Origin of the sequence: Ancylobacter sp. 3268 (assembly GCF_031456575.1) — a bacterium.
Lineage (GTDB): Bacteria > Pseudomonadota > Alphaproteobacteria > Rhizobiales > Xanthobacteraceae > Ancylobacter.
Genome location: NZ_JAVDUX010000006.1, coordinates 159,625 through 217,295, shown reverse-complemented (window position 1 = coordinate 217,295; position 57,671 = coordinate 159,625). Strand labels below are relative to the sequence as shown.

Annotated in this window: 45 protein-coding genes, 1 tRNA gene and 1 pseudogene (2 of these 47 only partly in view); 29 read left to right on the top strand and 18 right to left on the bottom strand. The window is 65.9% G+C overall.

Going from position 1 to position 57,671, the window contains the following annotated elements; translation table 11 throughout:
- Both J2X65_RS11040 and J2X65_RS11035 read left to right on the top strand, forming a co-directional pair.
- On the top strand, positions 1-259 hold the 3' end of the coding sequence (locus tag J2X65_RS11040) for an efflux RND transporter periplasmic adaptor subunit (protein ID WP_310200960.1). It extends 842 nt beyond the left edge of the window; only the last 259 of its 1,101 coding nucleotides appear in the window; its start codon lies off the left edge, out of view; the stop codon is at positions 257-259.
- A 9-nt stretch (positions 260-268) separates the two neighbouring features.
- Positions 269-3,349 (top strand): efflux RND transporter permease subunit, encoded by a 3,081-nt coding sequence (locus J2X65_RS11035; RefSeq protein WP_310200959.1) that lies wholly within the window; start codon positions 269-271, stop codon positions 3,347-3,349.
- 190 nt (positions 3,350-3,539) lie between these two features.
- On the opposite strand, the gene J2X65_RS11030 is transcribed toward J2X65_RS11035, so the two are convergent.
- Positions 3,540-4,175: a MarC family protein gene (locus J2X65_RS11030; protein WP_310200958.1), complete on the bottom strand. Its 636-nt coding sequence runs from the start codon at positions 4,173-4,175 to the stop codon at positions 3,540-3,542.
- 792 nt (positions 4,176-4,967) lie between these two features.
- Here J2X65_RS11030 and J2X65_RS11025 point away from each other — a divergent pair.
- The 15 genes from J2X65_RS11025 (at position 4,968) to J2X65_RS10955 (ending at position 28,114) form a co-directional block, all read left to right on the top strand.
- The gene (locus tag J2X65_RS11025) at positions 4,968-11,873 is read left to right on the top strand and encodes a hypothetical protein (protein WP_310200957.1); all 6,906 of its coding nucleotides are present in this window, start codon (positions 4,968-4,970) and stop codon (positions 11,871-11,873) included.
- A 116-nt stretch (positions 11,874-11,989) separates the two neighbouring features.
- Positions 11,990-12,547 (top strand): invasion associated locus B family protein, encoded by a 558-nt coding sequence (locus J2X65_RS11020; RefSeq protein WP_310200956.1) that lies wholly within the window; start codon positions 11,990-11,992, stop codon positions 12,545-12,547.
- Between the two features lie 236 nt (positions 12,548-12,783).
- Positions 12,784-13,539, top strand: coding sequence for a GntR family transcriptional regulator (locus J2X65_RS11015; protein ID WP_310200955.1), 756 nt, complete (start codon positions 12,784-12,786; stop codon positions 13,537-13,539).
- 616 nt (positions 13,540-14,155) lie between these two features.
- Complete coding sequence (locus J2X65_RS11010; protein WP_310200954.1) at positions 14,156-15,589, top strand: basic amino acid/polyamine antiporter; 1,434 nt, start codon at positions 14,156-14,158, stop codon at positions 15,587-15,589.
- 25 nt (positions 15,590-15,614) lie between these two features.
- A complete protein-coding gene (locus J2X65_RS11005; RefSeq protein WP_310200953.1) occupies positions 15,615-16,850 on the top strand; it encodes an arginine deiminase in 1,236 nt (411 codons plus the stop codon).
- Between the two features lie 295 nt (positions 16,851-17,145).
- Positions 17,146-18,060, top strand: a complete 915-nt coding sequence (gene ppk2 / locus J2X65_RS11000) for a polyphosphate kinase 2 (protein ID WP_310200952.1) — start codon at positions 17,146-17,148, stop codon at positions 18,058-18,060.
- Between the two features lie 404 nt (positions 18,061-18,464).
- Entirely contained in the window at positions 18,465-18,752 is a 288-nt protein-coding gene (locus J2X65_RS10995; protein WP_310200951.1) for an HdeA/HdeB family chaperone, read from the top strand.
- Between the two features lie 308 nt (positions 18,753-19,060).
- Positions 19,061-20,491 carry a basic amino acid/polyamine antiporter gene (locus J2X65_RS10990; protein WP_310200950.1) on the top strand — a complete coding sequence of 477 codons (1,431 nt, stop codon included), beginning with the start codon at positions 19,061-19,063 and terminating at the stop codon, positions 20,489-20,491.
- A gap of 191 nt (positions 20,492-20,682) precedes the next feature.
- Positions 20,683-21,771, top strand: coding sequence for an ABC transporter ATP-binding protein (locus J2X65_RS10985; protein ID WP_310200949.1), 1,089 nt, complete (start codon positions 20,683-20,685; stop codon positions 21,769-21,771).
- 42 nt (positions 21,772-21,813) lie between these two features.
- Positions 21,814-22,869, top strand: a complete 1,056-nt coding sequence (locus J2X65_RS10980) for an ABC transporter substrate-binding protein (protein WP_310200948.1) — start codon at positions 21,814-21,816, stop codon at positions 22,867-22,869.
- Positions 22,870-22,891: 22 nt separating this feature from the next.
- Positions 22,892-24,130 carry an ABC transporter permease gene (locus tag J2X65_RS10975; RefSeq protein ID WP_310200947.1) on the top strand — a complete coding sequence of 413 codons (1,239 nt, stop codon included), beginning with the start codon at positions 22,892-22,894 and terminating at the stop codon, positions 24,128-24,130.
- A gap of 5 nt (positions 24,131-24,135) precedes the next feature.
- Positions 24,136-24,939 (top strand): ABC transporter permease, encoded by an 804-nt coding sequence (locus J2X65_RS10970; RefSeq protein WP_310200946.1) that lies wholly within the window; start codon positions 24,136-24,138, stop codon positions 24,937-24,939.
- Positions 24,940-25,413: 474 nt separating this feature from the next.
- Entirely contained in the window at positions 25,414-26,670 is a 1,257-nt protein-coding gene (locus J2X65_RS10965; protein ID WP_310200945.1) for a glycosyltransferase family 4 protein, read from the top strand.
- A 53-nt stretch (positions 26,671-26,723) separates the two neighbouring features.
- Positions 26,724-27,809 carry a GDP-mannose 4,6-dehydratase gene (gene gmd / locus J2X65_RS10960; protein WP_310201063.1) on the top strand — a complete coding sequence of 362 codons (1,086 nt, stop codon included), beginning with the start codon at positions 26,724-26,726 and terminating at the stop codon, positions 27,807-27,809.
- 231 nt (positions 27,810-28,040) lie between these two features.
- Positions 28,041-28,114 (top strand) — tRNA-Gly (locus tag J2X65_RS10955).
- A gap of 110 nt (positions 28,115-28,224) precedes the next feature.
- Here J2X65_RS10955 and J2X65_RS10950 read toward each other — a convergent pair.
- From J2X65_RS10950 to J2X65_RS10915, 8 genes are all read right to left on the bottom strand, one after another.
- A complete protein-coding gene (locus tag J2X65_RS10950; protein ID WP_310200944.1) occupies positions 28,225-28,674 on the bottom strand; it encodes a type II 3-dehydroquinate dehydratase in 450 nt (149 codons plus the stop codon).
- Between the two features lie 96 nt (positions 28,675-28,770).
- Positions 28,771-29,397 (bottom strand): glutathione S-transferase, encoded by a 627-nt coding sequence (locus J2X65_RS10945; protein WP_310200943.1) that lies wholly within the window; start codon positions 29,395-29,397, stop codon positions 28,771-28,773.
- Complete coding sequence (locus tag J2X65_RS10940; RefSeq protein WP_310200942.1) at positions 29,394-29,819, bottom strand: heme-binding protein; 426 nt, start codon at positions 29,817-29,819, stop codon at positions 29,394-29,396. The genes J2X65_RS10945 and J2X65_RS10940 overlap by 4 nt, the downstream gene beginning before the upstream one ends.
- A gap of 21 nt (positions 29,820-29,840) precedes the next feature.
- On the bottom strand, positions 29,841-30,518 hold the full coding sequence (locus J2X65_RS10935; protein ID WP_310200941.1) for a DUF1028 domain-containing protein: 678 nt from the start codon (positions 30,516-30,518) through the stop codon (positions 29,841-29,843).
- Positions 30,519-30,532: 14 nt separating this feature from the next.
- Positions 30,533-30,955: a RidA family protein gene (locus J2X65_RS10930; RefSeq protein WP_310200940.1), complete on the bottom strand. Its 423-nt coding sequence runs from the start codon at positions 30,953-30,955 to the stop codon at positions 30,533-30,535.
- A gap of 35 nt (positions 30,956-30,990) precedes the next feature.
- Positions 30,991-32,193 carry an acetylornithine deacetylase gene (gene argE, locus J2X65_RS10925; RefSeq protein WP_310200939.1) on the bottom strand — a complete coding sequence of 401 codons (1,203 nt, stop codon included), beginning with the start codon at positions 32,191-32,193 and terminating at the stop codon, positions 30,991-30,993.
- A gap of 18 nt (positions 32,194-32,211) precedes the next feature.
- Positions 32,212-32,727 carry a flavin reductase family protein gene (locus tag J2X65_RS10920; RefSeq protein ID WP_310200938.1) on the bottom strand — a complete coding sequence of 172 codons (516 nt, stop codon included), beginning with the start codon at positions 32,725-32,727 and terminating at the stop codon, positions 32,212-32,214.
- Positions 32,724-34,178: a 4-hydroxyphenylacetate 3-hydroxylase family protein gene (locus J2X65_RS10915; protein ID WP_310200937.1), complete on the bottom strand. Its 1,455-nt coding sequence runs from the start codon at positions 34,176-34,178 to the stop codon at positions 32,724-32,726. The genes J2X65_RS10920 and J2X65_RS10915 overlap by 4 nt, the downstream gene beginning before the upstream one ends.
- A gap of 119 nt (positions 34,179-34,297) precedes the next feature.
- Here J2X65_RS10915 and J2X65_RS10910 point away from each other — a divergent pair, with 119 nt between their 5' ends.
- The 7 genes from J2X65_RS10910 (at position 34,298) to J2X65_RS10880 (ending at position 41,201) form a co-directional block, all read left to right on the top strand.
- The gene (locus J2X65_RS10910) at positions 34,298-35,242 is read left to right on the top strand and encodes a LysR family transcriptional regulator (protein WP_310200936.1); all 945 of its coding nucleotides are present in this window, start codon (positions 34,298-34,300) and stop codon (positions 35,240-35,242) included.
- A gap of 227 nt (positions 35,243-35,469) precedes the next feature.
- Entirely contained in the window at positions 35,470-36,063 is a 594-nt protein-coding gene (locus J2X65_RS10905) for a HutD family protein (protein WP_310200935.1), read from the top strand.
- A 164-nt stretch (positions 36,064-36,227) separates the two neighbouring features.
- On the top strand, positions 36,228-37,163 hold the full coding sequence (locus J2X65_RS10900) for a glyoxylate/hydroxypyruvate reductase A (protein ID WP_310200934.1): 936 nt from the start codon (positions 36,228-36,230) through the stop codon (positions 37,161-37,163).
- An 85-nt stretch (positions 37,164-37,248) separates the two neighbouring features.
- Positions 37,249-38,289, top strand: a complete 1,041-nt coding sequence (locus J2X65_RS10895) for an ABC transporter substrate-binding protein (RefSeq protein WP_310200932.1) — start codon at positions 37,249-37,251, stop codon at positions 38,287-38,289.
- 73 nt (positions 38,290-38,362) lie between these two features.
- Positions 38,363-39,220 (top strand): ABC transporter permease, encoded by an 858-nt coding sequence (locus tag J2X65_RS10890; protein ID WP_310200931.1) that lies wholly within the window; start codon positions 38,363-38,365, stop codon positions 39,218-39,220.
- 12 nt (positions 39,221-39,232) lie between these two features.
- The gene (locus tag J2X65_RS10885; RefSeq protein WP_310200930.1) at positions 39,233-40,039 is read left to right on the top strand and encodes an ABC transporter permease; all 807 of its coding nucleotides are present in this window, start codon (positions 39,233-39,235) and stop codon (positions 40,037-40,039) included.
- A 37-nt stretch (positions 40,040-40,076) separates the two neighbouring features.
- Positions 40,077-41,201, top strand: a complete 1,125-nt coding sequence (locus tag J2X65_RS10880; protein ID WP_310200929.1) for an ABC transporter ATP-binding protein — start codon at positions 40,077-40,079, stop codon at positions 41,199-41,201.
- Between the two features lie 75 nt (positions 41,202-41,276).
- Here the strand turns inward: J2X65_RS10880 and J2X65_RS10875 are convergent, their stop codons facing one another.
- On the bottom strand, positions 41,277-43,340 hold the full coding sequence (locus J2X65_RS10875) for an EAL domain-containing protein (RefSeq protein ID WP_310200928.1): 2,064 nt from the start codon (positions 43,338-43,340) through the stop codon (positions 41,277-41,279).
- Between the two features lie 257 nt (positions 43,341-43,597).
- On the opposite strand from J2X65_RS10875, the gene J2X65_RS10870 reads away from it, so the two are divergent.
- On the top strand, positions 43,598-43,786 hold the full coding sequence (locus tag J2X65_RS10870; protein WP_310200927.1) for a hypothetical protein: 189 nt from the start codon (positions 43,598-43,600) through the stop codon (positions 43,784-43,786).
- 120 nt (positions 43,787-43,906) lie between these two features.
- A complete protein-coding gene (locus tag J2X65_RS10865; RefSeq protein ID WP_310200926.1) occupies positions 43,907-44,497 on the top strand; it encodes an SCO family protein in 591 nt (196 codons plus the stop codon).
- A 799-nt stretch (positions 44,498-45,296) separates the two neighbouring features.
- Here the strand turns inward: J2X65_RS10865 and J2X65_RS10860 are convergent.
- Both J2X65_RS10860 and J2X65_RS10855 read right to left on the bottom strand, forming a co-directional pair.
- Complete coding sequence (locus J2X65_RS10860) at positions 45,297-46,133, bottom strand: glycosyltransferase family 2 protein (protein ID WP_310200925.1); 837 nt, start codon at positions 46,131-46,133, stop codon at positions 45,297-45,299.
- Between the two features lie 91 nt (positions 46,134-46,224).
- Positions 46,225-46,536, bottom strand: a pseudogene (locus tag J2X65_RS10855) (glycosyltransferase); the annotation flags it as partial.
- Positions 46,537-47,646: 1,110 nt separating this feature from the next.
- Between J2X65_RS10855 and J2X65_RS10850 the strand changes: the two are divergent.
- From J2X65_RS10850 to J2X65_RS10840, 3 genes are all read left to right on the top strand, one after another.
- Entirely contained in the window at positions 47,647-48,405 is a 759-nt protein-coding gene (locus tag J2X65_RS10850) for a transporter substrate-binding domain-containing protein (RefSeq protein ID WP_310200924.1), read from the top strand.
- Between the two features lie 197 nt (positions 48,406-48,602).
- Positions 48,603-50,261, top strand: a complete 1,659-nt coding sequence (locus J2X65_RS10845; protein ID WP_310200923.1) for a lysine--tRNA ligase — start codon at positions 48,603-48,605, stop codon at positions 50,259-50,261.
- Positions 50,262-50,594: 333 nt separating this feature from the next.
- Positions 50,595-51,050 carry a CVNH domain-containing protein gene (locus J2X65_RS10840; RefSeq protein WP_310200922.1) on the top strand — a complete coding sequence of 152 codons (456 nt, stop codon included), beginning with the start codon at positions 50,595-50,597 and terminating at the stop codon, positions 51,048-51,050.
- 114 nt (positions 51,051-51,164) lie between these two features.
- Here the strand turns inward: J2X65_RS10840 and J2X65_RS10835 are convergent, their stop codons facing one another.
- The 6 genes from J2X65_RS10835 to gyrB form a co-directional block, all read right to left on the bottom strand.
- A complete protein-coding gene (locus J2X65_RS10835; protein WP_310200921.1) occupies positions 51,165-51,632 on the bottom strand; it encodes a hypothetical protein in 468 nt (155 codons plus the stop codon).
- A 124-nt stretch (positions 51,633-51,756) separates the two neighbouring features.
- Entirely contained in the window at positions 51,757-53,457 is a 1,701-nt protein-coding gene (locus J2X65_RS10830; RefSeq protein WP_310200919.1) for a thiamine pyrophosphate-binding protein, read from the bottom strand.
- 175 nt (positions 53,458-53,632) lie between these two features.
- The gene (locus J2X65_RS10825) at positions 53,633-55,207 is read right to left on the bottom strand and encodes an amino acid permease (RefSeq protein WP_310200918.1); all 1,575 of its coding nucleotides are present in this window, start codon (positions 55,205-55,207) and stop codon (positions 53,633-53,635) included.
- A gap of 188 nt (positions 55,208-55,395) precedes the next feature.
- Positions 55,396-55,866, bottom strand: coding sequence for a DUF2214 domain-containing protein (locus J2X65_RS10820; RefSeq protein ID WP_310200917.1), 471 nt, complete (start codon positions 55,864-55,866; stop codon positions 55,396-55,398).
- A gap of 14 nt (positions 55,867-55,880) precedes the next feature.
- Entirely contained in the window at positions 55,881-56,294 is a 414-nt protein-coding gene (locus J2X65_RS10815) for a DUF6152 family protein (protein ID WP_310200916.1), read from the bottom strand.
- A 575-nt stretch (positions 56,295-56,869) separates the two neighbouring features.
- Positions 56,870-57,671 carry the 3' end of a DNA topoisomerase (ATP-hydrolyzing) subunit B gene (gyrB, locus tag J2X65_RS10810; RefSeq protein ID WP_310200915.1) on the bottom strand. Its footprint extends 1,625 nt past the window's final position, so 802 of the gene's 2,427 nt are visible here — the last part of the coding sequence; the start codon falls outside the window, past its right edge; it ends in the stop codon at positions 56,870-56,872.

Sequence of the window (57,671 nt, the reverse complement as noted above, 5' to 3'; positions counted from 1 at the left end):
CAAGGGACTCGACAGCCGTCCGACGGTGTTCGTGCCGGAGAGCGCCATCGTGCCGCGCGGGCAGGAGCGCTTCGTCTGGCTGGTGGCCGACGGCAAGGCCAAGGAAACCAAGGTCGAGCTCGGCCAGCGCCGTGCCGGCGAGGTGGAGATCCTCAAGGGCGTGCCGGTCGGGGCCAGCGTCGTGGTCGCCGGCCAGGGCCGGTTGCGCAACGGCGCCACGGTCGAGGTGGTGCCGACCCCGCCGGCCACGCAGAGCTGAGGCGGCGCAATGGGTATATCGGAGCTGTGCATCCGCCGCCCGGTCTTCGCCACGGTGCTGAGCCTCCTGATGGTACTGGTCGGCATCGTCTCCTACAGCCGCCTCACCGTGCGCGAATATCCCAACATCGACGAGCCGGTGGTATCGGTGGTCACCCGCTATCCCGGCGCCTCGGCGAGCATCGTCGAGAGCCAGGTCACGCAGGTGCTGGAAGGCTCCATCGCCGGCATTGAGGGTATCGACGTCCTCGAATCCACCAGCCGCTCGGAATCGAGCCGCATCACCGTGCGCTTCCGCCTCGAAGTGAATCCGGACGTGGCGGCCAGCGACGTGCGGGACCGGGTGAGCCGCGTGCGCCAGCGCCTGCCGGACGAGATCGACGAGCCGGTGATCTCCAAGGTCGAGGCCGACGCCCAGCCGGTGGTGTTCATCGTGTTCAGCTCCAACCGCATGAACGCGCTGGAGCTGTCGGACTATATCGACCGCTACGTCGTCGACCGCTTCAAGAATCTGACCGGCGTCGCCGATGTGCAGATCTATGGCGAGCGGCGCTATGCCATGCGCATCTGGATCGACCGCGAGCGCCTTGCCGCCTATGAGCTGACGGTGCAGGACGTCGAGGATGCCCTGCGCGCCCAGAACGTCGAGATTCCGTCCGGTCGCATCGAGAGCGCGGATCGCGAGTTCAACGTGCTCTCGCGCACCGCGCTCGCCACCGTCGACCAGTTTGACGACATCATCGTCAAGCGCGCCAATGGCGCCCAGGTGCGGCTTGCCGACGTCGCGCGGGTCGAGCTCGGCGCGGCGGACGAGCGTCGTTCCAGCCGTTTCAATGGCGGGCAGGCGATCATCGTCGGCATCATCAAGCAGGCGGTGGCGAACCCGCTCGACGTGTCGTCCGGCGTGCGCGCGGTGCTGCCGGAGATTAACGACACGCTGCCGGAAGGCATGAGCGCCACCATCGGCCAAGACAATTCGGTATTCATCGACCGCTCGATCCGCGCGGTGTTCCACACCATCCTCGAGGCGGTGGTGCTGGTGGTGCTGGTGATCGTGATCTTCCTGCGCTCGTTCCGGGCGTCGCTGATCCCGGTGATCACCATCCCCATCTCGCTGATCACCACCTTTGCGCTGATGTATGCGCTGGGATTCAGCGTCAATACGCTGACCCTGCTCGCCATGGTGCTGGCCATCGGCCTGGTGGTCGATGACGCCATCGTGGTGCTGGAGAACATATTCCGCCACATCGAGCACGGCATGAAGCCCATTCCCGCGGCCATCCGAGGCGCCCGGGAGATCGGCTTCGCGGTCATCGCCATGACGCTGACGCTGGCCGCCGTCTATGCGCCGGTCGCCTTTGCCGCCGGCCGCACCGGACGCCTGTTCACCGAGTTCGCGCTGACGCTGGCCGGGGCGGTGCTGGTCTCCGGCTTCGTGGCGCTGACGCTCACGCCGATGATGTGTTCGCGCCTGCTCAGGCACGAGCCCAATCCTGGCCGGATTTCCGCTTTCGTCGAACGTGGGTTGCGCGGGCTGGAGGGAGGCTATCGGCGCATGCTCGGCGGCGTGCTGAGGATGCGGGCGCTGGTGCTGCTGCTGGCGCTCGTCGTCGCCGGCGCCAGCGCCTATTTCTTCGTGGTCCTGCCCTCCGAGCTGTCGCCGGTCGAAGACCGCGGCACGGTGCGGGTGACGGGCAACGGGCCGGAAGGCTCGACGCTGTCTTATACCTCCCGCTACACCGGGCAGATCGACACCATCCTCGGCAAGATTCCTGAACTGGATTCGGTGCTGATCATCAACGGCATGCCGGAGGTAAACCGCTTCCTGGTCATGGGCCGGCTGAAGGATTGGGACGATCGCGAGCGTCGCCAGCAGGACATCGTCGCCGCCACCTCGCCGCAGCTGCGCCGCATCGCCGGCGTCAACGCCTACGCCAACAACCCGGCTTCGCTCGGCGCCTCCAATAATTCCCGGCCGATCGAGTTCGTGCTGCAGACCTCCGGCACCTATGAGGAGCTGGACGAGTATGTGAACCAGTTCCTGGCCCGCATCGCCGATTATCCCGGCCTCGTCAGTGTCGACAGCGATCTGAAGCTCAACAAGCCGGAGATTTCGGTCACCATCGATCGTGCCAAGGCGGCGGATCTCGGCATCGATGTCGCCGTGCTCGGCCGGACCCTGGAAAGCCTGCTTGGCGGGCGACAGGTGACGCGTTTCGAGGTCAGCGGCGAGCAATACGACGTCTATGTCCAGCTCGACGCCAGCGACCGCGCCTCGCCGACCACGCTCGACACCATCTATCTGCGCTCGGCCAACGGGCAGATGGTGCAACTCGCCAACCTCGTCTCGGTCCGCGAGACGGTGGCGCCGCAGGAGCTCAAGCGCTTCAACCAGCTGCGCTCGGCCACCATCTCCGCCAATCTGGCCCCGGGGTTCTCGCAGGGCGAGGCGCTGGCGTTCCTCGATCAGGCGGCGCGCGAGGTGCTGCCCGATACGGTGCGCACCGACGTTGCCGGCCAGAGCCGCGAATTCCGCGCCGCTGGGCAGAGCCTTGCCGTCGTCTTCGTGCTGGCGCTTGGCTTCATCTATCTGGTGCTGGCGGCGCAGTTCGAGAGCTTCCGCGACCCGGTGATCATCATGCTCACCGTCCCGCTGTCGATGACCGGGGCGCTCGCCGCGCTCTACTATGCCGGCGGTACGTTGAACGTCTATTCGCAGATCGGGCTGGTGACTCTGGTCGGCCTGATCACCAAGCACGGCATCCTGATCGTCGAATTCGCCAACCAGCAGCAGGAGGCCGGCCTTGACCGCCGCGCTGCGGTCATCGAGGCGGCGGTGCTGCGCCTGCGGCCGATCCTGATGACCACCGGCGCCATGGTGCTCGGTGCGGTGCCGCTGGCGCTGGCGACCGGCGCCGGCGCCGAAAGCCGGCAGCAGATCGGCTGGGTGATCGTCGGCGGCATGACGCTCGGCACGCTGCTCACCTTGTTCGTGGTGCCGACGGTCTATTCGCTGATCGGGCGCATCCACAGCCATCCGGCGGTCGAGGTGACCCCGACCCCGGTGCACGCGCCGGCACCCGCCGAATAGCCGGACGCCGGGACGCCTTCAGGCGGCATCGTGTGCGCCGCCGCCGGCTTCTTCCGTGGCAATCCTGACGGCAGTGGCAAACGACGGCGGGATGCCCCCGGAGGCGCAATAGGGCCATTTCCTGTCGCGCATCTCGGTGGCGGCGATACCGCCATCGGGCGGACCGGCCCGCTCGATTGCAGGTGGCGCCTCAGTGCCGCCAGCCGGGAAACACGCTCCCGAGCGCGCCGGTGATCATTTCCATGGCGATGGCGGCGAGGATGATGCCCATCAGACGCTTGGACACCGACAGCGCCGTCGGCGAGAGCTTGCTGCCGATCACCGGCGCCAGCGCCATCGCCGCGGCAAAGAAGACCAGATATCCGATGAGACCGGCATAATAGCCCGTGACGCCGGCGGTTCCATGCGCCTCCTGCGCGAACACGATCAGCGTCGCCATGGTGCCGGGACCGAGCGCGATGGGAAGGCCGAGCGGGTAGACGCCGACATTGGCGACCGTCTCGAAATGCTGCTGCTCGGCTTCGGTGCCCTGATGCGAGGAGTGATCGTCGCCGCTCAGCATGGAGAGCGCGATCATCAGCACGATCAACCCGCCGGCGAGCCGGAAATGCGGCACGTCAATGCCGAATAGGGAAAGCGCCGCCTGTCCGGCGAGGGCGCAGACCAGTGCCCCTGCCGTTACCGTGACGATCATGGCGATGAGGGCGCTGCGGCGCTGCGGCGGCGTGAGATCGGCGGTCAGGGCGAGGAAGACCGGAATGGTGCTGAGCGGGTTCATGATCGCGAACAGGGCCGCGAACAGCTTCGCCGTCAGTGTGACGTCCATGTTCTCGTCTCATCAAATCGATCGATCTGAACTGTTTCAGTCGCCGAGTGCGCCGCGAATGATCCCTTAGCACAAGGCGGCGGCGCCATGTGCGTTCGCGGTGCAGATCTCTGGAAAGGGCTATGGCCACGGACGGCGAGGCTAAAGAAATCCGGTTTCACCTCAGCCTCCGTTGATGCTGACGGCGGCCATGTCCAACCGCCGATGCCGCAGATTGTTGCACCGCGATGCCGCGACCGGCCAGCGCGGCTGAGCGTTGACGCCCGGTTCCCGCAGGGGTGATGAAAAGCGTCTCGGGTCTGAACCCGCTAAGTACCGTTCCAATCATCGTCAAATCGAGGTTGCGCGTGTGCGGCCGGAATTATTGCAATGCATCATGATACGACGCTGCCCGTCGGCTCTTTATTTGCAGGCATTTCGGCCGAGAGTGGAGGCTGAAGCCTTCTACGCGACGGGGGTGTCAAAAACGCCACGCAACATAATCAATCCTGCACCCGCCAAGTAAATGAACATGCGTCTGCTTGTTGCATCAAGAATTCGCTGATACCCCAATTCATGGACTGATTTTGGTCGTGGCCATTCGCGGTCGGATAGGGCCAGATGGTGCAGAATTGGGCGTGATTCGTCGCGTCCGGGGAAGCCGCCTGAAAAAGGCGGCGGCGGGGATTGGGGAACAGCATGACGTTCGAGACGCGTCGCGCAGGCTTCGTGCGCAGGTCGCCGGCTTTCCGCGGTCAATCAGAGGCGCGGCGCGGTGGGCTCCTTGGCTCCACGGCGATAGCGACCACCCTGGTGGCCATGATCTCGGCGGCGGCGCTCGTCGGCGCGAGCCCGGCGCAGGCCGCCTGCAACTTCGCCACCGGTGCCACCAATGCTGGTATCTTCGGCTTGGGAGGCCGCAACTGCCTCGCGCCTCCGGCGAATGTGGGGGCGGGTGTCGCGGTTTCGGGACGCGGCGTCGGCTCGATCGGCGACGTCAACAACCAGGGCAGCATCAGCAACACGTTTGGATCGGGCGCGGTGAACGCGGTCGATATCCTGTCCCCCGGTGTCGGCAATTACTCCGGCAGCGGAAGCGTCAACTCGACGGCGGGAACCGGCATCAACATCGTTGCCGCTTCGTCGAATGTGACGACCACGGGCGGAGTCATCATCGGCGGCGGCGGCGACGCGCTCAACATCACCGCCGGAACGGTGAGCGTCTCCGGCATCAACACGACTTATCAGGGGGCGGATGACGGCATCGACATCACCTCCGCCTCCTCAGGCATCAATCTGATCGGTGGCGTGGTCACCGGGGCGTCCGGCGACGGCATCGCGGTGACCGGAGGTACCACCTCCGTCACGACTACCGGCACCACCGTGATCGGCGGCAATAACGGCATCAATGTCGCAACCCTCGGCGGCCCTGCGACCGTGCTGGTGAATGGCGGCGTCGTGACCGGACTGGGAGGCGACGGTATCAGCGCCACCTCGATCGGCCTGCTCGGCCTGGGTGGCGCGACCTCCGTAACCACGGGCGCCGGTGCGGGCGTCGTCGGAAACGTCAACGGCATCAGCGCTTTGTCCGCCGGCCTCGACCTCGACACGTCCACCACGGTGGCCGCTAACGGCGCATCGGTGGCGGGGACGACGGGGATCGGCGTGCTCGCGGTATCGGCCTCCGGCTCGCTGAGCGGCAATGAGGGGGATGCCACCACGCACGTTACGGGCAGCGCCGCCATCACCGGTGACCAGTTCGGTGTGGTGGCGATCGCCGGCAGCGTCGGCGGCGACATTACCGGCCTCGATCCGAGCGATCCGCTTACCTGGCCCGTCGGTCAGGGCAAGGCCACCGTCGACGTGACCACCAGCGGCGACGTCACCGGCACCAACGGCTCCGGCGTCGTCGCGCTGGCCATCGGTAATGGCGGCAACGATGTCGATGTCGACACGCGCGGCGGTCGTGTGGTCGGCGGTGACGGTTTCGGCGTGCTTGCCGGCTCGCTCGCCACCGGCGGGACGCCGGGGACGGTCGACGTGCAGGCCAACGATGTCGCCGGCACCGCCGGCGGCGTGCTGGGCTTCAATACCAACGGCAATGCCACCGTGACGGTGAATGGCCTGGTGGAAGTGGCGCCGGGCGGTTTGATCGGCGTGGGCGCCATCTCCAATGGCGGCGACGCGAGGGTCAACTTCAACGGCACCATCGATCCGCCGCTCATCGGTGCCGGCTCGCTCGCCCTCGGCAATGGCACCGCCTCGACCACCGCATCCGGCACGATCGATGCCGATCTGATCGGTGTCGTCGCGCTCAATGTGGGTGATGGCCACGCCGTGGCGGATAACGATGCCGATGTGTTCTCCAGCGCCGGCGCCACGCCGCTGCTCGGAGTCGGTGCGGTGAAGATCGGCGATGACAATCCCGCCGGCCCGCCGGACGTGGTGGTGGACAACCGCGGCGATGTCTCCGATTTCGCTGTCGGCGTGCTCGGTCTCGCTGTCGGCGACGGCAATGACGTGCTGGTCGAGAACACCGGCACCATTGATGGCGGCTTCGTCGGCGTGGCCGGAGTCGCGATCGGCGCCGGCGGCGCCGGCAAAGCGGTGGTCGTCGACAATGGCGGCATCATCAAGAACAATGGTGGTCTTGGCGTACTCGGCCTCGCCATCGGCGACAATTACGAGGTCGATGTCGAGAATACCGGGTCGGTGCAGGCGCAGTTGCTCGGCGTCGGCGGCGTTCTGATCGGCGACAATGGCGGCGCCGATGCCGTCACCGTGTCGAATACCGGAGCGATTGCCACATCGGGCCTCGGCGTCATCGCCGCCGCGATTGGCGACAACAACGTCGTCGACGTGAACAATACCGGCCCGATCAGCGCCGGCATCGTCGGGGTCGGCGGTCTGCTTGTCGGCGATAACGGAGCCGTGGATGTCGGCAACCAGGGCGTTGTGGCTACCGCCGGGCTCGGCGTGATCGGCGTCGCCATCGGGGCCGGCAACACGGTTTCCGTCGTCAACAGCGGCCCGGTCGATGCCGGCATTCTCGGTGTAGGCGGCCTGCTCATCGGCGACAATGGCGGGGCCGGCGCGGTCAGCGTCACTAATCTCGGCCCTGTCCTCACCGATGGCCTCGGTGTCGCCGGCGCGGCCATCGGCGACGGCAATGGCGTCACGATCTCCTCCACTGGCCCGGTCGATGCCGGTATCGCGGGCGTTGCCGGTCTGGTCGTCGGCGACAACGGAACGGTCGAGATCGGCACCATCAGCAGCGGGTCGGTGACGTCCGATGCGGTGGGTGTGGTCGGTGCCGCCATCGGGGCCAATGGCAGCGTCGACATCGAAACCTACGGATCCGTCGATGCCGGTTTCCTCGGCGTCGGCGGCCTGATCATCGGCAATGACAGCGATCTCGTCATCCTGACGCGCGCCGACGTGACGTCGTCGGACGGGCTCGGCGTCGTGGGACTCGGCATCGGCACCAACAACCGGCTCGATGTCACCACCCGTGACCGTGTCGAGGGCGATCTCCTCGGCGTGGGAGCGTTGAATATCGGCGACGACAGCACCGTCACCCTCCTCACCGAGGACGAGGTGCATGCGGCGGGCGGTCTCGGCGTGCTCGGCGGAGCGATCGGCGACCGGAACCAGGTGCAGATTCTCACCTCCGATACGGTGGAAGGGGAGTATCTCGGCGTCGGCGGCCTGCTGATCGGCGGCCAGAACACGCTCGGCCTGACGGCGGTGGACGATGTCACCTCCGCCGGCGGCCTGGGCGTCGCCGTGCTGGGCGTAGGTAACGCGAACGACGTCGATGTGCTGACCCAGGGCGCCGTGTCCGGACGCTACCTCGGCGTCGGGGCGCTGAATCTCGGCAACGACAGCACCGTGGTGGTCACCACCGAGCAGGCGGTCGCGTCGGCCGATGGTCTCGGCGTCCTCGGCGGCGCGGTGGGGACGTCCGGCAATTCCGCCACCATTCTCACCGAGGCGGCGGTCTCCGGTCGCTATCTCGGTGTCGGCGGCATCGTGGTGGGCGCGGGCAGCAGCCTCGGCGTGACCACGCAAGGCTCGGTCACGGCGACCGAAGGGCTCGGCGTCGTCGGTATCGGCCTTGGCGACGACACCTCGGTGAACGTTCTCGCCGGGGATGCGGTGGACGGCCGCTATCTCGGCGTCGGTGGCCTCATCGCGGGAGCGGGCGGCTCGCTCTCCGTCGAGACGGCGGGGCCGGTGGTCTCGATCGACGGGCTTGGCGTGGCCGGCATCGGTCTTGGCAGCAACGTCATCGAAGTCGTCACCGGCGGCACGGTGGATGGCCGCTATCTCGGCGTCGGCGGCGTCGCGGTGGGCGACGACAGCTCGCTGTTAATCACGACCCAGGCGGCGGTCGCTTCGAGTGACGGGCTCGGCGTGCTCGGGCTGGGCATCGGTGAGAACGGTGCGCTCGGCGTCACCACCGGGGCGTCGGTGACCGGCAATCTGCTGGGCGTCGGCGCCCTGCAGATCGGCGACAATGCGGATGTCGACCTCGTCACCAATGGCACCGTGGTCGCCACGTCCGGTGTCGGTGTGATCGGCGGCGCCATAGGCAGCGGCGGCTCGCTCGATGTCACCACCTTCGGCGAGGTCGTGGCGCCGGTCGCCGGCGTGGTCGGCTTCAATCTCGGCGGCGACGCCAACGTCACCACCAATGCCAAGGTCTCGGTGCCGGGCGGCGGCTATGTCGGCGTGTTCGCGCTCGCGGCGGGCAGCGGCAACGCCACCACGACCATCAATGCCCAGATCGATCCGCCGGTGGTGGGCGGCGGCGCCTTCACCGTCGGTTCCGGCGCCGCCACGGTCAATGTGAACGCCAATGTGCAGGCGATGGAGGTCGGCATTCTCGGCGGCAATATCGGCACAGGAAACGTCAATATCAACGTCAATGACGCCGGCTCGATCCAATCCGACGGCGTCGGTGTGCTCGCCCTCAAGGGCGGCGATGGCGATACCACCCTCACTGTCAACGGCGCCATTGGCGGGCTTTCGGGAGCCGCGACAGGCAATGACGGCATCCTGGTGCTGAATGGCGGTGGCGCGGGCGTCGTAACCGTGTCGACCAACAGCTTCGGCACCATCACCGCCGGAGACGACGGCATCTCGGTGAACAAGTTCGCCAGTGACGGCAATGGCACCGAGGCGGTCGTCGTCAGCGCCGGCGGCAGCATCGTCGCCGCGGAAGACGGTATCGACATCGACCATGAGGTCGGCAACGGCGACGTCGCCGTGGTGAATTTCGGCACCATCAATGCCGGAGCGACCGGCATCAGCGTCGCCAAGACAGCAGGCGCCGGCGAGATCGGCGTCCTCGTTCTGGGCAACATCACGGCCGCCGCCGGTGTGACTGCCTATGGCGAGGCGCAGGACGGCGATGCCGCCGTCATCACCGGTTCGGGGACGGTGATATCCGCCGCCAATGCCGGCATCGCGGCGACCAAGCTCTCGGGCGGGTCTGGCGATACGGTGGTGATCACCGGCGATTCGTCCCGCCTCATCTCCGGCGGCACCGGCATCTCGGCGTTCAACAATATCGGCAGCGGCGGCAACGACGCATCGGTGACGGCCGGTTTCGGCAGCTCCGTCAGTGCCGGCAGCGACGCCATCGTCGCCGGCGGCTGGGATGATGTCGGTGTCACGACGGGGCAGAACAGCTTCATCCGCGGTGACGCGGGCGCGACCGGCACCGGCAGCGCCATCCGCATCATCAATGCCGATGTCGCGACGGTGACGGTTGGCCAGAACGCCATCGTCTCCGGCTCCGGCCAGAGCTGGCCAAATGCGGTGATCTCGGTCACCAGCGACGATGCCACAGTGATCAATATCGGCAATGCCGCGCTGGTCACCTCCTGGGCCTTCGACGGCAGTGTCCCGGCGAACAATGATCTCGTCACCGCCGCCGGCCGCATCGTCATCGACACCGATGGCGGTGCGACCACCATCAACAATTCGGGCACCCTCATCGGCCGCATCGGCCTCACCGACACCGCCGACAGCGTCAATAATCTCAGTTCGAACAGCTGGGTGGTGGTGGGCACTAACGGTTTCGGCGCCGGCGCCGATACGCTGACCAATCCCGGCCGCATCGTCACCGCGCTGCAGGGCAATGTCGCCGAGCAGACCAGCTTCCTCGCGCTGGAAAGCTTCGTGAACGGCGACCCGGCCAATGCCGGGGCCGGCCTGCTGACGATGGTGGACGAGGCGCCGGGCACCCTCGCCTTCAATGCCGCGCGCGACGTCACCTATACCAGCGGCACCTTCACCGGGGTGGGCAATAGCGGGCTGGGCGTCGACGCCTATCTCGGCGGCCCGGGCTCGACCTCGGATCGGCTGGTGATCGGCGGGCTTGATGTGAACGGCAACCCGATCGCGGGGGCCGCCACGCTCGGTACGACGAAGATCTTCGTGAACGATCTCAACACCGGGCCGGGCAGCTTCAACCCGGACGGCATCCTGGTCGTCACCGCTCAGAACGGCACGACGAACGCCTCGAACTTCGTGATCGACCCGAACTCGTCCAACTATGTGAACAAGTTCGGCGGCGTCATCGACAAGGGCCTGTTCATCTACGACCTCGCCGTGGCGCCGGTCGCCGGCGGCGGTACCGGGCAATATCTGGTCGGCGTTCCGGATCAGGAGGCCTATGAGCTGCCATCCTTTATCACCGGCGCGCAGACGATCTGGCACGAGACCGCCGGCCTCTGGCTCGATCGCCAGGCCGACCTGCGCTCCTATCTGCTGAACCCGGTGCCGGCTGGTCCTGCCGCGACCATCGTGACCAAGGAGCACGGACTGGTCACCAAAGCACCGCCCGTCGCGGCGCAGAGCGTCACGCCCGGCGTATGGGCGAAGGCGGTCGGCAGCTGGATGTCGCGTGACAATACCTCCAGCTACAGCGCCCTCGGCAACGATTACAGCTTCGACACCTCCTACAGCCAGGACACCTACGGCTTCATCGTCGGCGCCGATTTCGGCAAGACCACCGACAGCACGGCGTGGCTCTTCGGCGTCATGGGCGGCTACATCACCTCCTCGCTCGACTTCGACAATTCGCCGACCTCCGGTGACTATTCGGGTGGAACGGTGGGCGTGTACGGCACCTATATCAATGGCGGCTTCTTCCTCGACGCCCTGCTGAAGGCCGACTTCCTCGACCTCGACTACAGCGCGCCGACGCTGGGCGGCTTCGGCTATTCCAGCGAGAGCAGCGATGTGACCTCGGTCGGCTTCGTGCTCGACAGCGGCTATCGCATGGCCTGGACGGAGACGCTGTATTTCGAGCCGGTCGCCACGCTGGCCTATGTGAACACCAGCATCGACAATCTGGACGGCCTCTCTGGCACCAGCGTGCAGTTCAATGATGGGGACAGCCTGCGCGGGGCCCTGGGCGCCCGCATCGGCGGTCGGCTGCATGAGACCGACACCTACTGGATGGAAGCCTCGGCCGTCGGTCGCCTGTGGTACGAGTTCGACGGCGACAACACCGTTACCATCGTCAATCCGGGCACGCCTTTCAACGTGGCGGATGATTTCGACGGCGCCTTCGGCGAAGTGGGGGGCAATCTCAACTGGTTCTCCAAGGACAGCGGATGGAGCGGTTTCGTAAACGCCAACATCAAGTTCAACGGAGACTTCACCTCGGGAACGGCGCTTACCGGCGTGCGCTACAAGTGGTAATCTGTCGGTAGGATCGCAGAGCGACAGGTCGATCCTGCGGGGGCGGCCTGTTTCTTTGTGATCATGCGCAATGGTGGCCGCCTTGCTGGAGGCTTGTGCCCGAGAGGAGCACTCACATGACCCGCCAATGTTCGCCTCGTCGTCTCGGATTTCTCGGCCTGGTGTTGTCCCTCGCCGGCATGGCCATTGCCGGCCAGGCCTCCGCCCAGGTGCCTGCGGCGCAGCCGAACCCCGCGGCCCCGCCACGGACAGAAACCGTGGTCTATGAGAACTGGACGGTGACCTGCCGTGACAACCTTTCCAAGGGCGCAAAGAAGATCTGCTCGGCCAATCTGCGGATCACCAGCAGCCAGAACCGCCAGAACATCTTGATCTGGGAGATCGGCAATGACGGAGCCGGCAAACCCGTCTTTGCCCTGCGCACCCCGCTCGGGGTGATGATCAAGGACGGAGTGCAGCTCACCATCGATGCCGGCAAGCCGCGCAAGGTGGATTACATTTTGTGCGACGCCAATGGCTGCGAGGCAGCGGGAATGTTCGACGCCGCTCTCTCCCGCGAACTTGCCGGCGGCACCGAGGCGTTCGGCGGCTTCATGATGACGAACGGTCAACCCGTCCGGTTGAAGGTTCCCCTCAAAGGTATCGATCAGGCACTGGGAGCACTCCGCAGCTAGGTCTGACGGAAGGCGTTCGTCCGCGATCGTGTGTCAGGGGGTGGCCGCAATATCGGCTCGCATCCCTTAGGGTATCGTTACTAAGCCTTATTTGCGACCGATTTATTTTCCAAGACGATAACATTGCTCGCCAACCGCCGGTTTTTAGCTGGTTTGGCGTTGGTTTTATGTTGTGAGACGTCGCGGCTCAACCTGTTGGGCTGGTTCATGCGCCTCCATTTTAGTTTAAGGTTGACATGATTATTGCGCCGCGGCTCATTGATAGCCTTTTCGTGCATACCGATACGGCCATGCCTATTTATCGACAGCTCGAAGAGCAGGTCGCCGCGATGATCGCGGAGGGAACCCTGCCTGTCGGCTTCACCATGCCTGCGGAGCGTCAGCTTTCGGCGGAGTTGGGCGTCAGCCGCACCACGGTCCAGCGTGCCTATGACGCGCTGCGCAAGCGGAAGCTGCTCGCCGCGCATGGCCGGCTTGGCCATGTTGTTCAGGAGGCGGATTCGGTGCCGGTGCCGGCCCTGAACCGGCTGAGAAGTTTTACCGAGGAGATGGAAGAACTGGGGCGCAAGCCGACGAGCCGGATCGTCGAGCGCGTTGTCGTGGCCAATCGATCGATTGCCTCGATCTTCGGACGTCCCTCGACGACGATGTTCCTCAATCTTATCCGCATCCGCTACGGAGATGGCGTCCCGCTCGCCCGCGAGGTAGCTTGGTACGATCTCGAATGCTGCCCGAGCCTCGCCGAGGCGGATCTGTCGGGCTCGGTCTACGGCTATCTCGCCGATAATGGCGTGCCGCTCGGTCATTGCGAGAAATCGATCGAGGCCACTTCGCCGAGCGCCGAGGAATGCGCGGTCTTCGGCTTCAGCGAGCCCAGGCCGTGCCTTCTCGTCAAAAGCCGCTCCTTCGACAGGCAGCAGCGCATGGTTGAGTATGTCGAGAGCCTGTTCCGTGGCGACAGCTACGCCTATCGGCTCGAATTGAACGCCTGAGGCCGCCGCCTCACGCCACGACCATACGCTTGGCCATCCGGTTGGCTTCTGCCGATGAAGCATCGCCGCTGCTCATGATGGTTCCGGCCGCGTTATTGGATGGTCGGGGCGGGTCTGCGCCTCGTGTGGGCCGGAGGGAGCTACCGCCGGATTGTGAGTTTCCCCGCAAATTTTTCTGATGAGGACGGTGCGGCAGGCCGTGCATGCGTGCAGTGCGAAGCGCACGCGATTCGCGGATCCGCAACGCAAGGATCTCTCTCATCTGGCTCGCCGCTGATGGGTCGCTGCGTGCGCCGCGGCCGGTCACGTGAGCCCTTATGGCTGGCGGGCTATCATACCTCTGGAGGTTATAATAAGTGGCCGCCGCAGAGGGGGCGCATGGCGAAAATACGCGCATGTTGCGGTGCAAATATTCTCGCCCTGTAAGCTCAGAAATACATCTCCACACGCACATTCATCTCGCGCGTGCAGCAAGATTGCTGCGGCGACGAAGCTTAACAAGCGTCCATGTTTGGGATTACATGCCGGCAGTTGGGGAGAAGCCAATTTATTGAGATGACAAAACATTCTCGGTTCCTGACCCACCCAGTATCATCCCCATGTCGCGAGGCGCATCATGGCTGACAAGCCGGTTGGCAAACTCTCCCTGTTCTCGCTCATCGCCATGGTGGTCGGCTCGATGGTCGGCGCCGGCATCTTCAACCTGCCCGGCCGCTTCGCGACCGCGACGGGGCCGTTCGGCGCCATCATCGCCTGGGCGATCGCCGGTACCGGCATGTATATGCTGGCGCGGGTCTTCCAGGCGCTGGCGGAGCGGCGACCGGACATCGATTCCGGCGTCTTCGCCTATGCCAAGGCTGGCTTCGGCGATTATATGGGCTTCCTCTCGGCCTTCGGGTACTGGCTCGGCAGCTGTCTCGGCAACGTGTTTTACTGGGTGCTGATCGGCTCGACGCTCGGCTTTTTCTTCCCGGCGGTCTTCGGAGATGGAAGCACCGCCATCGCCATCATCGTGTCGCTGATCGGCATCTGGTCGTTCCATTTCATGATCCTGCGCGGCGTCGAGCAGGCGACCTTCATCAACACCGTCGTCACCATCGCCAAGATCGTGCCGCTGATCGTGGCGATCCTCGCCTTCATCTTCTTTTTCAACTACGCGCAGTTCTCCGAGAATTTTTTCGGCGGCGTGGGCATGCCGGAAAAGACCTTGCTGGCGCAGGTGCGCGACACCATGCTCATCACCGTCTTCGTGTTCCTCGGCATCGAGGGCGCCAGCGTCTATTCCCGCTTCGCCAAGAAGCGCTCGGATGTCGGCTCCGCCACCGTCCTCGGTTTTGTCGCCGTCACCGGACTTATGGTGGCGGTCACGCTGCTGCCCTTCGCCACGGCACCCCGCGCGGCGATAGCCGGGGTGCAGAACCCGTCGCTTGCCGGCGCTCTCGAACTGGTGGTCGGGCATTGGGGGGCGGTGTTCATCTCCGTCGGCGTGCTGGTCTCGGTGCTCGGCGCCTATCTCGCTTGGTCGCTGATCTGCGCCGAAGTGCTGTTCGCCGCGGCGAAATCCAACGACATGCCGAAGATGTTCGCGGCGCAGAACGGCAACGGCGTGCCGGCCAATGCACTGTGGCTGACCAATATCGTCGTCTCGCTGTTCGTGATCTCGACCTATTGGTCGCGCGACGCCTTCAACTTCATGCTCGACATGACCAGCGTCACCGCGCTGCTGCCCTATCTTTTGGTTGCCGGCTATGGCGTGCTGCTGGCCCGCAGCGGCATCGGCTACGAGCAGACGCCGGAAAAGCGCGGCCGCGACCAAATCTTCGGCTGGATCGCCGTCATCTACACCCTGTTCATGTTTGTCGCCGCCGGGCTGAAATACGTGCTGCTAGTGGCCGTGCTCTTCGTGCCGGGCACCGTGCTCTATTTCTGGGCGCGGCGCGAGCTGAGGGCGCGGCTGTTCACGCCTGTCGAACTCATCGTCTTCGCCGTGACCGTCATCGCCGGCCTGATCGGGGCCTATGGCCTCGCGACCGGCATCATCACCCCCTGACAAGAACAAGCATTGGGAGCCCCATATGGAAACCCCCTTCGGCGTGCATTCCGAGGTCGGCCAGTTGCGCAAGGTCATGGTCTGTGCGCCCGGCCGCGCGCATCAGCGCCTGACCCCCAGCAATTGCGACCAGCTGTTGTTCGACGACGTGCTGTGGGTCGACGTCGCCAAGCGCGACCATTTCGACTTCATGACCAAGATGCGCGATCGCGGCATCGAGGTGGTGGAGATGCACAACCTCCTCACCGATACGGTTGCGATCCCTGAGGCGAGGAAATGGATCCTCGATCATCAGGTGGTGCCGAACCAGATCGGCGTCGGCTTCGTCGACGAGGTGCGCTCCTATCTCGATGGCCTGCCAAACCGCCAGCTCGCCGAGACGCTGATCGGCGGCCTGTCGACTTACGAGTTCCCCGAGACGATCGGCGGCGAGACGCTGGCGCTGATCCGCGACGCCGCCGGCGTCAACGAGTATCTGCTGCCGCCATTGCCCAACACGCTCTACACCCGCGACACCACCTGCTGGATCTATGGCGGCGTGACGCAGAACCCGCTCTATTGGCCGGCGCGGCACGAGGAGACCATCCTCACTTCCTCCATCTACAAGTTCCATCCGGACTTCGCCGGCAAGGTGAACGTGTGGTGGGGAGACCCGACACAGGATTGGGGCCTTGCGACGCTCGAAGGTGGCGATGTGATGCCGATCGGCAAGGGCAATGTGCTCATCGGCATGAGCGAGCGCACGTCGCGTCAAGCGATCAGCCAGGTGGCGCAGGCACTGTTCGACAAGGGCGCGGCGGAGCGCGTCATCATCGCCGCCATGCCGAAGCTGCGCGCGGCGATGCATCTCGACACCGTCTTCACCTTCGCCGACCGCGATTGCGTGCTGGTCTATCCCGACATCGTCGACAAGATCGAGTGCTTCTCCTATCGCCCGGACGGCAAGGGCGGCATCGAACTCTCGAAGGACAAGGGCCTTGTCGAGACGGTGCGCGAGGCGCTCGGCCTGAAGGAGATCCGCGTCGTCGAAACCGGCGGCAACGACTATATGCGCGAGCGGACCCAGTGGGATTCCGGTGCCAACCTCGTCTGCGCCTCGCCCGGCGTGGTGTTCGCCTATGATCGCAACACCTATGCCAACACGCTGCTGCGCAAGGCCGGCATCGAGGTGATCACCATCGATGGCTCCGAACTCGGACGCGGGCGGGGCGGCGGTCATTGCATGACCTGCCCCATCATCCGCGACGCCGTGGATTTCTGACGGAAGGTCAGGCGGGCGGGGGCGGCGCGGACAGTCGCGCCGCCGGTTTGCGCGGCATGGCAAGGCGGCTGAAAGGGATCGCTCGGCCTGTTGTAAAGCCTACACATGACGGTGACAGTGTGCGGCGCATCACTATCCCCTGGGGTGTGCGCCTTGGGACACGTCTCACGGAAGCGGCCTCACAATGTCTGATTTCGGCGCATGCAGCGGTCTCCGGCTCGCTGGGGGCGGCCGGACCGTCCGATAGGGTGCACTCCCCGCCCGCATCATCGTCAGGGCAGACCAGGAAAGCCTTATGACCAACGATCCCAAAACCCAACTCGACCGCATCCGCGAAGAGATCGCCGACAGTTTCGACGAAGAGCTGGAAACCCAGCTCGACGAAGACCGGCTCGACGAACTCGTTGCGGAAGGCATGGGCGAGGGCGGGGCGCCGACGATCGAGCGCAAGCTGTATTTCCGCGAGCTGTTTCGGCTTCAGCATGAACTCATCCGCCTGCAGGACTGGGTGCAGCACAAGAAACTCAAGGTGGCGGTGCTGTTCGAGGGCCGCGATTCCGCCGGCAAGGGCGGGGCGATCAAGCGCGTCACCCAGCGCCTGAATCCGCGCGTCTGCCGTGTCGTGGCCCTGCCGGCGCCGACCGAGCGCGAGCGAACCCAGTGGTACTTCCAGCGCTATGTTCCGCATTTGCCCGCCGGCGGCGAAATCGTGCTGTTCGACCGCAGCTGGTACAATCGCGCCGGCGTCGAGCGGGTCATGGGGTTCTGCACGCCGGACGAACTGGAGGAGTTTTTCCGTTCGGTTCCGGATTTCGAGCGGATGCTGGTGCGCTCGGGCATCATCCTGATCAAGTATTGGTTCTCCATCACCGATGAAGAGCAGGAATTCCGCTTCCAGATGCGCATTCAGGATCCGCTGAAGCAGTGGAAGCTGTCGCCGATGGACCTGCAGAGCCGGGTGCATTGGGAGGATTACACGCGCGCCAAGGAAGAGATGCTCGCGCGCACCCACTCGCCCGATGCGCCCTGGTGGGTGGTGCAGGCGGTGGACAAGAAGAAGGCACGGCTGAACTGCATCGCCCATCTGCTTGACCAGATCCCCTATGAGACCGTGCCGCGGCCGGAGATCGTGCTGCCCGAGCGCGTGCGTCACGCCGATTACGAACGTCACCCGGTGCCGCCGGAGATGTATGTGCCCGAGGTTTACTGAGAGCGGCTGAAGAGGGATGGCACGCCGCCGCGTGCCATCCCTCGCCATGTCCCGCGTTGGGCGCTATCGATCCCTGCCATTGCTGGTGGCGATGATCTACCCGAACGAGGCGGTCTTCCTCGTCCCGGCCGTTACCCGCCATCGGCGGCATTCCTCTCCCGCCGGCCCCGTCCGGCATCACGGTCTCCTGTATCCAGGCACAGGACGCAAGCCGGCCGAGCGATCTAGCATGCACTGGCCCGCGGGTGTGGTATTCATGAACCGGAGCGGCACGGGCCAGGCGTCAGGTTGCGGTAACGACACGCGAGTTAACGGTCGGGCAATCGCCAGGACCCGCGCGGGCGTCGTTCGGCAGCAGCACGTCGCGAGCCCATAACAAGCATTGCCGCAGGAGGAGCTCGCCCATGAAATATGCAGTCGTCGCTGTCGCGTTTGTCCTTGGCGTCAGCCCGGTCATGGCGGACAAATGGGATCTGTCCACCATGACATGCAAGCAATTCACCGATAGCGATAACTCGACTATCGGAATCATACTTGCGTGGCTCGATGCGTACTACAAGGATGAGGAGGCTCCGCCGGTCATCGATACGGAAAAATTCGTCCAGAACGCGGAAAAGCTGGGTGCGTATTGCGCGGTCAATCCGCAGATCGGGCTGATAACCGCGACGGATTCGCTGTTCGACAGCGAATGACGCTGTCGCGCCAGCGGTCGCGCGCCACGATTCATTGGCCCCATTCCAGGGTGGCCCGCCGCTGTTCCGCACAGGTCGCGCAAATCAGCGATCCAGCTGCCGCGCCCGCGCCGGTGGTTCGGCACCGGCGTGATGACGGGCCGGGTGGCACCCGCGATGCTTGCTGAAAGGGTCGGCGGCAATCGAAATTCAGGCGTCAGGCGGCATGCTGCCGACGCGATGGCTTTCTGACCGAACGGCGTTTAGGCAGGGGAATGGGGCGGCTTGCCGTCTCGCTTCCCGTTCTTCGCCTGCAAGCGGTGCCCAGCATGAACCAGCCGACGGAACAGAAATTCGCGCTGCCGACCCTGACCGCCATGGTGGTGGGCTCGATGGTCGGCGCGGGCATCTTTTCGCTGCCGCAGACCTTCGGCCGCGTCACCGGCGGGCTTGGCGCGCTCATCGCCTGGGCCATTGCCGGCAGCGGCATGCTGATGCTGGCCTTCGTCTTCCAGACCCTGGCACGGCGGAAGCCGGAGCTCGATGCCGGCGTCTTCGCCTATGCCAAGGCGGGCTTCGGCAATTATCCCGGCTTCCTCTCGGCCTTGGGCTATTGGACCGTCTGCTGTCTCGGCAACGTTTCCTACTGGGTGCTGATCAAATCGACGCTCGGTGCCCTTTTTCCCATCTTCGGCGACGGCAACACCGTGGCGGCGGTGGCCGTCTCCTCGCTCGGCGTGTGGATCGTCCATTTTCTCATCCTGCGTGGAGTGAGGCAGGCCGCCTTCATCAATACCGTTGTCACCGTGGCGAAGATCATTCCGATCCTGATCTTCCTCGTCTTCGTCGGCTTCGGCTTCAAGGCGGATATCTTCGCCCTGAATTTCCACGGCGGCCCGGGGCTGGAGGCCGAGGGGCTGTTCGCGCAGGTGCGCGGCACCATGCTGGTGACGGTGTTCGTCTTCGTCGGCATTGAAGGGGCCAGCGTCTATTCGCGTTACGCCCGCAAGCGTTCGGATGTCGGCCTCGCGACCCTGTTCGGCTTTCTCGGCGTGCTCTGTCTCCTGGTGCTGGTGACGATGCTGTCCTATGGCGTGCTGCTGCGCCCGGACCTTGCCGAACTGCGCAATCCTTCCATGGCCGGCGTGCTGCGGGCGGTGGTCGGGCCGTGGGGGGCGGTGTTCATCAGCATCGGCCTCATCGTCTCGGTTCTGGGCGCCTATCTCTCCTGGTCGCTGCTGGCGGCGGAGGTGCTGTTCTCGGCGGCGAAGAGGGAGAGCATGCCGGCCTTCCTGGCGGCGGAGAACCGAAACAAGGTGCCGTTCGCCGCGCTCTGGCTGACCAACATCCTCATCCAGCTCTTCCTGATCCTCACCCTGTTCGCTGAGCAGGCCTTCCTGCTGGCGCTCAAGCTCACTTCCTCGATGATCCTCCTGCCTTATCTCCTCACCGCGGCTTACGCGCTCAAGCTGGCCTGGAGCGGCGAAGGCTACGAGCCGCAGGCACGGGGGCCGCGCGGCGATATCGTGCGGGCCGCGCTGGCGACGGTCTATGCGCTGGGATTGATCTATGCCGGCGGGCTGAAGTTCCTGCTGCTGTCGTTGGTCATCTATGCGCCGGGTACGGTGCTCTTCCTGGTCACCCAGAAGGAGCGAGGCCACCGGATCTTCACGCCGGCGGAACTGGTGCTGTTCGGCACCGTTGCGGCCGGCGCGGTGCTGACTCTCTATGGCCTGGCGACAGGGCGCATCAGCGTGTGATCGCGCGCGGATGGCAAGGGCTCGGTCGCCGGGCCGGCTCCTGCTCCGCCCCCGCGCATCCGCGGCGGGCAGGCCATTACACCGGCGATCCACCTGGCCGGGCGAGAGGGGACTGGTCCACTGCCCTGCGATTCCGCTAGGGTGTCTTATTTCGCTAGAGATCTTCCCGGGCCGTGGCAGTGCATGATCCCATGACCGACGCTTTCGTCACCTTCGAGAAAGTCCGCAAGACCTATGACGGGCGCTCGCTCGTCGTGTCCGACCTCGATCTCGAAATCGCCAAGGGCGAGTTTCTGACGATGCTCGGCCCTTCGGGCTCCGGCAAGACCACCTGCCTGATGATGCTCGCCGGCTTCGAACACCCGACGGCGGGGCGCATCACGCTGGCCGGCCGGCCGATCGATGGCGTTCCGCCGCATAAGCGCGATATCGGCGTGGTGTTTCAGAACTACGCCCTGTTTCCCCACATGACGGTGCTGGAGAATATCGGCTTTCCCCTCAGCGTCCGGAAGCTGCCGGCGGCGGAGACGGAGCGGCGTGCCCGGGCGGCGCTCGGCATGGTGCATTTGCAGCATCTGGCGGATCGCAAGCCGGGCCAGCTTTCCGGCGGCCAGCAGCAGCGCGTGGCGCTGGCCCGCGCCCTGGTGTTCGAGCCGGTGCTGATCCTGATGGACGAGCCGCTCGGCGCCCTCGACAAGCAGCTGCGCGAGGCGATGCAGTACGAGATCAAGCATCTCCACGAGCGGCTCGGCGTGACCATCGTCTATGTCACCCACGATCAGGGCGAGGCGCTGACCATGTCCAATCGGGTGGCGGTGTTCAATGAGGGGCGCATCCAGCAGCTTTCCACCCCGAAAGACCTCTACGAGCACCCGCAAAATGCCTTCGTGGCCGGCTTCATCGGCGAAAACAACGCGGTGCCCGGCACGCTGCGCAGCGTGGCGGGCAATGTGGGAGAGGTGGAAATCCCCGGCGGCCTGCTGCGCTGCGACCTTCTCGGCGACCGCACCATCGGCGCACGCAAGCTCGTCTCGATACGCCCCGAGCGGGTGCGCATCCTCGCCGAGGGCGTGGCCTTTGCGAATGTGATGCCCGCGCGGGTCGAGGAGGTGATCTATCATGGCGATCATCTCAGGCTGCGGCTCTCGACCATGAACAGCAGCGAGTTCATCGCCAAGGTGCCCAACGCCGAGAGCAGCCGGAACTTCACCGCCGGCCAGGATCTGCGGATCGGCTGCAACATCTCCGATTGCCTCGCCCTCGACGCGCCCGTGCGCTGAGGGGGGCTGATTTCACGTGCCGACAACTGGGAGGGAACGATCATGAAGAACACAATCGGACGACTGCTTCTCGCCGCCGGCCTCTCCGCCGGCTTTTCCATCGTGGCCGGCGCGGCGATGGCGCGCGACCTGACGGTGGTGGGATGGGGCGGCACCGCCCAGGCGGCGCAGGACAAGGCGATGTTCCAGCCTTACGTCAAGGATACCGGCAACAAGCTCGTGCAGGACAGCTGGAACGGCGGCATCGGCGTTCTGCGCACCAAGGCGCAGGGCGAATCCACCTGGGACGTGGTGCAGGTCGAGGCGGACGAACTCGTGCTGGGCTGCGAGGAAGGCATCTATGCCCGGCTCGACTGGTCGAAGCTCGGCGGTCAGGAGCAGTATCTGCCGGGCATGACCAATGAATGCGGCACCGGCACCTTCGTCTGGTCCACGGCGCTCGCCTATGACAAGGCCAAGCTCGGCGACAACGGCCCGAAAAGCTGGGCGGATTTCTTCGACACCAAGAAGTTCCCCGGCAAGCGCTCTCTGCGCCGCGGCCCGCGCCAGTCGCTGGAATTCGCCCTGCTGGCCGACGGCGTGCCGGCCGGCGAGGTCTACAAGCAGCTTGCCACCAAGGAAGGCGTCGACCGCGCTTTCAAGAAGCTCGATACCATCAAGAAGGACATTGTCTGGTGGGAAGCCGGCTCGCAGCCGGTCCAGCTGCTGCAATCCGGCGAAGTGGCGATGACCAGCGTCTATAACGGGCGCATCTTCGCCGTGAACAACGCCGATAAGACCAACTTCGCCCTCGCCTGGCCGGCAGGCTTCATCTACCAGGTCGACAGCTGGGTGATCCTGGCCAATTCACCGAACAAGGATCAGGCCGAGAGCTTCCTGAAGTTCATCCAGACCTCGGCGCGCCAGCAGGATGTCGCCAATGTGCTGGCCTACGGCCCGACGCTGAAGGATTCCACCGGCAACATCGCGCCGAACGTGCTGCCCTATCTGCCGACCGCGCCGGGAGTGATCGAGCACGGCCTCTCGTTCGACACCGCCTTCTGGGTCGACAACATCGAGGCACTGAACGAGCGCTTCAACGCCTGGGCGGCGCAGTGATCGCGCCGGCCTCGTGATGGACATGATGGCGGCAGGCAAGACCGGGGATCTGCGTGCCTCGCTGCGGCGGGCCGAGCGGGCGCGTGCGCTGCGCGGGCTCGGCCTTGCCTTGCCGCTCATCCTGTTCACGCTGGTCTTCTTCGTGCTGCCCATCGCCGGCATGCTGGTGAAGAGCGTGCAGAACGGCCCGATGCCCGACATCATGCCGGAGACCTCGGCGCTGCTGCAGGCGTGGCGCGCCGGCGAGCCGCGCAGGCTTCCCGACGAGGCGGTATTCGCCGCCTTCGCCGGGGAACTGCGCGCTGCTTCGCAGAACCGCACCCTGCCCGAACTCGCCACCCGGCTGAACTTCGAGAATGCCGGCTACCGGTCGCTGCTGATGGCGACGGCCCGCCGTCTGCCCGACACGCCGGCCGGGAACTGGCGGGACACGCTCGTCGGGCTGAACCCGCAATGGGGCGAGGTGGCGATATGGGCGGCGATGGGGCGTGCGTCCCCCCGCCTCACCGAGGGCTATCTTCTCGCCGTGCTGGATCATCGGCGTGACGACAACGACCAGATACAGGCGACCGATGCGAGCAGCGCGGTCTATGTGGCCTCGCTGCTGCGCACGCTCGAGATCAGCGCCACCGTCACGCTGCTCTGCCTTGTGCTGGCCTATCCGCTCGCCTATCGGCTGGCCACCCTGCCGGAATCGAAGGCCAATCTGCTGATGATCCTGGTGTTGCTGCCGTTCTGGACCTCGCTTCTGGTGCGGACGGCGAGCTGGCTGGTGATCCTCCAGCGCGAGGGGCCGCTCAACCAGGCCTTGCAATGGCTGGGCCTCATCGACCAGCCGCTGGAACTGGCGTTCAACCGGCCGGGCGTGATCATCGCCATGACGCATGTGCTGCTGCCGTTCATGGTGCTGCCGATCTATTCGGTGATGAAGGGTATCCCGTCCAACTATATGCGCGCCGCCACCTCGCTCGGCGCGCCGTTCTTCACCGCGTTCCGCCGGGTCTATTTCCCGCTGTCGCTGCCCGGCGTCACCGCAGGCTGCCTGCTCGTCTTCATCCTCGCCATCGGTTACTACATCACGCCGCTGCTGATCGGCGGCGCCAACGACCAGATGGTCAGCGCGCTAATCGCCTTCCTCACCCTGCAGACGCTAAATTGGGGGCTGGCGGCAGCGCTCGGGGCGGTGCTGCTGGTGATCACCATCGCCCTCTACTTCATCTATACGCGCGTCGTCGGCACCGACGGCGTGAAGCTCGGGTGACGCCGATGATGGGAGAGCGGATCCGCGGCATCCTCCTGTGGAGCGTGAGCCTTCTGGTGATCGCCTTCCTCGTCCTGCCGCTGCTGGTGATCGTGCCGATTTCCTTCTCCTCGGCCAGCTTCCTCAGCCTGCCAATTCCCGGCGTTTCGCTGCGCTGGTATGAGGCGCTGCTGACCAGCCCGGCCTGGGGGCGGGCCATCCTCAACAGCCTCATCGTCGGCGCCATCGCGACCGTGATTGCGGTGGGGCTCGGCACGCTGGCGGCGGTCGGGCTGCATCGCAACGAGTTTCGCGGCAAGGCGCTGCTCATGGGCGTGCTGATCTCGCCGATGATCGTGCCGATCGTGATCGTGGCGCTGGGCAGCTATTTCTTCTATGCGCCGCTCGGCCTATCGAGTTCGTTGCTCGGTCTCGGTCTGGCCCATGCCGCGCTGGGGGCGCCGTTCGTGCTGGTGACGGTGAGTGCCACGCTGACCGGCTTCGACGCCAATTATGCCCGCGCGGCAGCCAGCCTCGGGGCCCCGCCGCTGGCGGTGTTCCGCCGTGTGACCCTGCCGATCATCGCGCCCGGCGTCATTTCCGGCGCGCTGTTCGCTTTCGTGACCTCGTTCGACGAGGTGGTGGTGGCTCTGTTCCTCACCGGGCCGCTGCAACGCACCCTGCCGCGACAGATGTTCGACGGTATCCGCGAGAACATCAGTCCGACCATCCTCGCCGCCGCGACGCTGCTGATCGTGCTCGCGGTCGGGCTGCTGCTCACGGCGGAAATGCTGCGCCGTCGCAGCCAGCGGCTGCGCGGCATCAGCTGAAGGCCCGCCAGCCTCGCAGGAAGTTTTAAGCAAAATGGATCGCCAAGTGATGGCGCTGATTCAGGTAAGCGCTGCCCGCTGATCATTGGATAAATAGTAAATTTTACTTACATATTGGTCATGTGAAACATCGATAATTCTGACAGTCAATGGGCGATCTGGATATAGAACGTACCCATATTAGACAGGTTGCGTCATCTTCGTGCGATAATCCCGATCAGTCATCAGAATTGGGAGAGTGCCAGCCTGATTTGATAGCGAAAACATCGAGCCGATTCAGTAAAGTTTCGAGTGTATCGTATGCGTTGCGTGACGCTTGAGTACTGGGGCAAGCGTTGAATCAACTCCCGACAGATCGTGGTCCGACGAAGGGAGATAGGGTGTATGCGTCACGTATATTTCTTTCGTGGAGCTGATTTTTGATAAATAGTTGCGTATAATTTTCGCGTGGCGTGGCATATAAAGGGTCACTTCATGAAGATCGCGATAGTACATGAGTGGTTCACAACTTATGCCGGCTCCGAGAAGGTTCTCTCCGCCATGCTGGAGGAATTCCCGCAGGCGGATGTTTTTTGCCAGGTAGATTTTCTTTCGGATGTCGATAGATTAAAGATTGGTGATAGAAGGGCTAAAACAAGTTTTATACAAAAACTTCCATTTTCAAAGAAAAAATATAGATATTATTTTCCTCTTATGCCGCTCGCTGTTGAGCAGCATGATGTGTCCGACTATGACATTGTCATATCTAACAGTCATTCAGTAGCGAAGGGGGTTATTGTTGGTCCAGATCAACTTCATATCTGCTATTGCTACAGCCCAATGCGCTACGCATGGGATCTGCAGAACCAGTATCTGACGGAATCGGGTATCGCCGGTATCCGGGGCGGCATGACGCGGCTGATGTTGCATTTCATGCGGATCTGGGATGCCCGCACCTCTTTTGGCGTCGATCACTTCATTGCTTGTTCGAGATATATTTCACGGCGCATAAGAAAAACATATCGCCGTGATTCAACGGTCATTTATCCGAATGTGGATGTAGAGAGCTTTGTCCCAGGCGGGGATCGCGAAGATTATTATGTCACGTCATCGCGCATGGTGCCTTACAAGAAGATTCATCTCATCGTCGAGGCTTTTGCACAGTTGCCGAGCCGCAGGCTGGTCGTCATAGGCGATGGGCCGCAGTTTAAGCGTATCAAGGCATTGGCTACGCCGAATGTAACTATTCTCGGCTTCCAGGAATTCCCCGTCCTTCTCCGCCACTTGCAGCGCGCCCGCGCGTTTGTTTTTGCCGCCGAGGAGGACTTTGGCATCGCGCCGCTCGAAGCGCAGGCCTGTGGCACGCCAGTGATTGCTTTCGGCAAGGGGGGAGCCAGCGAGACCGTCATCGACGGTGTCACGGGCCTTCATTTCAAGGAGCAGACGGCGCAGGCCATCTGTGATGCCATCATGCGCTTTGAAGCCCTTCCTCGCGATCATTTCGACCGGGAGCGACTCCGCGCCCACGCCCAACGTTTCTCCACATCCGTCTTCCGCGCTCGCTTTCGTGCTTTTGTTGAAGAGGCCTGGGCTGATCATGCTGGAACATTGATGCCGGAGCCTGTCGATACAGATCCTGCGATCGTTCCAAATTATTCCGATTTAGATTCTGTGATTTCTAACGAACATAAGCTGATCGATATCGAAAACATCATACATGGTTCGGATAAGCCTATAGATGTTCGAGTGTAATCGGAGGTATTCCCGATAATTTCTCGTAATATGTCTCATATATATGGAAATATATCGTGAAAACCGCTGTTGTGACAGGAATAACTGGGCAAGATGGTCCGTATCTTGCCAAACTTCTCATTGAAAATGGTTATATCGTTTACGGAACCTATCGTAGATCGAGTATAATTAATTTCTGGCGCCTGGAATATCTTGGGCTGCTTGGGCACGAGCGTCTGCATTTGGTAGGTCATGATCTGATCGATCCCGGCGGAGCCATTCGGCTGCTCGATAAATGCGAGCCTGACGAAGTCTATAATCTGGGTGCCCAGACATTCGTTGGCAGCTCGTTCGACCAGCCAATACAGACCGCCGAGATCACCGGCCTGGGTCCTGTCCATATGTTGGAGGCCATCCGCACCGTCAATCGCAACATCCGGTTCTATCAAGCTTCATCGGCCGAGATGTTCGGAAAGGTGCAGGCGACTCCGCAGAACGAACAGACTTCTTTCTATCCTCGCAGCCCATACGGCGTTTCCAAGCTATTCGCGCATTGGATGACTATAAATTATCGTGAATCCTACGGAATATTTGCCGGAATCGGGATTCTGTTCAATCATGAATCGCCATTGCGTGGAGAAGAATTCGTAACGCGTAAGATCACTACCACGGTAGCAGCCATTGCGTGCGGCGCGCCCATCGAGCTTACGCTCGGCAATCTTGATGCTCGGCGGGACTGGGGATATGCCGCCGACTATGTGCGAGGCATCTGGGCCATTCTACAGGCAAAGGAGCCCGACACCTTTGTCATCGCCACTGCCAAGACGGCGAGTGTGCGTGATTTTGCGAGTTTGGCCTTCGAGCTTGCCGGTCTGCCTCTTGAGTGGATAGGGAGCGGCGAGGAGGAGCGTGGCTGCTGCAGGAAGACGGGGCGCGTGCTCGTCCGCGTAGACCCCGCTTTGCGACGCCCGGCGGAAGTCGACATTTTGCTGGGTGATGCCACCAAAGCCGAGCGTATACTCGGATGGCGGCACACCACGTCAATGCGTGAGCTTTGCTCCATCATGCTCGATGCCGATTTGGAGCGAGAACGACGGGCGGACCGGCGGCAGAATTCCGTCTCGGAACAGAGCGGTACAGCCTGGCGGGCGGCTGTCTAGTTTCACGCGAGTGGTGTGCGGATCTCTTGACCTCGGCGCGTCATGATCCTGGCCCGGCCTGAAGGTGCCAAGCACCGCCGCAGTTTCGGCCGGCGGGGCGGGCATCGCAGGAACCGATGCCCGGTACTTCTTGTGGGTAGCGGCGTTCGCGATCCCTGTGCGAAGCCTCGCCAACTTCGCGCAAACCCCTTGAACGGTGCGCGCCAGCCCCCTAATGTGCGCCGCGTCGATGCGGGCGTAGTTCAATGGTAGAACGGCAGCTTCCCAAGCTGCATACGAGGGTTCGATTCCCTTCGCCCGCTCCAGCTTCCCTTCAGCTGATGGTCGGAATTGCCCGCGCCTCATGAGTGCCCCATCGGGCGACGGGGAGCGACGAGCGGCCGAGGCATTTTCGCGCGCTCAGGCGACTTGACCGTCAGACATCGCCGCGCAGCTGCGCCACCAACGCCTCGATGGCGAGTTCGTAGCCCATCGGTCCGGCGCCGATGATGCAGCCGGTCACGGCGGCGGAGAGTGGCGAGAAATGCCGCAGCTTTTCGCGCTTGAACACATTGCTCACATGCACCTGGAAGGCCGGCTTGCCCAGCGCCGATAGCGCGTCGAGCAGGCCGATCGAGCCGTAGGACAGGCTGGCGGCATTGATGATCACGCCGTCCGCCTCCGTCCGCGCTGCCTGGATCCAGTCGATCAGCACGCCTTCGTGGTTCGATTGGCGAAAGCGCAACGTGGCGCCCAAGCCGGCCGCCTTCGCCTCGCAGCGCTTGCCGATATCGGCCAGCGTCAGGCTGCCATAGGGGCCGTTCGGGTCGAGCCCGTAGAGATTGGCATTGGGGCCGTTGACGACGTCGATGCGCAGGGCGGTCACGGGCAGGCTCCGCTGGAAACAAGGGAAAAGCGCGGCACGGCGCTCGCGCGGCAGTCTCGATAAGGGAATGCTCGCCGGTCGCCTGCGCAGAAGGGCTCAGGCGACATGCTCGCGCGGGCGGGTTGCCGCCATGGCGGGGCGCTCGTCGAAGGCGGCGAACCAGGCCGCCGCCTGCGGCCGTCCCTCGCGCCAGCCGAGATCGGCATAGCGGAAGTCGAGATAGCCGAGCGCGCAGCCGAGGGTGATGGCACCGATGGTCGGCTGCGCATCACCGTGCAGTTCCGGCGCCAGCGCCTCGATGCGGTCGAGCGCGCCGGCGATCTTGGCGAGCTGCGCCCGCGTCCAGTCCGGCCAGCGCAGTTCGGCGGGGCGCGGCACGGTCTCGTAGCGGTTGGCGATGGCGGCATCGAGCAGGCCGTCGCCGAGCGCCTGCTGCGTCAGCGCCGCCCAGCGCGCCGGTCCGCTCGCGGGGAACAGTGCGGTGTCGCCGGCGGTGGCGGCGAGGTACTCGCAGATCACCGGGCTATCGAACAGCACGCTGCCATCGTCGAGGACCAGCGCCGGGATCTTGCCGAGCGGGTTGAAATCGACCAGCGCCGGATCGCGCTGCAGCGGGCTCGCCGGATTGAACTCGATCTCGAGCTTGCCGGCGAGACCGATTTCGAGCGCGACGGCCATCACCTTGCGGACATAGGGCGAGGTCGGAGCATAGATGAGCTTCATGGGATCTGGTCCTCCGCGCCGATGGCGGCGAGCCCCGCCCGCGCCACTTCGACATCCTCGGCGCCCTTGCCGGAGCCGACGCCGATGGCGCCGAGACATTGGCCGTCGATGATGATCGGCAGGCCGCCTTCGAGGTTGGTCAGCCGCTGGCCGGCGGCGAGCGACAGCTTCACCTCGTCCTTGGGGTTCAGCCGCGACGAGGGCTGGCGATGCGAGGCGGCGGTCACCGCCTTGGACATAGAGGTCTCGCGGGAGAGCAGCTTGGCGCCGTCCATGCGAACATAGGCGAGCAGGTTGCCGCCCTCGTCGACGATGGTGATGTTCTGCGGCACGCCAAGCTCGGTGGCCTTGGCGAGCGCGCCGGCGAGCGCCTTCAGCGCGCCCTCATGGGTCAGCTTGAGGGCAGGGCGGGTAATGGACATGGCAACCTCACTCATCGCGCGTCATTCGTCGCCCGGCACGCCGTAGGACGGCGCGGTGGACGGGTCGAGCGCGCGGGTGACATAGGTCTCCAGCTGCGGCTTCCACAGCTCCCACAGGCTGGCGAGCTCGGCCATGACGTCGCCGTCCGACCAGTCGATGCGCAGATCGGCCACCGGCCACGCCACCTTGTCGACGATCAGCAGGCCGACCGAATGCACCGGGCCTTCCTCGCCGCCGGCCGCCACCGCCGCCTGCATGGCGGCGACCAGCCTGTCGCCGAGATCGGCGTTGGGCATGGCGAGGAAGGCATCGACCATCGCCTGCGGCACCGCCTCGGACGACAGCAGGTTGCCCGCCGCCGCCACGTCCGGCGCATGGGCGATGGTGTGGGTGCCGAGCGTCTTTACGCCGGAATGGCCCACCGAATGGCCGGTCTTGTCCAGCACCACCACCTGCCGATAGTCGAAATACGGCGCCTCTTGCTTGAAGCGCGCCATCACCTGGTCGGCCGAGAGGCCCTGCGCCATCAGGTCGAGCCCCTTGGGTCCGAGCGTCGGGTCAGTGATGTTCTGCGTCGCCACCACCCCGACGTCGGCACGGGCATGGGCGCAGCGTGCCGCCACCGCCGGCGAGGAGGAGGAGACCGCGATGCCGAAGCGCCCGGTGCGGGCGCAGCGGGCGGAGATGGAGAAGGTCACTTGGCGTCTCCCGCTCAGGCGGCGTCGGGGATGACGGCGGTTACCTCGATCTCCACCACCCATTCCGGCCGCGCCAGCGCCGGCACCACGAGGCCGGTCGAGCAGGGGAACACGCCCTTCAGCCACTTGCCCATCTCCTGATAGACCGCCTCGCGGTACCGGATATCGGTGAGATAAACGACGATGCGGCAGATATGGCTCATGTCGCTGCCGGCTTCCTCCAGTAGCATCTTGATGTTGGCCATCGCCTTCTCGGTCTGCTTGCCGGCATCGCCGACATGGAGGCTCTCGCGGGTGTCGAGATCCTGCGCCACCTGGCCGCGCAGGAACACCATGGTGCCCCGCGCCACCACGCCCTGGCTGAGGTCGTTGTTCAGCTTCTGCTCGGGATAGGTTTCCTTGGTGTTGAACGGGCGGATGCGGGTGTGCACGACCATGGGAAGGGCCTCGTTGGAGAGTAGAAGGACGGGGGTCAGAAAAGCGCGTCGGTAGGGGCGTCGCCAAGCGTCAGCGCAAGCCGGCGCATCAGGCGTTCGGCGCTGGCGAGTTCGTCGAGGCCGATCCATTCGTCGGCCTTGTGTGCGCGGGCGATGTCGCCGGGGCCGCACACCAGCGTCGGAATGCCGGCCTCGTCATAGAGCCCGGCCTCGGTGCCGTAGGCGAGGGTGATCGGCGCCGCGTTGGAGCCGAGCAGCCACGCGAGCTTGGCGGCGGCGGGCAGGTCGGCCGGGGTGTCGAGGCCGGGATAGGCGCTGATCGGCTCCACCGCGATGCCGGCCTCTGGCGCCTGTGCTATGAGCTCGGCGCGCACCTCGGCGACCAGCGCATCGATCCGCGCGCGGATTCCGGCGGCGTCGGCACCGGGAATGGTGCGCACCTCATATTCGAGCACCGCACGGTCCGGCACCAGGTTCAGCGCCCCGCCGCCATGCAGCGAGCCGACATGCACCGTGGTGTAAGGCGGTTCGAAGGCGGCGTCGGTGATCGTCCTGAGCGAGGCGCCGATCGCCTCCAGCCCGACGACGATCTTCGCGGCGGCGGCTACCGCATTGGCCGCGCGGTGTGGCAGGGCGGAATGCCCGCCCTTGCCGGTGACGACGAGGCGATTGGCGAACTTGCCCTTATGGGCGCGGGCGACCTTGAGCGAACTCGGCTCCCCGACCAGGCACAGCGCCGGCGGCACCGGCAGGGCCGCGGTGGCGGCGACGAGATCGGGCGCGCCGGCGCAGCCGACTTCCTCGTCATAGGAGAAGCACAGATGCACCGGCCGGACGGTGGCGCGGCGCACGAAATCCGGCACCGCCGCCAGCACGGTGGCGAGGAAGCCCTTCATGTCGCTCGAGCCGCGGCCATAGAGGCGGCCGTCGCGGATGGTGGCGGCGAAGGGCGGCGTCGACCAGCCCTGCCCCTCCACCGGCACCACGTCGGTATGGGCGGAGAGCGCGAGGCCCGGCCGATCCGCCGGGCCGATGGTGGCGAGCAGCGAGGCCTTGTCGCCGGCGGCGTTGGGGAGGCGGCAGCTTTCGACGCCATGTCCCGCGAGATAGGCCTCGATATAGTCGATGACCGGCAGGTTTGAGACGGCGCTGATCGAGGGGATGGCGATCAGGTCGGACAGCAGGCGCAGCAACTCGGCGGAGGGTTGATCTTCCGCCGCTCCGGCCTCGACAGGCATCGCCCCCACGCTCATGCCTCAGACCACATGCAGCTTGTGGTAGCCGCGGTTGGAATAGACCAGCGGCTTGGTCTCCAGGCTCTCCAGCGCCACCACTTCGCCGGCGATGATGTGATGGGTGCCGAATTCGAACACGCTGGCGATCCGGCAGTCGAAGCGGCACAGGGCATCGCGCAAGGCGGGCGAGCCGGTGTGCAATGCGTCCCACTCCGCCACCGCGAAGCGGTCCTCGCGCAGTTCCGGGATCAGGCCGGCGAAGCTGTCGGCGACGCGGTGCTGGTCATGGGCGAGGATGTTGGCGACGAACACCTTGTTGGCGAGCAGCGTCGGCAGGATCCGGCTGCCCTTGTGCAGGCAGAACAGCACCGAGGGCGGTTCCATCGACAGCGAGCACAGCGAGGACACGGTGACGCCGCCACGTCCGGCGTCGCCGTCAGTCGTGACCACCGTCACGCCCGAGGCGGTGCGCCCCATGGCCTGGCGGAAGAGGGCGGCGTCAATTCCGTGGCCTTGCCCGTGTCCCGGCTCGCTCATTTTCCGGTTCCCATCACCTTGTCCGACAGGCCGGCCGCCTTGCGCACGAAGTCGAGCGGGCCGGAGAAGTCGAAGCTGTTGTACACGGCGTTCAGGTGGTTGAAGTGCGGCGCCTGCGCGAACTGCACGAAGGTCAGCCGGTGGCCGGCATAGTCGGAATTGAGCAGGTCGCGGGCGAAGGCCAGCAGCTTGCGGCGGTCCTCGCTCTCCCACTGCTTGTTCAGCGAGTAGAACTTCTGCAGCCACGGGCCGGACCCCTCGGATTCGAAGGCGGCTGAATTCGGGGTGACGCAGATCTGCCCGCCGCAGAGCTCGCGGGCGATGTGCATCATCGCCGGCAGGCCGCTGCAGGCATGCACGCGGCCGGCATAGAGCATCGACTGATTGGGCATCAGCAACCCGCCGGGGCTCTTCTCGGCGAGCGTGATCGAGGCGGTCAGATGCGCGTTGATGCCCTCGCGATAGACCACGAGGTCGGCCAGCTTCTCGCGCACAGATTGCAGCTTGTCGAGGCCGGTCTGCTTGGCGTTGAACATCGCCGCGCCGATCATCATGTCGGCGACATAGAGCAGGCGGTGCACATAGGGGAAGGCCGAGTAGCGGTGCAGCGTGGCGCGGATGAACTGCGCCGCCTTGGTGTGCCGGTAGAAGAACACATTTTCCCAGGGGATCAGCACGTTGTCGAAGATCACCAGCGATTCGACCTCGTCGAATTTGTTGGCGAGCGGATAGTCCTTCGGGTTGTTGCGGCCGGCGAAGGAGGAGCGGCAGATCTGCTTCACTCCCGGCGCGCCCATGTCGATGATGCCGCCCACCGCGTAGTCGGACAGCGTCTCGTTGGTCCAGGCGCCGACGGTCGGCTTCAGGAAGGCCTGGTCGGCGTAAGCCGCGGCGGTCTCGTATTTGGCGCCGCGGATGACGATGCCGGCATCGGTCTCCTTGACCACATGTACCATCATGTCGGGGTCCTGCTCCTGCGGCGGCAGCGAGCGGTCGCCCTTGGGATCGGTGTTGGCCGAGATGTGGAAGATGTCGTTGTCGAAGATGTTCTGCACGTGCCGGTCGACATTGTCGGCGAAGCGCGGGTCGAACTCGGCGAGCACGTCGCGCCCGTCGATCAGCGACCACACCTCGCCGATGGTCTCGTCGCCGACGCGGGTGACCACGCCGCCAATGTCCTGCATTACCGAATCGACGGCCTCGACCTTGTCGGTCCAGTCCTTGGTCTCGCGCGGCGGCTTGTAGAAGATGGTGTTGCGCTTGTTGTCTTCGACGTAGGTCAGGCGGTCCTGGTACGTCGTCTCATGGGCCATGTCGTACATGCGGGCGCGAACGTCGACGATCGGCTTGAAGGCCGGGTGCTGGGTGACGTCCTTCACCCGCTCGCCGTCCATCCAGACCTCACGGCCGTCCTGAAGTCCCTCACGATACTGGTCGCCGGTACGGATCATGATTCCATCCTTATTCCTGTGAGGAAATATTGCGTCGCCGGAATAGATCGGTAAAATATTTTCATTCATTTTTTGGGATAAAAAAATCCGATGCGAGTAGCTGCGATGCAGGTGATCCGATGAACGTGTCGCTCCGGGCCCTGCGCTACGTCGTGGCGACCGCCGATTTCGGCAATCTCACCGAGGCGGCGAAGTTCCTGAACGTTTCACAGCCGTCGATCTCCGCTGCCGTCGCCCAGTTCGAGGCCGAATGCGGGGTGCAGATCTTCGTGCGCCATCATGCCAAGGGCGTCACCACCACCATCGCCGGCACCCGCATCATCAACGAGGCGCGCCTGCTGCTCAACCACGCCCGCGACTTCGGCCAGAACGCCCGGGCGATGGCGGACGAGGTGCGCGGCGAAATCACGGTGGGCTGCTTCTGGACGCTCGCCACCCACTTCATGCCGAGCCTGCTCTCCGACTTTGCCGAGAGCCATCCCGGCATCTCGGTCAGCCTCGACGAGGGTGACCAGGCGCAGATCCTCGACGCCATCATCTCCGGCCGCACCGAACTGGCCTTCTCCTATGAATTCGCGGTGCCGGAAGAGGTGGTGGCCGAGCCGCTGGCGGAACTGCCGCCCTATGTGGTGCTGCACCCCGATCATCCGCTTGCCCAGCGCGACAATGTCCGGCTCGCCGATCTGAAGGACGAGCCCTTCATCCTGCTCGACCTGCCGCATTCGCGCGACTATTTCCTCGGCCTGTTCCGCTCGGTCGGCATCGAGCCGAAGATCGCCTTCCGCTCCAAAGCCTATGAGCTCACCCGCGGCCTGGTCGGCCACGGGCGCGGCTACACCATCCAGAACGTCATGCCGCGCACCCAGACCACGCATGATGGCTGCCGCGTGGCGGCGGTGCCGCTGGTGGAGCGGCTGGAGCCGGTGCATCTGGTCAGCCTGCGGCTGCGACGCCAGGCCCCGCGCCCGGCGGTGGAGGTGTTCGCCCGGCATTTGAAGGAATCGTTTTCCGCCAGCGGCGTCTTCGCCCCCGGCACCCTGTCACCGCGGGTGACGATACGGTAGGTGGGGCGCGGCCTCCCCCCCCGCTGCCCGTCCTGTCGGCCGGCCGTCTCATGGAGAGGGCGCAGAGCGGTTCCGGCTTCCATAACCACGCCCTATGCAATCCATCGGCAAACTGTTGCCACGGCTCCGCTTCTTGCGATTGCCGGAGCGTGACGACGCTGGCTAGTCTCCCGCCTCTTTGGCCGAGGGGTGCGTTGCCGGCGAGTCCGGCGGCGCGGGAGTGCATCATGTCGCTGAAAGTCCTGACCATGTCCGACTATGTCGTCACGCCGTGGAAGAACGGCGGCGGCGTCACCAGCGACGTGTTCCTGTTCCCCGATGGCGCGACGCAGGAGAATTTCGACATCCGCCTCAGCTTGGCACCCATCGTCACCGAAGGAGCATTCTCTTCCTTCCCCGGCATTGATCGCCACATCACCCGTCTCAGCGTCAGTCCGCTCGGGCTGGTCTTCGGTGGCGAGACCCGGGAGCTGAAGCGGCTCGAGCCGCTTTATTTCGACAGCGTGCTGCAGCCGCGCTCGGTGTTGCCGGAAGGGCCGGCGCAGGTGCTCAACGTCATGACCCGGCGCGGGCGCTGGAATGCGCAGGTGATGCCGGTGATGGGTGCCAACGAGCCGCTGCTGGCGGTGCCGGATGACGGCCTCGTCGTGCTGCACGCCGTCACCGGCACCTGGCAGGTCGGCGACCGCGTCGGCTCGGTGATCGTCCGGCCGGGCGAGACGCTGATTTCGCGCGAGGAATCGACGCTGCGCGCCTCCTCGCAGCGCGACGGCGAGGCGATCGTCGCCTTTTTGTCGCCCACGCGCCGTCACGACGACTAGATTTAGTTTTCCAATCTTGGGTAACAATAAAAAGTATTTTTCTATTTAGCTCGCAGCCGCAACATTTCCTGTCAGGAAAAACACCGATAGGAGTTGCCCCCGATGCAGTGCTTCGCCCACCCTGCGCGCCTCATGGTCGAGGCAACAGCTTGGGACGCTCTGTGATGGGACGCGATGCGCTGGTTTTCTACAGCCCTGTCGATAGCGCCGAGGAATGGCGCCAGGCGCTCGCCAACGAGCTGCCGGATCTCGATTTTCGCGTGGATCCCGAGGTCGGCGATCCGTCCGAGGTGCGCTACGTGCTCGCCTGGACCCCGCCGGACGGATTCTTCGCCCGCTTTCCGAACCTCAGGCTGGTGACCAATCTTGGCGCCGGCGTGGACCGGCTGGTCAATCGCGACGACCTCGTGCCGGTGCATTTCTCCCGCCTCAACGACCCCGGCATGGTGGCGATGATGACGAGCTATGTCGTCTTCGCCGTCACCCGCTACGCCCGCGACATGCACGTCTTCGAACGCGCCAAGCGGCGTGGCGAGTGGGAATATGTGCATCCGCGCCCGCTCGCCGACATCACGGTCGGCGTGCTCGGCCTCGGCGAGCTCGGTGCCCCGGCGGCCGCCATGCTGGCGCAGATGGGCTATGCCGTTTCCGGCTGGTCGCGGTCGAGCAAGGCCATCCCCGGCGTGCGCTCGCTCACCGGGCGCGAGGGGCTGGAGACCATCCTTGCCGAAAGCGAGATCCTGGTCAGCCTCATCCCGCTCACCCGCGAATCGCGTGGCCTGCTCGGCGCCGCCGAGCTGGCGCTGATGCCGAAGGGCGCCAAGTTCATCAACGCGTCGCGCGGGCCGGTGGTCGACGAGGCGGCGCTGATCGCCGCGCTCACCTCCGGTGCCATCGCCGAGGCGACGCTGGACGTCTTCAACGTCGAGCCGCTGCCGTCCGAGCACCCGTTCTGGGCGCTCGACAACGTGTTCATCACGCCGCACATGGCGAGCATCACCGTGCCGGCGCTCGCCGCCCGCGACGTCGCCGAGAGCATCCGTCGCGTGCGTGCCGGCCAGCCGCCGCTGCACGAAATCGATCCCGCCCGCGGCTACTAGGCCGCGTGCACGCAGGTCCGCGACCGACGATGCCGCGACCGCAAGAACCGGTGGCTCAAGCCGCCCAATGAAGAGAGGTGGAACTATGAAGAAGTTTGCATTCGCACTGGGTGCCGTCGTCGCCGGTACATTTGCCGTCATGGCCTCGGCGACCGTCGCCTCGGCCCAGGAGAAGCTGGTGATCAGCACCTGGGGTGGCAACTGGAAGGAAGGCGTCGACATCGTCGGCAAGGAATTCACCAAGCGCACCGGCGTCCCGGTGGAGTACATCACCGGTGGCACGCTGGACCGCCTGGCCAAGGCCAAGGTCGCCCGCGACAATCCCGAGTCGGACCTCATCAACACCACCGCCCATGTCGGCTACCTCTATCATTCCGACGGACTGATGGAGAAGCTGGACTGGTCCAAGATCCCGAACGCCGCCAAGCTCTACCCGATGGCGAAGCGCTCGGACTACACCGTCGCCGACTATGTCTATGTCTACACGCCCGCCTTCCGCACCGACCTGATGCCGAAGGACTTCAAGATCGACAGCTGGGAGACCCTGTGGGGCGCCGAGGTTGCCGGCAAGCTCGGCCTGCCGGACTTCGACCCCAGCCATGTCATCATCGCCGCCACCAAGCTTGCCGGCGTGAAGCCGGAAGAGTGGGACAAGGTGAAGCCGAAGCTGCTTGAGCTGAAGAAGAGCATCAAGGCCTTCTACCAGTCGGACGCCACCAGCCAGAACCTAATCCGCACCGGCGAGACCCCGGTGCAGGTGTTGTTGAACATCAACGGCTACCACATCCAGAAGCTCGGTATCCCGGTCGAGATCGACGTGCCGAAGGAAGGCGCGGTTGCCGGCACCGACGTGTGGGGCATCAACAAGAACTCGAAGAAGAAGGCGCTTGCCGAGCAGTTCCTCAACATCGCGCTCGAGCCGGAAATGCTGGCCAAGCTGTGCAACTTCCACAAGTGCTCGCCGATGAGCGGTGAAGCCAAGCTGGATCCGGAAGTTGCCAAGCTGCCGGGCATCTTCACCAGTCAGGAAGAGATCGAGAAGGGGGCCATCGTGCTCGACGACAAGACCTATGCCACCCTGCTGCCGCAGTGGAAGGCGTGGTTCACCGAGAACATGATGCACTGATCGCCGCTATGCCCGTTTCCCGGCCGGCGGCCCGTGTCGCCGGCCGGGCCTCTGTCCTGAGACCCGAGAACCGATGATCCAGAAGCGCCCCTTCTTCATCACCTTCCTGGCGCCGGCGGTGCTCACCGCGGTGATCCTGGCCGCCGCCATCTTCGAGGTGCTGCAATACAGCGTGCGCGAGTTCATCCCCGGCTCGCTGAATGTGGGTGGCTTCACCTTCGCCAACTTCGCCGCTCTCAACAAGCCGATCTACTGGTGGGTGCTGGCTGATACCTTCTTCATCAGCCTGCTCACTGCCGTGTTCTCGCTGCTGGCTTCCTACCCGGTCGCCTATGCGCTGGTGCGGGCGAAGCGCGATTGGGTGCGCTCGGCGCTGGTTTCGCTGTCCATCACCCCGCTGTTCACCGGCGAGATCGTGCGCACCTTCTCCTGGATGCTCACGCTGGGCACCGACGGCTTCATCAACTCGGTGCTGCGCAAGCTCGGCGTCATCGATATGCCGATCCAGCTCATGTACACCCGCTTCGGCGTGGTGGTGGCGCTGGTGCAGTTCTCCATGCCGGTGATGATCATCCTGCTCGCTACCGCCATCGCCCATGTCGACCGCGATTGCGAGCGCGCCGCCGCCAATCTCGGCGCCTCGCCTTCGGCGGTGTTCTGGCGGGTCACCCTTCCGCTGACCCTGCCGGGCATCCTGTCCGGCATCGTGGTGGTGTTCGCCTGGACCATGAGCGCCTTCTCCACCCCCCAGCTCATCGGCGGCGGCAAGATCCTGATGATTTCTAATCTCGCCTATCTCCAGGGCTTCTCGGTGCTCAACCTGCCCTTCGCCGCGACGCTGAGCCTGATCGCCCTTGTCTGCGCCCTCGGCAGCCTCGCGCTGATGAAGGGCGTCACCGGCCGCATCGAGCGGCGCCTCGCGGTCAACTGAGGAGCCTGGCCCATGCGGTCGCAAAAAATCGGCTCCATCGCCTTCTGGAGCCTCGTGGTCGCGCTGCTGACCTATATGACGCTGCCGACCATCGTGGTGCTGATGACCTCGGTGAATCCCACCGAGATCCTCGCCTTCCCGCCGCAGGGCGTGTCGTTCGACTGGTACGTCAAGGCGGTGACCTATCCGGACTTCCAGATCGCCTTCAAGAACGGGCTGATCGTCACCGCCTGCGCCTCGACGCTGGCCCTGATCGTCGGTTCCGCCTTCGCCTGGTTGATCCACCACTACGAGTTCCGCGGCCGCGGCCTGCTGGAAGGCGTGCTGTGGTCGCCGCTGATCATCCCGCACTTCACCCTCGGCTTCGGCTTCCTGCTGCTCGGCGGCGCCTTCGGGGTGCAGCAGGGCTATGTGATGATCGTGCTGGCGCACATGGTGCTGGTCATGCCGTTCGTGACCCGCGCGGTGCATGTCAGCCTCGCCAATATCGATCCGGCGCTGGCCCGCGCCGCCGCCAATCTCGGCGCCTCGCCGTTCCAGGTGCTGACGCGGGTCACCCTGCCGCTGGTGGTGCCGGGCATGGCGGGCGGCTGGCTCATCGCCGCGGTGCTGTCGCTCACCGAGTTCACCGCCTCGCTCTACGTCACCGGCTCGCGCACCCAGACGCTGCCGGTCGCCATGTACAATTACATCCGCGAATATGCCGACCCCACCGTGTCGGCGATCTCGGCGCTGCTCATCATCGCCACCACGCTCATCATGCTGGTGGCCGACCGCACCATCGGGCTGCGCCGTGTCCTTGCCATCGACACGCACTGACCGCCGTGAACTGACCTTGCCGGAGATGCCTGAGACCATGACTGAGACCGCCATCATCCATCCGTCGAAGGAGACCGGCAGCGCCGTCGACATCGTGCGGGTGCGGAAGGACTTCGGCTCGGCGGTCGGCGTCGCCGACGTGTCGCTCACGATTGGCAAGGGCGAGTTCGTCACCCTGCTCGGCCCCTCGGGCTGCGGCAAGTCGACCCTTCTCGGCATGATCGCCGGTTTCGTCACCCCCACCGCCGGCAAGATTGTCGTGGACGGCACCGACATCACCGATCTGGAGCCCTACCGGCGCGATATCGGCATGGTATTCCAGTCCTATGCGCTGTTTCCGCATATGAACGTCCACGACAACATCGCCTTCGGCCTGAAGATGCGCAGGCTTCCCGCCGCCGAGGTGGAGAAGGAGGTCGCCCGCGCCATCGCCATGATGAAGCTGGAGGGCTTCGAGGCCCGCCGCGTGCGTCAGCTTTCCGGCGGCCAGCAGCAGCGCGTGGCGCTGGCCCGCGCCATCGTCATCCGTCCCAAGGTGCTGCTGCTCGACGAGCCGCTGTCGGCGCTCGACAAGAACCTGCGCGCCCAGATGCAGGTCGAACTGTCCGAACTGCACCGCAAGACCGGGCTCACCACCATCTTCGTCACCCATGATCAGGGCGAGGCGCTGTCGCTTTCCGACCGCATCGTGGTGATGAACAAGGGCGCGGTGCAGCAGGTCGCGGCGCCGATCGAGCTGTACCGCCAGCCGGCCAACGGTTTCGTCGCCTCCTTCATCGGCGAGATCAACGCGCTGCCGCCGGGGCGGTGCGAGCTGAAGGACGGCACCGCCTCGCTGGTGCTGCCCGGCGTCGGTCCGCTCGTCTTTCCCGCCGTGCCCGCCTCCGGCTTTGCGCCGGGCCGGCAGGTGCGCGCCTTCCTGCGGCCCGAACATGTGCGGCCGGTGTCGGCGGGCGCGGCCGGGCCGAACGTCGTCACCGGCAAGGTGGAGGCGCACATCTATCAGGGCTCGCACACCATCACCCGCGTGGTGGTGGAGGGCATCGGGCTGGTCGAAACGCGGGTCACCGGCGCGGATATCGTGGCCAGCGCCCCGGTGGGGGCGCCGCTGGCGCTTGCCTTCGATCTCAGCGAGGCCGTGCTGCTCGACGCTGCCGCCTGAAGCGGGCCGGAGGCGTGTGGTGGACGCGCCGCCGCTACGGCTGCCCGACCGCCCGGCCATGTCGGGGCCGATGCGTCAGCCGAGGGCGGCTTCCGCGGTCTGCGGGTGGTGGAAGTAGAAGCCCTGGTACTTGGTGACGCCGAGCTGGCGCAGCTTGCTGAGCTGGGCATCGGTCTCCACCCCCTCGGCGACGAGTTCGAGGTCGAGCGAATGGGCGATGGAGATCGCCGCCTTCATCAGGGCCTCGTCGATGGGGTCGTCGAGCAGGTCGCGCGTCACCCGCCAGTCGATCTTGATGCCGTCGACCGGCAGCTGCTTCAGCGTGTCGAACGAATTGTAGCCATTGCCGAAATCGTCGAGATAAACCCGGATGCCGCGCCCGCGCAGCTGCGAAAGCAGGGGGGTGACCTCGTCGAGGCTGTGGATGGCCTCGGTCTCGGTGATCTCGATCCGGAGCGCCGCCTCGCAGCCGGGATGCAGGTCGAGGAGTTGGATGAACTCCTTCTGGAAACCGGTGTCGGCCAGGGCGCGCGCGCCGATATTGACCGAGATGTAGCGTGTCACGCCACGTCGCACCAGCCGCGCGGCATAGGAGACAGCGCGTCGGCACACCCAGCTGTCGATCCGCCGCATGAGCCCGAGCCGTTGGGCGGCGGGCAGGAAATGCGCCGGGCCATGGACCCCGCCGTCATCGTCGGCAAGGCGGATCAGCGCCTCGTAGCCCAGCGGCTCGCCGTCGACGCCGACGATCGCCTGGAGGTCGAGAATGAGGCGGTCGAGCTCCAGCGCGCTGCGGATGCGCTCGGCCCAGCTTACCCGCTCATTGGTATCGGAGACCTTGGGGTCGCCGGCGTCGTAGAGCTGCACCCGGTCGCGACCGGATTCTTTCGCCACGCAGCAGGCGGTATCGGCGCACACCAGCAGCGCGCTTGCCGAAGAGGTCGGCCCGCCGGTGCGGGCAAGGCCGATGCTCAGATTGAGCGCGAAGCTGTGTCCGTTGATGAGGAACGGATGGCTGCGGGTGGCGGTGGCGAGGCGGGTGACGATGCGCTGTGCCTCGCTCTCGTCGACCCCGACCAGCAGCACCGCGAAGCTGTCGCCGCCTATGCGGGCGATCAGGTCGTCGGTGCGCAGCCGGCTGCGCAGGAACAGCGCGAAGTCGACCAGCAGCCGGTCGCCGGCGGCGTGGCCGACAAGGTCGTTGACGGTCTTGAAGTGATCGATATCGATGAAGCCGAGCCAGATTTCCGGCTGGTCCTCTTCCTCGGCGAGGAGCTGGTCGATGCGCTCTTCGAGTGCGAAGCGGTTGGGCAGCCCGGTCAGCGCGTCGCTGCGGGCCTGCCGCGACACCAGGCGCGCGAATTCGGTGAGCGCCGCCGCCTGTTCCTCCACTTGCGAGCGGGCGTCGATGAGTTCCTGCTCGCGGCGCTTCTGCGCGGTGACATCGGTCCAGATGGCGACGAGGCAGCCATCCTCCATGCGCCGGTGTCCGGCCAGCAGCCAGATGCCGTTGCCGAGCGCGATCTCGACCCGCCGCTCGGCATCGGGACCGGGGCGGCCGGCGAGCAGCCCCAGCATGTCGCCATTGGTGCCGGGGGCGAACAGCCCCGCCTGTTGCGCCGCCGCGATGGCATCCTCGAAGCGCTCGCCGGCCTTCAGCGCGACTCCCGCCGAGGCGAAGAGCCGGCCCATGCTGGCATTGGTGAGGATGATCCGCCCATCGGGGTCAAGCAGGATGAAGCCCTCGCCGATGCCGTTGATGGCGTCGCGCAGCTTCTGCTCCACTTCCTTCAGTTCGCTGATGTCGGTCCAGGTGGAGACGATGCCGCCGGTGGGGGTACGACGCTCGCGCACCCGTGCCCAGCCGCCGGTCTCCAGCGGAATGTCGAAGGGCTCGCCATCGGCGAGGTGGTGGCGGCGCATGCGCTCGACGACATAGGCATCGGGATCGCTCACCCGGCTCCATTCGCCGCACGGCACCGAGGCGAGGGCGAAGAAGTTCAAACCTTCGAGATCGCCGAGCGCGGAGAGGAAAGGGAACAGCTCGATGAAGCGGGCATTGTGGACGACGAGGCGGTCGTCGGCGTCGAACAGGGCAAAACCGTCGCTCAGGAAATCGAGCGCGCTGTGCACATCCACATCCCCGCCTCGTGACGAACGCCGCGCCACGGCTGCACGACCGTGCAACCCCGGTTCGTCGGAAACGCCAGCCTTGGCCATGAGATGCGGTCCCCCCTCGCAATCCTCAATGTCATCGATGACGGTAGCGGGCCTATAGTCAATAGCTGAAACATGCGGAAAAGACTGTCGAATAATACCTCTCTCCACGAAATGGCATCATGGATAATGACCTAGAATGCAGGCTGGAGCACAATGTTCCGGCGGGAGCCGCGGCCATGAGCGAGAAATTTCCAACGGCCATGCCCGACCCGGTGCGACACCGTGCATCGTTTTCGCTCGCCCTTCGCATCGGGACGGGAATGCTCGGGCTGGCGCTGCTGGCTGCGTCGATCGGTCTGTGGGCCCGTCACGGTTCGGCCGTTTTCTTCGATCTGATTGCCAGTGGTATCGCCTATTGCTTCTGATGTTGGATCGGTCGCTGGCTGCGGCCCTCCGGCATCCTTGGATCGGCCGCCTGTAAGGTAGCCGTGGCTCGCGCCGACCGGCAGCCGCACCTGGCGCCCCGGCTTTGATGTGGACCTTGCATGCCCGCCCGTCGCCGCCTGCTTCTTCTCCTCTCCGCCTTCCTCGTGGGTGCGGCGGTCGTCGCCGTATCGGTGTTCGCGCTGTTGCCGTCCGCCAAGCCGGTCGCCACCCAGGCAAGCGTCGGCGGGCCCTTCTCGCTCGTCGACCAGGATGGCCAGCCGGTCACTCAGGAGAGCTTCAAGGGCGCGCCGACCCTGGTATTCTTCGGCTTCACCCATTGCCCGGACATCTGCCCGACCACGCTTTTCGAGATGTCGCAGCTGTTCGAATATCTCGGCGAGGATGCGCGCAAGGTGCAGGGCCTGTTCATCACGGTGGATCCCGAACGCGATACGCCGGAAGCGATGAAATCCTATATCGGCAGCTTCCATCCGAGCATCCAGGCGCTCACCGGCACGTCCGAGCAGGTGGCGGCGACGATCAGGGCCTACCGCGCCTATGCGCAGAAGGTGCCGGGGCAGAATGGCGATTACACGATGAACCACACCGCCATCGTCTATCTCATGGACAAGGACGGCAATTTCGTCGCCCCCTTCGATCTCAAGCGGCCGCCGGCCGAAGCGGCGAACGTGCTGCGCCCCTATTTCTGAGCCAGGGTGCGGGCCGCCATCCCTCGGCTTCGCGTCGCAGCCGCTAGGAAACATCGTTGCTGCGCCGGCCAAACTCGGTCGCGCCGGCCTCCGGCCCACGACTGTGCCGCCAGCGCGGTATCCCTTCCTCACCGGTCGCTGAACATCCGCAACTTGCCCCTTCCGGGCGCCCGCCGGCCGCGGTCGAAGCCTCCTCGTAGGTGCACCCCCGATCGGCCATGGCTTTCCGAGGGTGCCAAAAGACCCGCCGCCCCCTGCCTTGTTGACTTGAAGTCTGAGGCCGCCCCGATCCAATTGCGCCATCCCCCGCCCCACGGAGCATGCAGGCCACCTTTCGCCGCCCCGTTTTGCTTCGGCGGCAGGCGCCATTAGGGGGTGTCGAAACCCGAGGATGAGGAGGAGGGAGCGCGTCGCGCGGCGTGAGGGCTTGGCAGCCCATGCCGTGCGGATGGCTCGATGGCTTCACGGGGGGGAGGCTGCACGGGGTCCATGACGGGGCGCAGCTACATGACGGGGCGCAGCTATCAGCACGACGCGCGGCGAGAGCGCGCGAAGCCGCCTCCATGGCTGCCTGTTCCCGTGATCGATTCTCGCCAACCCTTTCCCGCCGCCCCCCTGCTGACGATCCGCTCGCCCTTCATCAGCCTCACGACGATGGCCCCGCGTCATCCGGTGCCCGCCCGCTTGTGTCGCCGATGCGACAGCGGCTTCCCGAGATAGGGGCAGCCATCGGTTCTCCTGTCCACCCGTTCCGGCACGTCGCATGGGCCGGGCAGGGCGAAGCGGAAACCGGCTGCCCTCATCTTGGCTTCACCGTCGGTCGCCGCCTCGTCGCTCGGGTTCGCGCCGGCCTGAGCCGCAGGCGCACCGGCCGCCGGCGCGAGGTGCGGGCGAGACCGTGCTCGGTCTTCTCCCAGCGCTGCGGGGCGGCGATCAGCTGGAACAGCGCCCGCCAGCCGGCGGCCGACAGCATCAGCCAATAGAGCGGGATCAGCGGCAGCACCCGCCACAACCCGGAGAGGCGGCGATGGCGCATGCCGATGATGGTGCAGAACATGGTGGCGCCATAGCCGGTGAGCAGCACGAGGATGCCGAGGCCATCGAGCAGAAGGCTGGCGGGCGAGGCATCGACCTCGCCGCCGAAACTCCAGCGCAGTGCCAGGGCGAGGGCGAAGACCGGGTGCATCAGCGCCGAGACCAGGCCGCCGCCGAGCAGGAACAGGAAGCTGAACATGCCGCTCCAGCCGATCTCGCCGATCAGCCGGCGCGGCGCTCGCCCATGCACCAGCAGCGTCTGCATCCATCCTTTGTACCAGCGGGTGCGCTGGCGCAGCCAGGCACCGGCGGTGCGGGGCGCCTCCTCGTCGGTGGTGGAGGCGATGACCAGGGTGCGCCAGCCGCTGCGGGCCAGCCTTACCCCGAGATCGGCATCCTCGGCGACGTTGAACGGATCCCAGGCGCCGACCCGGTCGAGCGCGGCGCGGCGGAAATGGTTTGAAGTGCCGCCGAGCGGCAGCGGCAGGCGCGCGCTGGCGAGCAGCGGCAGCACCACGTCGAAATGCGCGGCGTACTCGGCCGCGAACTGGCGGGTGATCCAGCTGTCGGCGACATTGTCGATGGCGAGCCGTGCCTGCACGCAGCCGACCCGCCGGTTGGCCGGGGCGGCGAAGGCGGCGCAGGCGGCGCAACTGCTGCGGGTCCGGCATGTCCTCCGCGTCATAGATGCCGACGATGGCGCCGCGCGCGAAGGGCAGGGCGGCGTTCAGCGCTTTCGGCTTGGTGCGCGGGCCGGTGTCGGGCGCGGTGAGGATGTCGAAGCCGGGGCGTTCGGCGTAGCGGGCCAACGCCGCCGCGGTCTCGTCGTCGTCGGGCTCGATGACCAGCAGCACCTGCAGCTTCTCGCGCGGATAGTCGAGCGCGGTTAGCGCCGCGATCAGCTGCGGCACCACCCGCGCCTCGCGATAGAGCGGCACGATGAGGCTGTAGGCCGGCAGGCTGGCATCGTCGCGCGGCGGCGGCGGCTCGGGCTCGGGCGTCATGGTCGAGGCGACGAGGCGCAGGCACGACCAGCCGAGCAGTACCAGCGATACCAGCAGCACCGGGCCGATGAGCACGAGGGCGGGGGAGACCAGCGCCAGGCCGGCCAGCGCCACGCAGATCAGCGCGCCAAGCACCATGAGATAGCGGGAGATGCCAAGCGTCGCCGCGCTCTGGTCCGGCTTCTCGTCGCGCAGGGCGAAGGCGGCGAGCTGGCCGAGCGGCTCGGCGAAGTGCCGGCGCACATGCCGCGCCAGCCGTTCCGGTGTCGTCAGCCGCAGGCGTGCGTGCAGCGACGGCGTCGCTTCCAGCGTCGCAGCGAGGCGGCGCAGCCGCAGCCCGCGCGCGGCGGCGACGATGCTGCCGTCCGGTTGGCGCATCAGCCCGCTGCGCATCAGGCCCCTTAGCGCCTCGGGCGGGGGCACGGCGACCGACGCCGTCCCCTCGAGCGGCTCCACCGGCACGTCGAGCCGTGCCGCGGCGGCGGCCAGGACGAGATCCGGCGTGGCGGCGGTCTCGGCGAGCAGCACCTCGTCGGCGCCGATGCCGAGCCGGGTCGCTCGTTCGCGGGCGGCGACCAGAAGCCGGTCCGGCAGCCGCCCCGCCAGCCCGGCGATCTCGATCGGCAGGTCCGCCGCCTCGTATCGTTCCGCCCCGTCCCGTCCCGCCTCGGGCGAAGCCGCCTCATGCCATGGAGCAGAGGTTCCCACGGTATTCCCGGGGGCCTCCGCGACAGCGTTCATGGCAAAGCCTGCGGCAGAATATGCAACGACATCGGCCGCGCCGTTTCCCGCACGATCCGTCGTCTGCCTCGCCGCCGCGTCCCCGCTCACGCCGTGCCGCCCCTCGCCCTAGCCCCGCGGAGACGCTACAAGATCGAGGCTGGCCTGCAATCGGCCGAAGCGTGATCGAGGCGCCAGGTGCGGTACGCGACGACGAAATCCATCTTCTGTGGCCTTGCCGCCGCGCTTCTCGTCGCCGGTGGGCTGATTGTTCCGCCGCCCCCCGCGGCCGCACAGCAGATGCCCTCCGCGGCCCACCCCTCCGCGCCCTCCGCCTCCGCCTCCGCGGCGGGCCGGGCCCCTGCCTCCGCCGCGGCGGTCGATGTTGCGGTGCCCGGCTTCTGGGACCCGAAGCGCCGGCCGGAAAAGCCGGACGTCGCCCGCGTGCCGGTGCAGATCCGCTTCGTCACCACCGAGGACTACCCGCCCTTCAGTTTCCGCGGCGAGGACGGCCGCCCGACCGGCTTCAACATCGACATCGCCCGCGCCATCTGCTCCGAGCTCGCCATCACCTGCTCGCTGGAGGTGGTGCCGTTCGAGGCGCTGACCGAGGCGCTCGCCGCCGGCAAGGCGGATGCCGCCATTGCCGGGCTGGCAATCTCGTCGGCGAGCCGCGAGGCGGTGGATTTCTCCGACCGCTATTTCCGCTCGCCGGCCCGTTTCGTCGCCCGCAAGCCGGATGTGATGCCGGCGGTCACGCCCGATCTCGTGGCGTCGAAAACCGTCGGCGTCGTCGCCGGCACGGCCCATGAGGCCTATCTGCGCGATTTCTTCGCCGAGGTCGCCATCCGCTCCTTTCCGACGCCGGAAGACGCCCGCGCCGCGCTGCGCAAGGGCGAGGTCGACCTGGTCTTCGGCGATGGCGTGCAGCTGGCCTTCTGGCTCAACGGCTCGTCGTCCGAGGGCTGCTGCGCCTTTGCCGGCGGTCCGTTCACCGAGAGCCTGTATTTCGGCGAGGGCATGGGCATCGCCGTCCGGCGCGGCGACGACGCGCTGCGCCAGTCGCTCAATTACGCGCTGGCGCAGATCTGGGAAAACGGCGCCTATGTCGACCTCTATCTGCGCTGGTTTCCCATCGGCGTCTATTGAGGCCGCCGGCGCGCGCCGGATAGGCATCCTCCGCACTGCCGGCATCATCGGCCCCACCTCGTCCCCCATCGCTTGACTGCGATCAGAACATAGAGGGAACATTCATGCAAGGAGGCTGTTTTCGCCGCATCGATTGACGCTGCGGGTGCGACTGCCTAGTGTCCGCGCCCATTCTTCAAGGTCGGGAGAGACCCATCATGACGGCGACCGCTCAGGTCGAGGATGTTGCAACCGAACTGCGGGAGCTGGCGCAGACCGCCGGCGCCTGGCCGTTCGAGGAAGCCCGCAAGATCGTCGAGCGCCTGAAGCGGAAACCGAAGGCCGAGGTGCTGTTTGAGACCGGCTACGGCCCCTCGGGACTGCCGCATATCGGCACCTTCGGCGAGGTGGCGCGCACCACCATGGTGCGCCACGCCTTCCATGTGCTGACCGGCGGCGAGATCCCGACGCGGCTCCTGTGCTTCTCGGACGACATGGACGGCATGCGCAAGATCCCGGACAACGTGCCGGATCCCGCCGCGCTGAAGCCCTATCTGCAGATGCCGCTCACCGTGGTGCCGGACCCGTTCGGCGGCGGCTATCCGAGCTTCGGCGCGCATAACAACGCCATGCTGCGGCGCTTCCTCGACACCTTCGGCTTCGATTACGAGTTCGCCAGCGCCACTGATTACTACAAGGCCGGCAAGCTCGATGCGGTGCTGCTGAAGGCGGCGGAGAAGTACGAGGCCATCATGGAGGTGATGCTGCCGACGCTGGGCGAGGAGCGGCAGGCGACCTATTCGCCGTTCCTGCCGATCTCGCCGACCTCGGGCCGCGTGCTCTACGTGCCGCTGAAGGCGGTGGACGCCAAGGCCGGCACCATCACCTTCACCGACGAGGACGGGGTGGACAAGACCGTCCCGGTCACCGGCGGCCAGGTGAAGCTGCAGTGGAAGCCGGATTTCGGTGCCCGCTGGGCGGCACTCGACGTCGATTTCGAGATGTTCGGCAAGGACCACCAGACCAACGCGCCGATCTATGACCGCATCTGCGAGATCCTCGACGGCGTGGCGCCGGAGCATTTCGTCTACGAACTCTTCCTCGACGAGGTCGGCCAGAAGATCTCCAAGTCGAAGGGCAATGGCCTGTCGATCGACGAGTGGTTGACCTATGCCAGCCCCGAGAGCCTGGCGCTGTATATGTTCCAGTCGCCGCGCTCGGCGAAGAAGCTGCACTTCGACGTCATCCCCAAGGCGGTCGACGAATATTACAGCTTCCTCGCCCGCTACCCGACGCAGGATTGGAAGAGCCGGCTCGGCAATCCGGTGTGGCACATCCATTCCGGCAATCCGCCGGCGTTGGATCTGCCGGTCTCGTTCGGCCTGCTGCTCAAGCTCGCCTCGGCCTCCAATGCCGAGGACAAGGGCGTGCTGTGGCGCTTCATCGGCCGCTATGCGCCGGGCGTGACGGCGCAGACCCACCCGCATATGGACCAGTTGGCCGGCTATGCGGTGCGCTACTTCATCGATCGGGTGAAGCCGCGTCGGGCCTTCCGCTTGGCTGACGAGGTGGAGGCCGATGCGCTCGCCCGCCTCGACGCCGCGCTGGCGCCGCTCGACGGCACCGATCGCGATGCCATCCAGAACGCGGTGCTCGATGTTGCCCGTCCGGTGCCGCGCTATCAGGACCTCAAGCGCAAGGGGCCGGATGGCGGGCCGGGCGTGTCCTTCGCCTGGTTCAGCGCGCTGTACGAGCTGCTGCTGGGCGAAAAGGAAGGCCCGCGCTTCGGCACCTTCGTCGCCGCCTACGGCATCCCGGAGACCCGCGCGCTGATCGCCCGCGCGCTGTCCGGCGAACTCGCCAGGGGCGCCGCCTAGGCGACGCCGCCTGAACTCCGGCACCGGCCGCTGCAAGGCGGCTGGAGCGTTCAGGTAGAGGCGGCGGCAGCCATCGCCGATATTGCCGGGGTGGAGAAGCCGGAGGCGGCCTGCCGGGGTCGCCCCGATCCGCACGGTGCCGAGGGATATCATCGGGGCGCCTCGTCGCCTTCGAGGTGCTGCCGTCGGCTGGTATGTCGGTGTCGATGGCTGCCGGCGTGGCGGGCATTTACCACGCCGGCCACTTCTCCTTGTCCTCGCGGGCCGGCAGGCACATGTCGGGCGATCATGCGCTGAGGCGTCGGCCCGGCGCCCGCGCCCGGAGACGCCGTCATGCCGCGCCGTTGCCTCGCCGTCCTCTTCATCGTCTTGCTCGCCGCCACGCTGCTCGGTCCGGCCATCGCGCCGGCGAGCGCCCAATCGGTGCCGCCGGGCAGCTACCAGCAATCCTGCCAGGACATTCGCAACGTCGCCGGCTGGCTGCGCGCCTCGTGCCGCGACCGTTCGGGGCGCTGGGTCGAGGCCAATATGGCGATCTCCTGGTGCGCGCCGGGCAACGACATCTCCAATGAGGATGGCCGCCTCGTGTGCAAGACCACCTCTTCGTGGGGAGAGCGGCCGCCGCAGGGCTCCTATATGGGCAGCTGCCGCGATGTGCGCATGTCGGCCGGCTGGCTCAAGGCGAGCTGTCAGGACATGAAGGGCCGCTGGGTCGACGCCACCACCGCGGCCAGCTGGTGCACCGGCCGCGACATCGCCAATGTCGATGGACGTCTTACCTGCCGCTAGAGCGTTTCCGGTGAAAGCCGGTTCTCCGCAAACGCTCCAGCTCGTTGCTTCTCCGCAATTCTCTCCGCCAAATCACTGCGTCCTTTTGCGGAGATTGCTCCGGGAGCGGTCGGGTCAGCCCTTGCTGCAGCCGGCGAGCAGCGCCGCATAGGGCTCGGCCATGCCCGCCTGGCTCATGATGAAGCGCGCGCCCTTCACGGCCATCACGAAGGGGCGGTTGGTCTTCACGATGGTGGCCAGCCCGCCGAGCGGGCCGTGACCCTCCACATCGATGCCGCCGCTCTCCTCATTGGCGATCGCTTTGCCGGGAAAGCTCACCCGGGCGCGATTATTCTCCAGCATCACCTCGGCCGCCTCGCCGGGCAGCAATCCGTTCGAGCCGATCAGCGAGCGCACGGTGAGCGTGCCGCTGCCCGGCAGGCAGGCGATGTCGACCACCCGCTTGCCGGTCGCCCTGTCGCCGAGCACCAGATGCACGCTCCCGCCCTGCTCGGCGCCGTACCAGCTAGGCTCAGCCCGCGCCGTCGCCGATCCGAGGGTAAGGAGCGACACGAGGAGGCCGAGAAGGCGAAAGCGGAACATGGCGTCACCGGACTGGAGCCCGCCGGGCCGGCGGAGGCGCCGGATCGGTGGGGGCTTCGGTATTGCGATCGGTTGCCGGGGCAAAAGCCATCCGGCTTCCGCGGGAGGCGACGGGAGAATGTCTTCAGCTCACCGAGCGGTCCCCGAGCGATTTTTCGCGCAGCGCGCTGAGTGTCGTCGTCGGCGTGATCGCCTCCGGGTCGAGCAGCACATGCACCACCGCCGGCTTGCCCGAGGCAAGCGCGGCGTCGAGCGCCGGCACGAAGTCCTCGTCGCGTTCCACCCGCGCGCCGAAGGCGCCGAAGGCCTGCGCATAGGCGGCAAAGTCCGGATTGGTCAGCGAGGTGCCGAACACCCGCGTCGGGAATTCGCGCTCCTGGTGCATGCGGATGGTGCCGTACATGCCGTTGTCGATCACCACCGCCAGCACCGGGATCTTGTGCTGCACGGCGGTGGCGAGTTCCTGGCCGGTCATCAGGAAATCGCCGTCGCCGCACACCGCCACCGCCAGCCGATCGGGATGCACCCGCCTCGCCGCGATCGCCGCCGGGAAGCCGTAGCCCATCGAGCCGGAAGTCGGCGCCAACTGGCTGCCATAGGCGCGGAAATGGTGGAAGCGGTGCACCCAGGTGGCGAAATTGCCGGCGCCGTTGCAGATCGCAGTGTCGGCCGGCCGCGCGCGCAGCCAGCGCACCAGCGTCGCCATCTGCACCGGGCCGGGGTTGGCCGGCGGCTGGTCGCTCCAGGCGCGGTAGTCGGCCCGTGCCTCCTCCCGCCAGTCCGCCCAGCGAATGGTCTGCGGCGGCTGCACGCCCTCCAGCGCCGCCGCGAAGGCCTGCGGCGAGGCATTTATGGCGAGCGCCGGCTGGAACACCCGGCCGATCTCGTCGGGATCGGCATGGACATGCACGATGTCGATGCCGGGGTCGGGAATGCCGAACAGCGAATAGCCCTGCGAGGGGACCTCGCCCAGCCGTCCACCGGCGAGGATGACGAGGTCGGCGGCCTTCAGCCGCGCCACCAGCTTGGGGTTGATGCCGAGCCCGACATCGCCGGCATAGCAGGCATGGTCGGCGGGAAACAGCATCTGCCGGCGGAAGCTGACGCAGACCGGCAGGTCGAAGCGCTCGGCGAACCGCTTCACCGCCGCAACGGCCTTCGCGTTCCAGCGGCTGCCGCCGAGCATCAGGATCGGCCGCTCGGCGTTCCACAGCAGCTTCTGCAGCCGCATCATGTCGGTGAGGCCGGGCCAGGTCTCGGCCGGCTCGAAAACGGGAGCGTCCGGCACATCGACAATGTCGGCCAGCATGTCCTCCGGCAGCGCGATCACCACCGGTCCCGGCCGCCCCTGCGTCGCCACCCGGAAGGCGCGGGCGAGGATTTCGGGAATGCGCGCGGCGTCGTCGATCTCCACCGCCCATTTGGCCAGCGTGCCGAACACCGCGCGGTAATCGACCTCCTGGAATGCCTCGCGCCCGCGCATCGCCCGGCCGATCTGGCCGACGAACAGGATCATCGGCGTCGAATCCTGCTGGGCGACGTGCACGCCGGCGCTGGCATTGGTGGCGCCCGGCCCGCGGGTAACGAAGCAGATGCCCGGCCGCCCGGTCAGCTTGGCCGAGGCTTCCGCCATCATCGCCGCGCCGCCCTCGTGGCGGCAGACCACGAAGTCGATCTCGGTGTCCGACAGCGCGTCGAGCACGTCGAGATAGCTCTCGCCCGGCACGCCGAAGGCACGGGTGACGCCATGGGCGATCAGCGTGTCGACGAGAAGGCGGGCACCGGAGCGGGCAGGGGGAAGCGGGCGGGTCGGGAGCGACGTCATCGGGTCACGCGGATTGGCGCAGGCAGCGCGCGGTTGAAGCCGGACCGGCGCGCGGCCGATCCGGCGGCAATCTAACCCGCCAAGGCCTGCCGTGCAGGCCCAAAATCACCTGCCGCACAGGCGAAAATCGCCGGCCGCGGCGGTCGCCATCCCCTGCCCGCGCGCTGGACGGTGTTCAGGCGGCCTCGCCCACCGCCTTTTCGGCGGCGCGGATCGCCGCCTGCCGGCGGGCGATCTCCTCGCCGATCGGCGGCCCCTTGAAGCGGCGCTGCTCGAAGGCCAGCCACACCGCCCCCGCCAGCACCAGGAAGCCGACGGTGATGTACAGCGCCCAGTCATTGGGGGGCTGGATGCCGAGCACGAAGATCAGCGCCATGGCGAGGATCGACAGCACCGCCACCAGCCGGAACGCGGTGGCGCCCATGCTCCACGGCCCCATCTTCGGCCATTTGGCACTGCCATAGGCCACCAGCCCGAGCGCGATCGGGATGGCGAAGGAGAAGAATAGGAAGATGACCGTGCAGGACACCACGATGGCATAGGCCGAAGTGCCGCCGAACGACACCAGCGAGGTGCCCCAGACGAACAGCACGGCGAGCGTGGCGCCGGTCCAGATGGCCGCGACCGGGGTGCGGTGCTTGGGGCTCACCTTGGCGAGCGCGGCGGAAGCCGGCAGGCCGCCGTCACGGGCGAAGGCGAACAGCATGCGCGACACCGAGGTGACGGTGGCGAGGCCGCACAGGAATTGGGCGAGGAAGATGGCGAGGTAGAGGATTTCCTTGATCAGGCCCGGCACCCGGGCGTCCATCGCCCAGAAGAACACGTTCCAGCCCTGCTTGGCGGCCTCGTCCATGTTGGGGATCATCAGCACGAAGGCGCACAGCATCACATAGCCGAACACCCCGGACCACACGACCGACATCACCATGCCGCGCGGCACCGCGCGTGCCGCGTCGAGTGTCTCCTCGGAGGTGTGGGCGGAGGCGTCATAGCCGGTGATGGTGTAGATCGGCAGCAGCAGGCCGAGCAGGAACGCCCAGCCTGTCGAGACCTCCGGCCATACATCGGCGCCGGCGGCCCCGGTGTAGTTGGAGAAGGTGAAGAGCCGGCCGATATCGTAGCCGGGGGCGAAGGCGAGGCAGACCAGCGTCAGCGCCACCGAGGTGGCGAGGATCAGGTAGCCGGAGAAGTCGGTGAGCTTGGCGGTGAGGCCGATGCCGCGATGGTTGATCAGCGCCTGGATGCCGGTCAGCACCGCCAGGAACACGATGCGCACCGTGACGGTGTCCTCCATGCCCAGCAGCGGGCCGAAGGCGCCGAAGAAGAAATAGTAGGTGCCGACATTGATGGCGCCGAGCACGGTGACGAGGCCGAGCAGGTTGAACCAGGCGGTAACCCAGCCGGTGAAGCGGTTGCCGAGGATCGAGCCCCAGTGATAGAGGCCGCCGGCGGTGGGGTAGGCGGAGCCGATCTGCGCCATGGCGAGGGCGAAGACGCCGGAAATGGCGACGCCCAGCGGCCAGCCGAGGCCGATCGCGGCGCCGCCGGCACCGGAAGTGGCCTGCGCCAGCGAGTTGATGCCGCCGGACAGGATGCAGATGATCGAGAAACTGATGGCAAAGTTCGAGAACCGGCTCATGCGGCGCTCGAGTTCCTGCGCATAGCCCATCTCGTGCAGGACCTTGATGTCGGCGTGCCTGGCTTCGTCCGTGTAATCCGAGCTGCCCGCTGTTTCCGTCACCGTGCTCATGGCGATCCCCGTGCGTGGCGCCGCCGGGAATGCCCCGGGGCTTGGGCTGTCCATGCATCGAAGATGCCAACTTTGCGGGGCGAAACTCGCCCGTCGCCATCTTACGTTGCGGAATAGCTGCGCCTTTCGAAGCCCTGCTTGGGCGGCTTCCCGCACATCCTCGGCGAGGTCGCGCGCGCGGTGCGCGCCTAGAGAAACCCGATCCAACGGCCGGCGATCAGTATCGCGAGCCACAGCAGCATCGAGGCGAAGGCTCGTAGCCTCACGGCTCGCGTCGGCTGCAGTCCGGCCAGTACGCGATGATAGCCGCCGCTCGCATGCTGCCAGCCGACATTGGCCAGCGCGAGCGCCAGCAAGCCGATCTTGACCAGGAAGGCGGTGTTGGCGAGATATTCCGCCGGCCGCACGGTGAACAGCCACAGGCCGGTCAGCACGGCGAGCGCGACGCCGAGGGAGGCGGCGCGCGACAGGAACGGCACCAGCATCGGCATCGGCACCGTGGGCGCGAGGCCGAGCAAGCGCGCATCGAGCGGCAGCACGGCCCCGAGGATCAGCCCGATCCCGAGAATATGGGCGGCGTTGACCAGCAGATAGGCGGTGGCCGAGCCTTGCAGCCAGCGTGCCCCCGGCCAGCCTCCCAGTGAGACGAGAAATTCCACGGGGACGTGGCGCGTCAGCCGTCGCCGATACGCTCGGGATACATGTCGTAATTCTTGCCGGCGATGGTGATGCGCACCGCCTTCATATGCGCCTGCGACGCGTCGCGCGAACGGTTGCCGAGCACGGTGATCGCGTCGCCGGGCTTGGCGGTGTTGGCGGTGAAGCCGGAATTCTCGGTCTGCCTGGGATTGCCGAGGTCGACCCGCCAGACCGTGCCGTCCTGCGCCGCGACCTGCAAGGTCGGGTGCGGGGGCGCCATGGAGATGGAGCGGATGGTACCGGTCAGCGTCATCTTCTCGCCCTCCGCCCAGGACCAACCGTGATGGGCGAGGGCAGGGGCGGCCGCGCCGAGCGCGACCGCAAGGGTCGCAGCAAACACGCGCGGCGCGCGAGGCGAGGATGCACGAAGCGTGGACGGGTGAAACATGGTGTGTCTCCTGTCGCAGCGGAACCTCGGTGCAGGTTAAATCGCCTGCCCCGCGAAAGGCGACCGTCCCGCTGCTCACAATCGCGGTAGCCGATGGCATGAAGGGCAGATGACCCGCCGCCATCCGAGGCAGCGGGAGCCGGGAAATGCCGGCTGGCAGAGCCGATGCCGTCCTGGGCGGAGGCGTCATTGCTGTGAAAGGCCGTAGCGTGGATCTCGCGCGCCACCCGTGCCGGCGTCATCCCGGAGGACCGGCGGGGCCGTCGAGCGCCGCCTGAGCCGCCGGCCGGGTGTCCTCGACCAGAAATGCCGCGACCTACGCCTCGGGGCTGGCGTCAGCAACATCAGCCAGACCCGCGGAAGAGGCCAGTTGCGCCGGAGTCAACCTCACCGGTCACCGGCGCAACGAAATCGGTCTCATCGTCCACCGCACCATACTGAGGGCGTTATGGCGGCGAGGATCGATTATCTTGCCCGAGCAGCAGAAATTACATCGTCCGGCGAGACGGGCTTCCGCAACGACTTGATCCTCTTGCCCAGAAGGCCGCCGATATCGTATCGGCGGCTCGCGAACACTAAGTGTCTACGCTGGCGCGCAGGGCGTTATCTTGGATGAACTCGCGGCGGGGCTCCACCACATCGCCCATTAGCCGGTTGAACAGGTCGTCGGCATCGGCGACCTCCTTCACCTTCACCTGCAGCAGCGAGCGGGCATTGACGTCGAGCGTCGTCTCCCACAGCTGCTCGGCATTCATCTCGCCGAGGCCCTTATAGCGTTGCAGCGACACGCCTTTTCGGCCCGCATCGGTGACGGCGTCGAACAGGTCCATCGGGCCGTGCACCAGCGTCTCGGTGCCCCGGCGCTTCAGTGTGGCCGCTTGCGCATGCACCTCGCGAAGAGTGGCGACGAGCTGATCGAGGCGGCGCGCTTCGGCCGAGCCGAGGAAGGTTGCGTCGAGATTGACCACCTCCTTCACACCGCGCACCGTGCGCTGGAAGTGGAAACCGGCGCCATCGGCTGTGCCGGTCCAGCCACGTTCGATATCTTCAGCAATATTATCAAGGCGTTGCGCGACATCGGCCGCCACTTGCGCGGCGCGATCCTCGTCGATCAGCAGTCCGGATGCGAGCGCGCCGGCAAGCGCCGCCTGCTCGACCACCGCACGATTGTAGCGTGGATGCAGTCCCTGCAGCGTCGTGCGGAAGGCGCGAGCGCTTTCCACGACCGAGAGCAGGTCGGCCCCGGCGCGAACCTCGCCGGTGGCCATGGAAAGGCTGGCATCATCAAGCCCTTGGGAAACAAGGTAATCTTCCAGCGACCGCTCATCCTTCAGATACTGCTCGGACTTGCCGCGCGTCACCTTGTAGAGCGGCGGC

Coding starts and splice junctions, on each gene's coding strand:
- J2X65_RS11035 (WP_310200959.1), top strand. CDS start 269: ATGGGTATATCGGAGCTGTGCATCCGCCGCCCGGTCTTCGCCACGGTG.
- J2X65_RS11030 (WP_310200958.1), bottom strand. CDS start 4,175: ATGGACGTCACACTGACGGCGAAGCTGTTCGCGGCCCTGTTCGCGATC.
- J2X65_RS11020 (WP_310200956.1), top strand. CDS start 11,990: ATGACCCGCCAATGTTCGCCTCGTCGTCTCGGATTTCTCGGCCTGGTG.
- J2X65_RS11015 (WP_310200955.1), top strand. CDS start 12,784: ATGATTATTGCGCCGCGGCTCATTGATAGCCTTTTCGTGCATACCGAT.
- J2X65_RS11010 (WP_310200954.1), top strand. CDS start 14,156: ATGGCTGACAAGCCGGTTGGCAAACTCTCCCTGTTCTCGCTCATCGCC.
- J2X65_RS11005 (WP_310200953.1), top strand. CDS start 15,615: ATGGAAACCCCCTTCGGCGTGCATTCCGAGGTCGGCCAGTTGCGCAAG.
- ppk2 (WP_310200952.1), top strand. CDS start 17,146: ATGACCAACGATCCCAAAACCCAACTCGACCGCATCCGCGAAGAGATC.
- J2X65_RS10995 (WP_310200951.1), top strand. CDS start 18,465: ATGAAATATGCAGTCGTCGCTGTCGCGTTTGTCCTTGGCGTCAGCCCG.
- J2X65_RS10990 (WP_310200950.1), top strand. CDS start 19,061: ATGAACCAGCCGACGGAACAGAAATTCGCGCTGCCGACCCTGACCGCC.
- J2X65_RS10985 (WP_310200949.1), top strand. CDS start 20,683: ATGACCGACGCTTTCGTCACCTTCGAGAAAGTCCGCAAGACCTATGAC.
- J2X65_RS10980 (WP_310200948.1), top strand. CDS start 21,814: ATGAAGAACACAATCGGACGACTGCTTCTCGCCGCCGGCCTCTCCGCC.
- J2X65_RS10975 (WP_310200947.1), top strand. CDS start 22,892: ATGATGGCGGCAGGCAAGACCGGGGATCTGCGTGCCTCGCTGCGGCGG.
- J2X65_RS10970 (WP_310200946.1), top strand. CDS start 24,136: ATGATGGGAGAGCGGATCCGCGGCATCCTCCTGTGGAGCGTGAGCCTT.
- J2X65_RS10965 (WP_310200945.1), top strand. CDS start 25,414: ATGAAGATCGCGATAGTACATGAGTGGTTCACAACTTATGCCGGCTCC.
- J2X65_RS10945 (WP_310200943.1), bottom strand. CDS start 29,397: ATGAAGCTCATCTATGCTCCGACCTCGCCCTATGTCCGCAAGGTGATG.
- J2X65_RS10940 (WP_310200942.1), bottom strand. CDS start 29,819: ATGTCCATTACCCGCCCTGCCCTCAAGCTGACCCATGAGGGCGCGCTG.
- J2X65_RS10930 (WP_310200940.1), bottom strand. CDS start 30,955: ATGGTCGTGCACACCCGCATCCGCCCGTTCAACACCAAGGAAACCTAT.
- argE (WP_310200939.1), bottom strand. CDS start 32,193: ATGCCTGTCGAGGCCGGAGCGGCGGAAGATCAACCCTCCGCCGAGTTG.
- J2X65_RS10920 (WP_310200938.1), bottom strand. CDS start 32,727: ATGAGCGAGCCGGGACACGGGCAAGGCCACGGAATTGACGCCGCCCTC.
- J2X65_RS10915 (WP_310200937.1), bottom strand. CDS start 34,178: ATGATCCGTACCGGCGACCAGTATCGTGAGGGACTTCAGGACGGCCGT.
- J2X65_RS10910 (WP_310200936.1), top strand. CDS start 34,298: ATGAACGTGTCGCTCCGGGCCCTGCGCTACGTCGTGGCGACCGCCGAT.
- J2X65_RS10905 (WP_310200935.1), top strand. CDS start 35,470: ATGTCGCTGAAAGTCCTGACCATGTCCGACTATGTCGTCACGCCGTGG.
- J2X65_RS10900 (WP_310200934.1), top strand. CDS start 36,228: ATGGGACGCGATGCGCTGGTTTTCTACAGCCCTGTCGATAGCGCCGAG.
- J2X65_RS10895 (WP_310200932.1), top strand. CDS start 37,249: ATGAAGAAGTTTGCATTCGCACTGGGTGCCGTCGTCGCCGGTACATTT.
- J2X65_RS10890 (WP_310200931.1), top strand. CDS start 38,363: ATGATCCAGAAGCGCCCCTTCTTCATCACCTTCCTGGCGCCGGCGGTG.
- J2X65_RS10885 (WP_310200930.1), top strand. CDS start 39,233: ATGCGGTCGCAAAAAATCGGCTCCATCGCCTTCTGGAGCCTCGTGGTC.
- J2X65_RS10880 (WP_310200929.1), top strand. CDS start 40,077: ATGACTGAGACCGCCATCATCCATCCGTCGAAGGAGACCGGCAGCGCC.
- J2X65_RS10870 (WP_310200927.1), top strand. CDS start 43,598: ATGAGCGAGAAATTTCCAACGGCCATGCCCGACCCGGTGCGACACCGT.
- J2X65_RS10865 (WP_310200926.1), top strand. CDS start 43,907: ATGCCCGCCCGTCGCCGCCTGCTTCTTCTCCTCTCCGCCTTCCTCGTG.
- J2X65_RS10845 (WP_310200923.1), top strand. CDS start 48,603: ATGACGGCGACCGCTCAGGTCGAGGATGTTGCAACCGAACTGCGGGAG.
- J2X65_RS10840 (WP_310200922.1), top strand. CDS start 50,595: ATGCCGCGCCGTTGCCTCGCCGTCCTCTTCATCGTCTTGCTCGCCGCC.
- J2X65_RS10835 (WP_310200921.1), bottom strand. CDS start 51,632: ATGTTCCGCTTTCGCCTTCTCGGCCTCCTCGTGTCGCTCCTTACCCTC.
- J2X65_RS10830 (WP_310200919.1), bottom strand. CDS start 53,457: ATGACGTCGCTCCCGACCCGCCCGCTTCCCCCTGCCCGCTCCGGTGCC.
- J2X65_RS10825 (WP_310200918.1), bottom strand. CDS start 55,207: ATGAGCACGGTGACGGAAACAGCGGGCAGCTCGGATTACACGGACGAA.
- J2X65_RS10815 (WP_310200916.1), bottom strand. CDS start 56,294: ATGTTTCACCCGTCCACGCTTCGTGCATCCTCGCCTCGCGCGCCGCGC.